General features: G+C 69.8%; 44 protein-coding genes and 1 pseudogene (2 of these 45 cut by a window edge). 21 read left to right on the top strand and 24 right to left on the bottom strand.

Annotated elements, in window-relative coordinates; all coding sequences use genetic code 11:
• Both hemQ and hemG read right to left on the bottom strand, forming a co-directional pair.
• Positions 1–37, bottom strand: the 5' portion of a protein-coding gene (gene hemQ, locus ACWC1K_RS06530) for a hydrogen peroxide-dependent heme synthase (RefSeq protein ID WP_099931938.1). The gene continues 695 nt to the left of window position 1, outside the view; only the first 37 of its 732 coding nucleotides appear in the window; the start codon lies at positions 35–37; its stop codon lies off the left edge, out of view.
• Between the two features lie 4 nt (positions 38–41).
• Positions 42–1502: a protoporphyrinogen oxidase gene (hemG, locus tag ACWC1K_RS06525; protein WP_450829132.1), complete on the bottom strand. Its 1461-nt coding sequence runs from the start codon at positions 1500–1502 to the stop codon at positions 42–44.
• Between the two features lie 159 nt (positions 1503–1661).
• Between hemG and ACWC1K_RS06520 the strand changes: the two genes are divergently transcribed.
• Together ACWC1K_RS06520 and ACWC1K_RS06515 are read left to right on the top strand one after the other, a co-directional pair.
• Positions 1662–2633, top strand: coding sequence for a DUF4349 domain-containing protein (locus ACWC1K_RS06520; RefSeq protein ID WP_450829131.1), 972 nt, complete (start codon positions 1662–1664; stop codon positions 2631–2633).
• 48 nt (positions 2634–2681) lie between these two features.
• Positions 2682–4070, top strand: coding sequence for an FAD-dependent oxidoreductase (locus ACWC1K_RS06515; RefSeq protein ID WP_450829130.1), 1389 nt, complete (start codon positions 2682–2684; stop codon positions 4068–4070).
• 76 nt (positions 4071–4146) lie between these two features.
• Here ACWC1K_RS06515 and ACWC1K_RS06510 read toward each other — a convergent pair whose 3' ends face one another.
• Entirely contained in the window at positions 4147–4485 is a 339-nt protein-coding gene (locus tag ACWC1K_RS06510; protein WP_390664489.1) for a hypothetical protein, read from the bottom strand.
• Positions 4486–4610: 125 nt separating this feature from the next.
• Between ACWC1K_RS06510 and ACWC1K_RS06505 the strand changes: the two genes are divergently transcribed.
• Positions 4611–5435 (top strand): rhomboid family intramembrane serine protease, encoded by an 825-nt coding sequence (locus tag ACWC1K_RS06505; protein WP_450829129.1) that lies wholly within the window; start codon positions 4611–4613, stop codon positions 5433–5435.
• A gap of 16 nt (positions 5436–5451) precedes the next feature.
• On the opposite strand, the gene hemE is transcribed toward ACWC1K_RS06505, so the two are convergent.
• The gene (gene hemE, locus ACWC1K_RS06500) at positions 5452–6528 is read right to left on the bottom strand and encodes a uroporphyrinogen decarboxylase (protein WP_450829128.1); all 1077 of its coding nucleotides are present in this window, start codon (positions 6526–6528) and stop codon (positions 5452–5454) included.
• A gap of 126 nt (positions 6529–6654) precedes the next feature.
• On the opposite strand from hemE, the gene ACWC1K_RS06495 reads away from it, so the two are divergent.
• The 5 genes from ACWC1K_RS06495 to ACWC1K_RS06475 all read left to right on the top strand — a co-directional run bounded on the left by ACWC1K_RS06495 (position 6655) and on the right by ACWC1K_RS06475 (position 13341).
• Positions 6655–7323, top strand: coding sequence for a DUF3000 domain-containing protein (locus ACWC1K_RS06495; protein WP_450829127.1), 669 nt, complete (start codon positions 6655–6657; stop codon positions 7321–7323).
• Between the two features lie 222 nt (positions 7324–7545).
• Positions 7546–8208: a response regulator transcription factor gene (locus ACWC1K_RS06490; protein ID WP_030939825.1), complete on the top strand. Its 663-nt coding sequence runs from the start codon at positions 7546–7548 to the stop codon at positions 8206–8208.
• A 235-nt stretch (positions 8209–8443) separates the two neighbouring features.
• Entirely contained in the window at positions 8444–9748 is a 1305-nt protein-coding gene (locus ACWC1K_RS06485; RefSeq protein ID WP_450829126.1) for an HRDC domain-containing protein, read from the top strand.
• Positions 9749–9991: 243 nt separating this feature from the next.
• Entirely contained in the window at positions 9992–11218 is a 1227-nt protein-coding gene (locus ACWC1K_RS06480) for a thiolase family protein (RefSeq protein WP_344401850.1), read from the top strand.
• Positions 11215–13341: a 3-hydroxyacyl-CoA dehydrogenase NAD-binding domain-containing protein gene (locus ACWC1K_RS06475; protein ID WP_450829125.1), complete on the top strand. Its 2127-nt coding sequence runs from the start codon at positions 11215–11217 to the stop codon at positions 13339–13341. Before ACWC1K_RS06480 ends, ACWC1K_RS06475 begins: the two co-directional genes overlap by 4 nt.
• Positions 13342–13424: 83 nt before the next feature.
• Here ACWC1K_RS06475 and ACWC1K_RS06470 read toward each other — a convergent pair whose 3' ends face one another.
• Positions 13425–14441 (bottom strand): hypothetical protein, encoded by a 1017-nt coding sequence (locus tag ACWC1K_RS06470; RefSeq protein WP_450829124.1) that lies wholly within the window; start codon positions 14439–14441, stop codon positions 13425–13427.
• Between the two features lie 128 nt (positions 14442–14569).
• On the opposite strand from ACWC1K_RS06470, the gene ACWC1K_RS06465 reads away from it, so the two are divergent.
• On the top strand, positions 14570–15460 hold the full coding sequence (locus ACWC1K_RS06465) for an NAD(P)-dependent oxidoreductase (protein WP_450829123.1): 891 nt from the start codon (positions 14570–14572) through the stop codon (positions 15458–15460).
• A 35-nt stretch (positions 15461–15495) separates the two neighbouring features.
• Positions 15496–15867 carry an NTP pyrophosphohydrolase gene (locus ACWC1K_RS06460; RefSeq protein WP_450829122.1) on the top strand — a complete coding sequence of 124 codons (372 nt, stop codon included), beginning with the start codon at positions 15496–15498 and terminating at the stop codon, positions 15865–15867.
• A 63-nt stretch (positions 15868–15930) separates the two neighbouring features.
• Here ACWC1K_RS06460 and ACWC1K_RS06455 read toward each other — a convergent pair whose 3' ends face one another.
• Both ACWC1K_RS06455 and dxs read right to left on the bottom strand, forming a co-directional pair.
• The gene (locus ACWC1K_RS06455; RefSeq protein WP_450829121.1) at positions 15931–17433 is read right to left on the bottom strand and encodes an amino acid permease; all 1503 of its coding nucleotides are present in this window, start codon (positions 17431–17433) and stop codon (positions 15931–15933) included.
• Between the two features lie 147 nt (positions 17434–17580).
• Complete coding sequence (gene dxs / locus ACWC1K_RS06450; protein ID WP_450829120.1) at positions 17581–19509, bottom strand: 1-deoxy-D-xylulose-5-phosphate synthase; 1929 nt, start codon at positions 19507–19509, stop codon at positions 17581–17583.
• A 275-nt stretch (positions 19510–19784) separates the two neighbouring features.
• On the opposite strand from dxs, the gene ACWC1K_RS06445 reads away from it, so the two are divergent.
• Both ACWC1K_RS06445 and ACWC1K_RS06440 read left to right on the top strand, forming a co-directional pair.
• Entirely contained in the window at positions 19785–20123 is a 339-nt protein-coding gene (locus ACWC1K_RS06445; RefSeq protein WP_450829119.1) for a DUF6233 domain-containing protein, read from the top strand.
• 794 nt (positions 20124–20917) lie between these two features.
• Positions 20918–21145: a hypothetical protein gene (locus ACWC1K_RS06440; RefSeq protein ID WP_450829118.1), complete on the top strand. Its 228-nt coding sequence runs from the start codon at positions 20918–20920 to the stop codon at positions 21143–21145.
• A gap of 322 nt (positions 21146–21467) precedes the next feature.
• Here ACWC1K_RS06440 and ACWC1K_RS06435 read toward each other — a convergent pair whose 3' ends face one another.
• The 9 genes and pseudogenes from ACWC1K_RS06435 to ngcE all read right to left on the bottom strand — a co-directional run bounded on the left by ACWC1K_RS06435 (position 21468) and on the right by ngcE (position 32078).
• Positions 21468–22955, bottom strand: coding sequence for a VCBS repeat-containing protein (locus ACWC1K_RS06435; protein ID WP_450829117.1), 1488 nt, complete (start codon positions 22953–22955; stop codon positions 21468–21470).
• A gap of 338 nt (positions 22956–23293) precedes the next feature.
• Positions 23294–23479: pseudogene (locus ACWC1K_RS06430) on the bottom strand (quinolinate synthase NadA); the annotation flags it as partial.
• 221 nt (positions 23480–23700) lie between these two features.
• The gene (locus tag ACWC1K_RS06425; protein ID WP_450829116.1) at positions 23701–25023 is read right to left on the bottom strand and encodes a sugar ABC transporter permease; all 1323 of its coding nucleotides are present in this window, start codon (positions 25021–25023) and stop codon (positions 23701–23703) included.
• The gene (locus tag ACWC1K_RS06420) at positions 25020–25811 is read right to left on the bottom strand and encodes an ATP-binding cassette domain-containing protein (protein WP_450829115.1); all 792 of its coding nucleotides are present in this window, start codon (positions 25809–25811) and stop codon (positions 25020–25022) included. The genes ACWC1K_RS06425 and ACWC1K_RS06420 overlap by 4 nt, the downstream gene beginning before the upstream one ends.
• A gap of 251 nt (positions 25812–26062) precedes the next feature.
• The gene (locus ACWC1K_RS06415; protein WP_450829114.1) at positions 26063–27157 is read right to left on the bottom strand and encodes a sugar ABC transporter substrate-binding protein; all 1095 of its coding nucleotides are present in this window, start codon (positions 27155–27157) and stop codon (positions 26063–26065) included.
• A 134-nt stretch (positions 27158–27291) separates the two neighbouring features.
• Positions 27292–28491, bottom strand: a complete 1200-nt coding sequence (locus ACWC1K_RS06410; RefSeq protein ID WP_450829113.1) for an ROK family transcriptional regulator — start codon at positions 28489–28491, stop codon at positions 27292–27294.
• Between the two features lie 181 nt (positions 28492–28672).
• Positions 28673–29608, bottom strand: coding sequence for a carbohydrate ABC transporter permease (locus ACWC1K_RS06405; protein ID WP_450829112.1), 936 nt, complete (start codon positions 29606–29608; stop codon positions 28673–28675).
• 18 nt (positions 29609–29626) lie between these two features.
• Positions 29627–30562, bottom strand: a complete 936-nt coding sequence (locus ACWC1K_RS06400; protein WP_450829111.1) for a carbohydrate ABC transporter permease — start codon at positions 30560–30562, stop codon at positions 29627–29629.
• A gap of 67 nt (positions 30563–30629) precedes the next feature.
• Positions 30630–32078 (bottom strand): N-acetylglucosamine/diacetylchitobiose ABC transporter substrate-binding protein, encoded by a 1449-nt coding sequence (gene ngcE, locus ACWC1K_RS06395; protein ID WP_450829110.1) that lies wholly within the window; start codon positions 32076–32078, stop codon positions 30630–30632.
• Between the two features lie 367 nt (positions 32079–32445).
• Here ngcE and ACWC1K_RS06390 point away from each other — a divergent pair, with 367 nt between their 5' ends.
• On the top strand, positions 32446–36252 hold the full coding sequence (locus tag ACWC1K_RS06390) for a GH92 family glycosyl hydrolase (RefSeq protein ID WP_450829109.1): 3807 nt from the start codon (positions 32446–32448) through the stop codon (positions 36250–36252).
• 211 nt (positions 36253–36463) lie between these two features.
• On the opposite strand, the gene ACWC1K_RS06385 is transcribed toward ACWC1K_RS06390, so the two are convergent.
• A complete protein-coding gene (locus ACWC1K_RS06385; protein WP_450829108.1) occupies positions 36464–37537 on the bottom strand; it encodes a lytic polysaccharide monooxygenase auxiliary activity family 9 protein in 1074 nt (357 codons plus the stop codon).
• Between the two features lie 286 nt (positions 37538–37823).
• Here ACWC1K_RS06385 and ACWC1K_RS06380 point away from each other — a divergent pair, with 286 nt between their 5' ends.
• Positions 37824–38438, top strand: coding sequence for a Uma2 family endonuclease (locus tag ACWC1K_RS06380; RefSeq protein ID WP_450829107.1), 615 nt, complete (start codon positions 37824–37826; stop codon positions 38436–38438).
• A 35-nt stretch (positions 38439–38473) separates the two neighbouring features.
• Here ACWC1K_RS06380 and ACWC1K_RS06375 read toward each other — a convergent pair whose 3' ends face one another.
• A complete protein-coding gene (locus ACWC1K_RS06375; protein ID WP_450829106.1) occupies positions 38474–39958 on the bottom strand; it encodes a sensor histidine kinase in 1485 nt (494 codons plus the stop codon).
• Positions 39959–40335: 377 nt separating this feature from the next.
• A complete protein-coding gene (gene acnA / locus ACWC1K_RS06370) occupies positions 40336–43053 on the bottom strand; it encodes an aconitate hydratase AcnA (protein ID WP_450829105.1) in 2718 nt (905 codons plus the stop codon).
• A gap of 448 nt (positions 43054–43501) precedes the next feature.
• Here acnA and ACWC1K_RS06365 point away from each other — a divergent pair, with 448 nt between their 5' ends.
• The gene (locus tag ACWC1K_RS06365; protein ID WP_389080248.1) at positions 43502–45031 is read left to right on the top strand and encodes a helix-turn-helix domain-containing protein; all 1530 of its coding nucleotides are present in this window, start codon (positions 43502–43504) and stop codon (positions 45029–45031) included.
• A gap of 149 nt (positions 45032–45180) precedes the next feature.
• Here ACWC1K_RS06365 and ACWC1K_RS06360 read toward each other — a convergent pair whose 3' ends face one another.
• Together ACWC1K_RS06360 and ACWC1K_RS06355 are read right to left on the bottom strand one after the other, a co-directional pair.
• Entirely contained in the window at positions 45181–48966 is a 3786-nt protein-coding gene (locus ACWC1K_RS06360; RefSeq protein ID WP_450829104.1) for a TIR domain-containing protein, read from the bottom strand.
• 167 nt (positions 48967–49133) lie between these two features.
• Positions 49134–50405 (bottom strand): hypothetical protein, encoded by a 1272-nt coding sequence (locus tag ACWC1K_RS06355; RefSeq protein ID WP_450829103.1) that lies wholly within the window; start codon positions 50403–50405, stop codon positions 49134–49136.
• A gap of 252 nt (positions 50406–50657) precedes the next feature.
• Between ACWC1K_RS06355 and ACWC1K_RS06350 the strand changes: the two genes are divergently transcribed.
• From ACWC1K_RS06350 to ACWC1K_RS06335, 4 genes are all read left to right on the top strand, one after another.
• Complete coding sequence (locus ACWC1K_RS06350) at positions 50658–51545, top strand: DUF4231 domain-containing protein (protein ID WP_450829102.1); 888 nt, start codon at positions 50658–50660, stop codon at positions 51543–51545.
• A 659-nt stretch (positions 51546–52204) separates the two neighbouring features.
• Complete coding sequence (modA, locus tag ACWC1K_RS06345; RefSeq protein ID WP_450829101.1) at positions 52205–53029, top strand: molybdate ABC transporter substrate-binding protein; 825 nt, start codon at positions 52205–52207, stop codon at positions 53027–53029.
• Positions 53026–53880, top strand: a complete 855-nt coding sequence (modB, locus tag ACWC1K_RS06340; protein WP_450829100.1) for a molybdate ABC transporter permease subunit — start codon at positions 53026–53028, stop codon at positions 53878–53880. The genes modA and modB overlap by 4 nt, the downstream gene beginning before the upstream one ends.
• Positions 53877–54962 carry an ABC transporter ATP-binding protein gene (locus ACWC1K_RS06335; protein WP_450829099.1) on the top strand — a complete coding sequence of 362 codons (1086 nt, stop codon included), beginning with the start codon at positions 53877–53879 and terminating at the stop codon, positions 54960–54962. The genes modB and ACWC1K_RS06335 overlap by 4 nt, the downstream gene beginning before the upstream one ends.
• A gap of 102 nt (positions 54963–55064) precedes the next feature.
• Here ACWC1K_RS06335 and ACWC1K_RS06330 read toward each other — a convergent pair whose 3' ends face one another.
• Positions 55065–55529, bottom strand: coding sequence for a DUF6299 family protein (locus tag ACWC1K_RS06330; RefSeq protein WP_450829098.1), 465 nt, complete (start codon positions 55527–55529; stop codon positions 55065–55067).
• Positions 55530–55753: 224 nt separating this feature from the next.
• Between ACWC1K_RS06330 and ACWC1K_RS06325 the strand changes: the two genes are divergently transcribed.
• Positions 55754–55945, top strand: coding sequence for a DUF5999 family protein (locus ACWC1K_RS06325; protein WP_450829097.1), 192 nt, complete (start codon positions 55754–55756; stop codon positions 55943–55945).
• A gap of 30 nt (positions 55946–55975) precedes the next feature.
• Here ACWC1K_RS06325 and ACWC1K_RS06320 read toward each other — a convergent pair whose 3' ends face one another.
• Both ACWC1K_RS06320 and ACWC1K_RS06315 read right to left on the bottom strand, forming a co-directional pair.
• On the bottom strand, positions 55976–56374 hold the full coding sequence (locus ACWC1K_RS06320) for a RidA family protein (protein WP_450829096.1): 399 nt from the start codon (positions 56372–56374) through the stop codon (positions 55976–55978).
• Positions 56371–57546 (bottom strand): acyl-CoA dehydrogenase family protein, encoded by a 1176-nt coding sequence (locus ACWC1K_RS06315; RefSeq protein WP_450829095.1) that lies wholly within the window; start codon positions 57544–57546, stop codon positions 56371–56373. The genes ACWC1K_RS06320 and ACWC1K_RS06315 overlap by 4 nt, the downstream gene beginning before the upstream one ends.
• A gap of 122 nt (positions 57547–57668) precedes the next feature.
• Between ACWC1K_RS06315 and ACWC1K_RS06310 the strand changes: the two genes are divergently transcribed.
• On the top strand, positions 57669–57671 hold the start of the coding sequence (locus ACWC1K_RS06310; RefSeq protein ID WP_450829094.1) for an AMP-binding protein. 1590 nt of this gene lie beyond the right edge of the window; the window shows 3 of its 1593 coding nt (coding positions 1–3); it begins with the start codon at positions 57669–57671; its stop codon lies beyond the right edge, outside the window.

Below are 57671 nucleotides of genomic sequence, written 5' to 3'. Positions count from 1 at the left end.
TGCGGTCCGGGGCGGTGGTGGGGGCGTCGTCACTCATGCGGCTATTCTCCCGCTCCGCCGTGCAGACTCTGCACCGGGTTGGCGGTGAGCTCCTCCACACCGCTCAGGTCCCCGCCGATCTGGTCGACGGCCGCGTAAGCGCTCGCGATGCAGGCCGGGATGCCGACGCCGTCGTACTGGGCGCCGCACACGGCGAGGCCAGGCAGCTTGGCGACGTGCTCGCGGATGCGGGCCACGCGCGCGTGGTGGCCGACGGGGTACTGGGGCAGACCGTCGGTCCAGCGGGTGACGTGGGTTTCGAGGGGCGTGGCGTCCAGTCCGGTGGCCTCGCGCAGGTCGTGACGGGAGACGTCCACCAGGCCGGCGTCCTCGCGCTGGAGGATCTCGGTCTCGCCGTACCGGCCGACCGATGTGCGCAGGACGACCGTGTCCGGGCTCTCCTCGGCGATCCAGCCCCACTTCTGGGAGGCGAACGTCGACGCCTTGATGGTGCGTCCGTCCACCGGCGGGACGAGGAAGCCGCTGCCCTCGGGGAGGGCGGTGTCGGCGCGGCGGTAGGCGAGGGTGACCAGGGCCATGGAGGCGTACTCGACGGCGGCGAGTTCCGTGGCGGCCTCCGGGGCCTCGGGGCGCAGGAGGCCGGCGGCCGCGGGGGCGGGTACGGCCACGACGACGGCGTCCGCGTGCAGCACCCGGTCACCGGCGACGACCCGCCAGCCGCCGGGCGTCTCGCGACGCAGCCCGGTCACCGGCGTCCCGGTCAGGATCTCGCCGCCGCGCGCGCGGACGGACTCCGCCACCGCGAGGGGCAGGCTGCCGATGCCGCCGCGGATGCCCATGAAGACGGGTCCGGTCTGCTGGGCGGCGGCCATCCTGGCCTGGAGCTCGCGGACGCCCTCGGTGAGCGAGTCGTGCGTCTTCGCGACCTGGTAGAGCTGCGGGACCGCCGAGCGCATCGAGATGCGGTACGCGTCGCCCGCGTAGACACCGCCGAGGAGGGGTTCCACCAGGCGGTCGACGACCTCGCGGCCGAGCCGGGCCGCCACGTACTCCCCGACCGCGATGTCGTCGCCGACCTCCGTGCGCGGCAGGTCGGCGTCGCGCTCGATACGGGCCAGGCCCTCGTCCGACAGGACGCCGCTCAGGGCGGCCGCGGTGCCGGGGACTCCCATGACATGGCCCTTGGGCATGGGGCGCAGGGCGCCGCGGGTCCAGATCGAGGCCGTCGCCGTGGCCGGCGGCTGCAGCCGGTCGTCGAGGCCGACCTCGCGGGCGAGGGCCACCGCTTCCGGTCTGCGCGCCAGCATCGACTCGGCGCCGAAGTCGACGCGCGCGCCCGCGATCTCGCCGGGCAGCAGCTTGCCGCCGACACGGTCCGACGCCTCCAGCACGGTCACCCGCGCACCCTGCTGCAACAACCGGTGGGCCGCGGCCAGTCCGGCGATGCCGGCTCCGACGACGACGACCCGCCCGGTGCCCGTACGACTCTCCACTTCGCGCATGTCCACAAGCCTCTCAGACCCCTCTGACAGTCCGTCGGCGACCTGGTGTCCTTCACGAGTCCTGACCGTGACCGCATCGGGACCGTCCGGGTCCAACGTCCCGGCCCGTCCGGGCGTCGAAGGAGCGTCAGCCGTCACGATCCCCGGGGGTAGACCCACATGCGCGCACGACGTCCCGTACGACCTGTCCCGGCCCTGGCCGCGATCCTGCTCGCCGCGGCACTCGCCCTCACCGGATGCAGCGGGAGCAACTCCGACTCCGGCGGCAGCAGCGCCGCCGACAAGGCCGCCCGGAGCGACGGGAAGGCGGCCGCGCCGGGCGGTGAGGAGAACGCGAGGGGCGCCGGGGCCAAGCGGGCGCCGAAGCTCACCGCGAGCGACATCATCCGCACCGCCTCGCTGACCGTGCAGGTCAAGGACGTACCGAAGGCACTCGACGAGGCTCGTACGACGACCGAGAACGCGGGCGGCTACGTCGGCGACGAGACCACCAGCCGGGACGAGAAGGGCCGCGAGCGCACCCGTGTCGTGCTGCGCGTGCCGGTCGCCACGTACGACGAGGTCCTCGCCGGCCTCCAGGGCGCGGGCAAGCTCCTCGACCGCACCGCCAAGGCCGAGGACGTCACCGACCAGGTCGTCGACGTGGACAGCCGTATCAAGTCGCAGCGGGCCAGCGTGGCCCGGGTCCGGGAGCTGATGGACCGGGCCACCAAGCTCAGCGACGTGGTGGAGCTGGAGGGCGAGCTGAGCAACCGGGAGGCCGATCTGGAGGCGCTGCTCGCCCAGCAGGCGTCCCTGAAGGACCGCACGAGCCTCGCGACGATCACCCTGTCCCTCTCGGAGACACCGGTGAAGGCCGCGGCGAAGGACGACGGTCCCGGTTTCGTGGACGCGCTGACCGGCGGCTGGAACGCGTTCTTGACGATGCTGCGCTGGCTCGCCGTGGCGTTCGGCGCGGTCCTGCCGTTCGCCGCGGTGGCGGCCCTGATCGCGCTGGCGTGGCTGCGGCTCGTCCGGCCCCGGCTGCCGCACCGCCCGGCCCCCGCACCCGCGACGAGCGCACTGGGCCCGCTGCCGACGGCCCGTCCGGCACCACAGGCCCCGACCACGCGCGAGAACGACCAGGACTGATCGGTACGGGACCCGGCCTGAAATGCCGCGCCCCCGTAGCGTGTTCGCATGGACATGAGCGCTGCGAGGGAACGACTGGTCGTGATCGGCGGAGACGCCGCGGGGATGTCCGCGGCGTCGCAGGCACGCCGCCTGAAGGGCCCCGACGAACTGGAGATCGTGGCGTTCGAGCGCGGCCACTTCACCTCGTTCTCGGCGTGCGGCATCCCGTACTGGGTGGGCGGCGACGTCGACGAACGGGACCAGCTGATCGCCCGTACGCCCGAGGAGCACCGCGCGCGGGACATCGATCTGCGCATGCGGACGGAGGTCGTCGAGATCGACGTGGCGGGCGGCCGGGTACGCGCGCGTGACGTCGATTCCGGCGACGAGTCCTGGACGTCGTACGACAAACTCGTGATCGCGACCGGCGCGCAGCCGATCCGTCCGGACATGCCGGGTGCCGACGCCCCCGGTGTGCACGGTGTGCAGACGCTGGACGACGGGCAGGCGCTCATCGACTCGCTCACGCGCACGCGTGGCCGTCGCGCGGTGGTCGTCGGGGCGGGCTACATCGGCGTGGAGATGGCGGAGGCGCTCATCAACCGCGGCTACGAGGTGACCGTCGTCAACCGCGGCAGCGAGCCGATGTCCACGCTCGACCCCGACATGGGCCGCCTGGTGCACGAGGCGATGGAGGGCATGGGCATCACCATGGTCGACGACGCCGAGGTCACCAAGGTGCACACCGGCGAGGACGGGCGGGTGCGGGCGGTGGCCACGGAGGACGCCGAGTACCCGGCGGACGTGGTGGTCCTGGGCATCGGCGTACGCCCTCAGACGGCGCTGGCCAAGGCGGCCGGGCTGCCCCTCGGCGCCCACGGCGGCCTGCTCACCGACCTGTCCATGCGGGTGCGCGGGCACGAGAACATCTGGGCCGGCGGCGACTGCGTGGAGGTCCTCGACCTGGTCTCGGGACAGGAGCGCCACATCGCCCTCGGCACCCACGCCAACAAGCACGGCCAGGTCATCGGGACCAACGTCGGCGGTGGTTACGCCACCTTCCCGGGCGTCGTCGGCACCGCGGTGTCCAAGGTCTGCGACCTGGAGATCGCCCGCACGGGCCTCCGGGAGAAGGACGCCCGCCGGGTCGGCCTCCAGTTCGAGACGGTCACCATCGAGTCCACCAGCCGCGCCGGCTACTACCCGAACGCCTCCCCGATGACGGTGAAGATGCTCGCCGAGCGGCGAACGGGCCGCCTGCTCGGCGTCCAGATCGTCGGCCGCGAGGGCGCCGGCAAGCGAGTGGACATCGCAGCGGTCGCCCTCACGGCCGGCATGACGGTGGAACAGATGACGGCATTGGACCTGGGCTACGCCCCGCCGTTCAGCCCGGTCTGGGACCCGGTACTGGTAGCGGCGCGCAAGGCATCACGAGCGGTGGCGCAAGGCTTCTAGGGGCGCGGGGCCGTGTCGATGTGCGGCTCCGCCGCGTCGGCGCGAGCCCCCCACGACCCGCAGTCGCCGACGAACCCTACGCCGAGCCGTTGATCCGCTCGATCGCCTGCCGCGCCTGCTCCGCCGGAGGCCGCGGGGGCAACGACGACACCGAGGCGGTGGAGGTCATGGCAGGGGCGGCGGACACCGCCGCAGGCTGCTCCCCCGCCGGCTTGGCATGCGCAGCACTCCGTACGGACCGCAGCCGGTGACTCACCGCCTCGTCCAGCGTCACCGGCCGCTGCATCTGCGAAGCCAGCCGTCCGGCCTCCTGGCCGAGCCTGGCGACGTCCTCCCACGGCAGCTTCACCACCAGGGAGATCTCCGCCTCCCCGTCGGGCGTGGCGTGCATCGGAGGAGTAACTCGGTCGTTCATCGCCTGTTCCTCACGTCGTCCCCGCGACCCGCCTTCCCCGTGCCGCGGGCGGTTGAGGAGACATACGCACGCGCGCGTGACCGCGTTCACCGATTCGCGCGGTCCACCGGGGGCACTAGTTCCTTGTGGTCATACCCGTCCATGACGTGAACCCGGTGCGCCGCACCCCCTGGGTGACGTACGCACTGATCGCCGCGAACGTGTACGTCTTCCTGTCCACGCCCGGCCTGGCCGGTTCCGTGGCGGGCGACAGCAGTCTGTCCCAGCTGTGCCATCTGCAGGCGTTCCTGGACCACTACGCGGCCGTACCGCGGGAGTTGATCCACCATCAGATGCCCCGGCTGGTCCCCACCGGCGGCATAGGAGTGGGCGCGCACGGGGCGGGCTGTGTGGTGGCCCCGCCCAGCTACGACAAGTCGCCGGCCGTGTCCGTCTTCACCGCGATGTTCCTGCACGGCAGCTGGCTGCACCTGCTCGGCAACATGCTCTTCCTGCTGATCTTCGGCAACAACGTCGAGGACCGCATGGGGCACATCAGGTACGCGCTGTTCTACGTCGTCTGCGGTTACGCGGCGTCGTACGGCTTCGCGCTGGCCAACGCCGACTCCTCCGACCCGCTGATCGGCGCGTCGGGAGCCATCGCCGGGGTCCTGGGCGCCTATCTGGTGCTGTATCCCAAGGCCAGGGTCTGGATCCTCGTGCCGTTCCTGCTCTTCCTGCCGCTGAGACTGCCGGCCTGGCTGGTGCTGGGCTTCTGGTTCGTGTTGCAGGCCCTGTACTCGTCCGGCGAGGGCGTCTCCAGCGCGGGGACGGTGGCGTACGCGGCGCACGTCGTCGGCTTCCTCGTCGGCATGCTGCTCGCCTGGCCGCTCAAACCGGGCACACCCCCGCCGCCGGAACCGCGCGGCCTGCTGTTCGGCAGAAGGGCGCGGCCCCGGCACACGTGGTGAGCCGTCGCGAGGAGGGCTAGCGGGCGGTCTGCGTGTGGACGTACTCCACGAGCCGGGTCAGTGCGTCCGGGTCGGTGGACGGCATGACGCCGTGGCCGAGGTTGAAGACGTGGCCCTCGAGGCCCGCGGCCGAGTCGAGGACCTCGCGGGCCTTGGCCTCGACGGCCTCCGTGGAGGCGAACAGGACGGTCGGGTCGAGGTTGCCCTGGAGGGCCTTGCCGGGGCCGACCCGGCGGGCCGCCTCGTCGAGCGGGACACGGAAGTCGACGCCCACGACGTCCGCGCCCGCCTCGCCCATCAGCTGGAGCAACTCGCCGGTGCCGACACCGAAGTGGATGCGCGGCACGCCGTACCCGGCGACGGAGTCGAGGACCTTCGCGGAGGCGGGCAGCACCGAGCGGCGGTAGTCGGCCGGGGCGAGGGCGCCGGCCCAGGAGTCGAAGAGCTGGACGGCCGAGGCGCCCGCCTCGATCTGCACCTTCAGGAAGGCGGAGGTGATCTCCGCGAGGCGGTCGAGCAGGTCGGCCCAGAGCTCCGGGTCGCCGTACATCATCGCCTTGGCGTTCTCGTACGTGCGCGAGGGGCCGCCCTCGATGAGGTAGCTCGCAAGGGTGAAAGGCGCCCCGGCGAAACCGATGAGGGGGGTCGAGCCGAGCTCGCGCGTCAGCAGGCCGATGGCCTCGGTGACGTACGAGACGTCCTCGGGAGTGAGGTCGCGCAGCTGGGCCAGGTCGGCACGGGTGCGGATCGGGTTCGCGACGACCGGGCCGACGCCGGGCTTGATGTCGAGGTCGATGCCGATGGCCTTGAGCGGGACGACGATGTCGCTGAAGTAGATCGCCGCGTCCACGCCGTGCCGGCGTACCGGCTGGAGCGTGATCTCCGTGATGAGTTCGGGGCGTGTGCAGGACTCCAGCATCGGGACGCCCTCGCGGACCTTGCGGTACTCGGGCAGTGAGCGCCCGGCCTGCCGCATGAACCACACGGGCGTGTGCGGCACGGGCTCACGCCTGCACGCCTTGAGGAAGGCCGATTCGTACGTGGCTGACGGCTGTGTCCGGGCCTGGCCCGCGGGGCTCTCGTTCGCACTCACGACCGCAAGTCTCGCACGGCGCCGCAGGCGCCACGGCCGGGGTTCATGGGGCACTATCCGGACATGCGGACCCCGCACGGGTGTCCCTCCCTGCGCGAAGGCCCGGTTCCCCTTAATCTTCCCCGCATGGCTGCGGCTCAGGGACGACTGTCGGACGGCGCTGACGGAATGGACGACACCAAGGAGGGGGATCGGAGTGGCGGCGGTACGCCTCCGCCGCCCTTCCGGGCTGCCGTCGACGCGCTGAGGACCGCGCGGCTGCGGCCGCAGATCGAGATCGAGCCGGCGCCGGCGCCCAAACGGCTCGCGCCCTTCTCGTACGCGTTGGAGGCGACCGTCGTCGACGGCGACCAGGACCTGGCCGACGGCCGCCTGGTGCTGCTGTACGACCCGGCCGGGCACGACGCCTGGCGGGGCGCCTTCCGGCTGGTGACGCTGGTGCGCGCGGAGCTGGAGCCGGAGATGGCCGCCGACCCGCTGCTGCCGGACGTGTGCTGGTCCTGGCTGACCGGCGCGCTCCAGGCGCGCGGTCTGTCGTACGGCGAATCGAGCGGCACCGTCACGCGGGCGAGCTCGCACTACTTCGGTGGTCTGGCGGAGCGCCCCGCGGCCTCGCAGATCGAGATCCGCGCCTCCTGGACGCCCCGCGAGGGCCTGGGCGGGGTCCCGGACACGGCGTCCCACCTGGCCTCCTGGTGCGATCTGCTGGCCCAGGTCGCGGGCCTGCCGCCGGCCGGTCCGGGTGATGCGTCGGTCGTGACGCTGCCGCAGCGGCGGGACCCGCAGGCACGCTGACCGGCACTTCGGCCGTCGCCTTGACCGTCACTTTGTCGATACGGCCACTTTCGGTCATGAATAGTGTCGCGAACGAACCGATTCGTTCATCGCGCGATCGATCGCGTGTCCGAATTGCACTAATTGATACTCACTAAATCGTGATCTTTCCCTAAAGGACTTCGGGTTTGATGCCGAAGACGACTGTGACCTTGAAAGTCGTCCCGCACCCCAGGAGGCCTGGTGTCCGTTCTCCTCGAGCAGCCCGCAAGCCTGGTCGCCTACCGCCCGAACAAGCCGACCGCCATGGTGGTCGTGGCCGACCCGCGCGTCCGCTCCACCGTCACCCGCCATCTGTGGGCGCTCGGTGTGCGCGATGTCATCGAGGCCTCGTCCATCGCGGAGGCTCGTCCCCGCATCGGCAACCCCCGCGACATCTGCGTCGCCGACGTCCACCTGCCCGACGGCTCCGGCCTCACCATCCTCTCGGAGACCCGCGCGGCGGGCTGGCCCAACGGCCTCGCGCTGTCCGCCGCCGACGACATCGGTGCCGTGCGCAACGCCCTCGCGGGCGGCGTCAAGGGCTATGTCGTCACCGGCACCCGTACCAACGTCGGGCTCCCCACCCGGCCGGGCGCCGCCCCCATCGGATCCGCCGCCGCGCGTATGCACCGCCGCCCCCCGGGTGCCCCGAGTCACCCGGGTGGCTACCGCGAGCTCTCCGGTCGCGAGGTCGAGGTGCTGCGACTGGTCGCGGAGGGCCAGTCGAACAAGGCGATCGGCGTTTCGATGGGCCTGTCCGCACTGACCGTCAAGAGCCACCTCGCCCGCATCGCCCGCAAGCTGGGCACGGGTGACCGCGCCGGGATGGTCGCGGTGGCCCTGCGGACCGGCATCATCCACTGACCCGTACGTCCCGCCCTTTACTCCCTGCGCCCCTCTCCCGCCTCTTTCTCGCCTTCTCCCCCTGTACATCTCTGCCATTCACGGACGTGAACAGGATCGGAGCCGATCCCCCCGGCCGTGTCCCACCTGTCGTGAACCGGATCTTTCACCGACCTGACTGGTTTACGACCCCCAGGCGCCCGTCGACGGAACGTTACGTCGGCGGGCGCTGTCCATACACAGATACCCTTGACACGTGACCGACGCCCAAGAGACCGCAGCAGACAGCTCACTGCGAACCACCGGAGGCGCCCCTCCGGAAGACGGCGGAACATCTGTTACGGGGGCGCCGAACGCAGAACCGAGCCCGGAACCGACCCCTTTGCTGGAGCCGCGCGAGGGCATCCCGCCCGTGATCGCCGACGCGGACGCGCTCGCCCGGGTGGTCGCCGCCTTCGCGGCCGGTTCAGGACCCGTCGCCGTCGACGCGGAACGCGCGTCCGGCTACCGCTACGGCCAGCGTGCCTATCTCGTGCAGCTGCGCCGTGAGGGCGCCGGGACCGCACTGATCGATCCCGTGGCCTGTCCCGATCTCTCGGGCCTCGGAGAGGCGCTCTCCGGCGTCGAGTGGGTGCTGCACGCGGCCACTCAGGACCTGCCGTGTCTGCGCGAGATAGGCATGGTGCCTACACGGCTGTTCGACACCGAGCTCGCGGGCCGTCTCGCCGGGTTCCCCCGGGTCGGCCTCGGCGCCATGGTCGAGAACGTTCTCGGCTTCGTACTCGAGAAGGGCCACTCCGCCGTCGACTGGTCGACCCGCCCGCTGCCCGAGCCGTGGCTGCGGTATGCGGCGCTGGACGTCGAGCTCCTGGTGGATCTGCGCGACGCCCTGGAGAAGGAGCTGGACCGGCAGGGCAAGCTGGAGTGGGCCCGGCAGGAGTTCGACGCGATCGCCTCGGCTCCGCCGCCGGAGCCCCGCAAGGACCCCTGGCGGCGTACGTCCGGGATGCACAAGGTACGGCGGCGCCGGCAGCTCGCCGTGGTGCGGGAGCTGTGGCAGACGCGGGACCGGATCGCCCAGCGGCGGGACGTGTCGCCGGGCAAGGTGCTCGGGGACGCCGCCATCGTGGAGGCGGCGCTCTCCCTCCCGGGCAATGTGCACGCGCTGGCCGCCCTGAACGGGTTCGGGAACCGGATGGGACGGCGGCAGCTGGAGCAGTGGCAGGCCGCCGTGGACCGGGCGAAGGCTCTGGCAGAGACGCAGCTTCCGGCGCCGGGGCAGCCGGTGACCGGGCCCCCGCCGCCGCGCGCGTGGGCCGACAAGGACCCGGCCGCCGCGGCTCGTCTGTCGGCGGCACGGGCGGCGGTGTCCGCCCTGGCCGAGCAGCTGAACATGCCCCAGGAGAACCTGATCACGCCGGACACGGTGCGGCGGGTGTGCTGGGAGCCGCCGAAGGTCGTCGACGCGGACTCGGTCGGTGCGGCGCTCTCGGCGCTGGGGGCTCGGCCCTGGCAGGTCGAGCAGGTGACCCCGGTGCTGGTGGCCGCGTTGTCCGCCTAGGGACGCCTCACCTGGTCACCCCCTGGTCGACGACATCATGGCGGTGGCCGGGGTCGCATCCCGTACCCGCTCCCGTACTCACTCCGCGCGGCTCGACCGAGCCCCGCGAGTGTGACGTTCACCGCTCCAGCCGTCAGGGGTGTGCAGGCACGTTACCCGCAAGTAGCATGGGCCTGAGCGCGCGCTCAGCGCTTGCGCTTGCGCCGTGCAGCAGTGCCATCCCGCATCTGGAGGAGAGCCATCGTGCCTCGTACCGTCAGGGACGTCGTCTTCGTCGACGGCGTCCGTACCCCGTTCGGCAAGGCGGGCCCGAAGGGCATCTACCACGAGACCCGCGCCGACGACCTGGTCGTGAAGGCGATCCGGGAGCTGCTGCGCCGCAACCCCGGTCTCGACCCCAAGAAGATCGACGAGGTCGCCATCGCCGCGACCACGCAGATCGGTGACCAGGGGCTCACCCTCGGCCGCACGGCCGGCATCCTCGCCGGGCTGCCGCAGTCGGTCCCGGGCTACTCCATCGACCGCATGTGCGCCGGCGCCCTGACCGCCGTGACGACCACCGCCGGTTCGATCGCCTTCGGTGCCTACGACGCCGTCATCGCCGGTGGTGTCGAGCACATGGGCCGCCACCCGATGGGCGAAGGCGTGGACCCGAACCCGCGCTTCGTCAGCGAGAAGCTGGTCGACGAGTCCGCCCTGTTCATGGGCATGACCGCGGAGAACCTGCACGACCGCTACCCGACGATCACCAAGCAGCGCGCCGACGAGTACGCCGTGCGCTCGCAGGAGAAGGCCGCCAAGGCGTACGCCAACGGCAAGATCCAGCAGGACCTGGTGCCGATCTCGGTGCGGCGCACCAACGCCGAGGCCGGCGAGACCGGCTGGGGTCTGGTCACCGCCGACGAGCCGATGCGCCCGGGCACGACCCTGGAGAACCTGCAGGGCCTGAAGACGCCGTTCCGTGTGCACGGCCGCGTCACCGCCGGTAACGCCGCCGGTCTGAACGACGGTGCGACCGCCTCGATCATCGCGTCCGAGGACTTCGCCCGCGAGAACAACCTGCCGGTCAAGATGCGCCTGGTCTCGTACGCCTTCGCGGGCGTCGAGCCGGAGGTCATGGGCTACGGCCCGATCCCGGCGACCGAGAAGGCCCTCGCCAAGGCGGGCCTGTCGATCGAGGACATCAACCTCTTCGAGATCAACGAGGCCTTCGCCGTCCAGGTGCTCGCCTTCCTGGAGCACTACGGCATCGCCGACGACGACGCCCGCGTGAACCAGTACGGCGGCGCGATCGCGTACGGCCACCCGCTGGCCTCCTCCGGCGTCCGTCTGATGACGCAGCTGGCCCGCCAGTTCGAGGAGCAGCCGGAGGTCCGCTACGGCCTCACCACCATGTGTGTCGGCTTCGGCATGGGCGCCACGGTGATCTGGGAGAACCCGAACCACAAGGACGCCGGAGGCAACAAGTGAGCACCACCGAACTCCTGAAGGGCGCGGCCGAGCTGTTCCCGGACGAGGTCGTGACGTCCGCGCACGTACGCCACCTCGACCTGCCGTACGGCGCCGGTCGCTTCGCGCTGATCACGCTGGACAACGGGTTCGACCACACCAAGCCGACCACCTTCGGCCCGGCCTCGCTGGCGAACCTCAACGCCGCCATCGACCAGGTCGAGAAGGAGGCCTCGGCCGGCGAGATCGTCGGTGTCGGTATCACCGGCAAGCCGTTCATCTTCGCCGTCGGCGCCGACCTCAAGGGCGTCGAGCTGCTGAAGGAGCACAAGGACGCGCTCGCCATCGGCAAGGGCGGCCACGAGGTCTTCAAGCGTCTGTCGGGCCTCGCGGTGCCGACCTTCGCGTACTACAACGGTGCCGCGATGGGCGGTGGCGTCGAGGTCGGTCTGCACTGCACGTACCGGACCGTCTCCAAGGCGCTCCCGGCGTTCTCGCTGCCCGAGGTCTTCCTCGGGCTGGTCCCGGGCTGGGGCGGCTGCACGATCCTGCCGAACCTGATCGGTGCCGACAAGGCCGTCTCGGTGATCATCGAGAACAGCCTCAACCAGAACAAGCAGCTCAAGGGCCAGCAGGTCTTCGACCTCGGTATCGCCGACGCGCTCTTCGAGGGTGCGGACTTCCTGGAGCAGTCGCTGATCTGGACGGCCAGTGTCCTCAAGGGCGACGTCGAGGTCGAGCGTCCGGTGATCGACCGCGGTGAGGCCTGGGACCAGGCCGTCGCCAAGGGCCGCTTCATCGCGGACTCCAAGGTGCACGGCGCCGCCCCGGCCGCCTACCGCGCCCTCGACATCATCGCCGCCGCCAAGAACGGCGACCTCCAGCAGGGCTACGACGCCGAGGACAAGGCGCTCGCCGACCTGATCATGGGTGGCGAACTGCGCGCCGGCATCTACGCGTTCAACCTGGTGCAGAAGCGCGGCAAGCGTCCCGCGGGCGCCCCGGACAAGAACCTGGCGCGTCCGGTCACCAAGGTCGGCGTGGTCGGCGCGGGCCTGATGGCCTCGCAGCTCGCCCTGCTCTTCCTGCGCCGCCTGGAGGTGCCGGTCGTGCTGACCGACATCGACCAGGAGCGCGTCGACAAGGGTGTGGGCTACGTCCACGCCGAGATCGACAAGCTGCTCGGCAAGGGCCGTATCAACCAGGACAAGGCGAACCGTCTGAAGGCCCTGGTCACCGGTGTGCTGGACAAGGCGGAGGGCTTCTCCGACGCCGACTTCATCATCGAGGCCGTCTTCGAGGAGATCGGCGTCAAGCAGCAGGTGTTCGCGGAGGTCGAGGCGGTCGCCCCGGCGCACGCGATCCTCGCCACCAACACCTCCTCGCTGTCGGTGACGGAGATGGCGTCGAAGCTGAAGAACCCCGAGCGGGTCGTGGGCTTCCACTTCTTCAACCCGGTCGCGATCCTCCCGCTCCTGGAGATCGTGCGCGGCGAGCAGACCGATGACGCCTCGCTGGCCACCGCCTTCGCCGTCGCCAAGAAGCTGAAGAAGACCGCGGTGCTGGTGAAGGACGCCCCGGCGTTCGTCGTGAACCGCATCCTCACCCGCTTCATGGGCGAGATCCAGAACGTCATCGACGAGGGCACCCCGGTCGAGGTCGCCGAGAAGGCCGTCGAGCCGCTCGGTCTGCCGATGTCCCCGCTGGTGCTCCTGGAGCTGGTCGGTCCCGCGATCGGTCTGCACGTCTCGGAGACCCTCAACCGGGCCTTCCCGGACCGCTTCACGGTCTCCCCGAACCTCGCGGCCGTCGTCAAGGCGGGCAAGCGCGGCTTCTACGTCTACGACTCCGGCAAGCCGGAGCTGGACCCCGAGGTCGCCGCGCTCCTCAAGCAGGGCGATGTCGTCCTGACCGAGGAGCAGGTCCGTGACCGTGTCCTCGACGCCGTCGCCCAGGAGATCGGGCTCATGCTCGACGAGGGCGTCGTCGCCGAGGCCCAGGACATCGACCTCTGCCTGATCACGGGCGCCGGCTGGCCCTTCCACCTGGGCGGCATCACGCCGTACCTGGACCGCGAGGGTGTCTCGGAGCGTGTGAACGGCAAGAAGTTCCTGGCTCCGGGCCTGGCGTCGGTTCCGGCCTAACCCGCAGGCGCATGTGAAGAGGGCCTCCGCTTTCGGGCGGGGGCCCTCTTCGCCTTCGGTGACCGGGGGTGCCTGTCCCCGCCTCACACCTCGCGCCAGGCCTCCAGCGCCAGCCCGGGCTCGTCCTTGCGGCGGGTGAGCAGGAGCTGTCCGGTGGACGGGGACAACGTTGCCGCCACCACGCGGCCGTCCTCGTCCACCGCGAGGGACACCGCGGCGTCCGCGGGAAGGGCCGGGCCCGACTCGGTCCACCAGGCGCCGGCCGACTCCTGCTCGGTCGGATACGCGGCGAAGGCGACCCGGCCGCTCGCCGAGCGCTGCGCGAGCAGGGTGCAGTCGTGGCCGTCGAGTTCGCAGCGCACCGCGGAGACGGGGCCGGGCCCGGCGGAGGGCAGCAGGGTGACGGGTTTGGCGCCGGGGCGCCAGGCGCTCAGGTCTCCCGACTCGTCGGTGTAGAAGAGGGTCGTGCCGGCCGGGGAGGTGGCCAGCGCGTACAGGGTGTCCGGGCGGACCGGCGCCTCCATCGCCTCCTCCAGGGCCGGCTGGGCGGCCGCCTCCTCCTGCCGCCAGTGCAGGATGCCGCCGGGGACGGCCGCGTACACCTCGACGCGCCCCGACTCCCCGGTCACCGCGGCCAGTTCCCCTTGTACGTCATGCCCCTTGAGGTCCCGCCAGGGTTCCCAGCCGCCCTTCTCCTTCTGCGCGACCATGCTCACCCCGCCGCCGTTGTTGCGGACGAAGACATGGGCGCGCCCCTCGGCGTCGACCGCGACGGCGGGCGGGCCGGTGCGGGATCCCTTCTTGTCCGGGTGCCCGATCGGCGCCCAGTCGAGGGCGGCGAGCCGAGGCCGGTAGTGGGTGGAGTGCACGAGGCCGGCCTCGCCCGACACGGTGGGCCGCCAGGAGACCAGATGGGCGTAGGAGTTGCTGCCCTGTCCGACGGCGGGTGAGGGGTGCAGCCTCTGCTCGCCGCCGACCCGGTGTGCGGCCGTCCAGGGGCCGCCGGGGGAACGCTCCGCCCGGCACAGGAGGGCGCCGTCGGTGGGGAGGTAGACACTGAGCCGGCCGTCACGGCCGCGTAGGAGCCAGTCGCCGTTCACCGCTTCACTCTAAGCGGGGCAACACGCGGGCCGCGGCCCGGCCCCCGCGTCCCCGTACGTGCGGCCGGACGCGGAGCGGGCAGGCTGTTCCCAGCAACCACAGCAACAGTGAGAAGGAAGCCGATCTCATGACCGACCAGCTCACCGTGGGCGTCCTCGGCACCGGCATCATGGGCGCCGCCATGGCCCGCAACCTCACCCGCGCCGGCCACCTGGTCCGCGCCTGGAACCGCACCCGCGCCAAGGCCGAGCCGCTCGCCGCCGACGGAGCCCACATCGCCGCCACGCCCGCCGAGGCGGTCCAGGGCGCCGATGTCGTCCTGACCATGGTCCACGACGGTCCGGCCGCCCTGGACGTCATGCGCGAGGCGGCCCCCGCACTGCGCCCCGGCGCCACCTGGGTGCAGTCGACCACGGCCGGCATCGAGGCGATCGCGGGACTGGCCGCGTTCGCCGACGAGCACGGCCTTGTCTTCTACGACGCCCCGGTGCTCGGCACCCGCCAGCCCGCGGAGGCCGGGAAGCTGACCGTGCTGGCCGCCGGGCCCGCCGAGGGCCGGACGGTGGTGGAGCCGGTGTTCGACGCGGTCGGCGCCCGCACGCTGTGGACCGGGGAGGACGGCGCGGCCGGCAGCGCGACCCGGCTGAAGCTGGTCGCCAACAGCTGGGTGCTCGCCGCGACCGCGGCGACCGGCGAGGTGCTGGCCCTGTCCCGGGCCCTGGGGGTCGACCCGCAGAGCTTCTTCGACCTGATCGAGGGCGGCCCGCTCGACATGGGCTACCTCAGGGCCAAGGCGGGGCTGGTCCTCAACAGCGAGTTGTCCCCTCCCCAGTTCGCGGTGGTCACAGCGGCGAAGGACGCCCGTCTGATCGTCGAGGCCGGGCAGCGGAACGGAGTCCGTCTGGACGTCGCCGCCGCGACCGCCGAACGCATGGAGCGGGCCGCCGCACAGGGCCACGGCGACGAGGACATGGCCGCCGCGTACTTCGCCAGCTTCGATGAGAAGCCGGTGGACTGAGGGGCCGCCGGCGCCGGCTGTGCGAACCTTGCCGCATGACTGAGAGCGACCCCCTGCTCGTGATCGTCGACGCCGCGAACGTCGTCGGGTCGGTGCCCGACGGCTGGTGGCGTGACCGGCGGGGGGCCGCCGAACGCCTCCGCGACCGGCTCGCGGCCGACGGTCTCCCGGGCCACTCCGGTCCCGTGGAGATCGTTCTCGTGGTGGAGGGGGCGGCACGCGGGGTGGAGGCGGTACCCGGCGTCCGGGTGGAGTCGGCGCCGGGCAGCGGGGACGACCACATGGTCGACCTGGTCGCCGGGGCGGCGGGCCGCCCGGTCCTGGTGGTGACCGCGGACCGGGAACTGCGGCGCAGGGTGCGGGAGTTGGGGGCTTCGGTGTCCGGACCTCGCACCGTCCGGCCGTAGCCCGCGCGGAGCTCGTGCGGGCGGGTGGGTCCGCTTGCCCGCGCCGTGGGGTGCCGCTGCGGGCTATTTCACAACGTCGCCCGTCGTCGTCTGCTCGCCCCGTGCCAGACGGCTGTGGGAGCGGCCGTAGAGGAAGTACACGACGAAGCCGATCACCATCCAGATGGCGAACCGGAGCCAGGTCTCGGCGGGCAGGTTCAGCATCAGCCACAGCGAGGCGCACACCGACAGGATCGGGATGACCGGGACCCACGGCGTGCGGAAGGCGCGGTGCAGGTCGGGACGGGTGTTGCGGAGGATGATCACGCCGATCGCGACGACGACGAAGGCGAAGAGCGTGCCGATGTTCACCAGTTCCGCGAGTTCGCTGAGGCTGGTGAAGCCGGCGACGATCGCGATGATCACGCCGAGCAGGATGGTCGGCCGGTGCGGGGTCTTGAACCGCGGGTGGACGTGCGAGAAGAAGCGCGGCAGCAGTCCGTCGCGGCTCATCGCGAAGAAGACCCGGGTCTGGCCGAGGAGCAGGATCATGCAGACCGTGGTCAGTCCCACGGCGGCGCCGAAGCTGATGAAGCCCGCGAACCAGGGATGCCCGGTGGCCTTGAAGGCGTCGGCGAGCGGCGCACTCACGGACAGCTTGGTGTAGTGCTCCATGCCCGTGACGACGATCGACACGGCGACGTACAGCACCGTGCAGATGACGAGCGAGCCGAGGATGCCGCGCGGCATGTCCCGCTGCGGGTTCCTGGTCTCCTCGGCGGCCGTGGCAACGACGTCGAAGCCGATGAACGCGAAGAAGACGACGGAGGCCGCGGTGAAGATGCCCATCACGCCGAAGTTGGAGGGCGCCCAGCCGAACATCAGCTGGATGAGCGGGGCCTTGAGGCTCCCGCCCGCCTCCACCGTCTGCGACTTCGGGACGAACGGCTGGTAGTTGTCGCCCTTGACGAAGAAGAGGCCCGCGACGATCACGGTCAGCACGACGGTCACCTTGATGGCGACGACCACGGAGGTGACCCGCGCGGAGAGCTTCGTGCCCACCACGAGGATCGCGGTCAGCACCAGGACGAGGGCGGCGGCGAGGATGTCGAAGCCGAAGCCGTGCGCCCCCTCCCTGCCGCTCAGCCTCTCGGGCAGATGCCAGCCGGCGTTGTCGAGGAGCGAGGCGATGTACCCGGACCAGCCGACGGCCACCACCGCCGTGCCGAGCGCGAACTCCAGGACCAGGTCCCAGCCGATGATCCAGGCGGGCAGTTCGCCCAGGGAGGCGTACGAGAAGGTGTAGGCCGAGCCGGCCACCGGGACCGTCGAGGCGAACTCGGCGTAGCAGAGAGCGGCGAGCCCGCAGGCGACGCCGGCCGCGACGAAGGCCAGGGCGACGGCCGGGCCCGCGTTGTTCTTGGCCACCGTGCCGGTGAGAACGAAGATGCCGGTGCCGATGATGACGCCGACGCCGAAGACCGTCAGATCGAGCGCGGACAGGGATTTCTTGAGCGCGTGCTCGGGTTCCTCGGTATCGAGGATGGACTGCTCGACCTTCTTCGTCCGGAAGAGGGTGCTGCTCACGGGCTTACCTCCCACGCTTCGTCGTCCTCGACATGATCGAGAGGGGGCGTACTGCGTATGCCCCGGCGCGGACGGATTCACGCAGATGGGCCGCTTTCACCACCCTTGGCGGTGGTGGAAGCGGCCCATCCGGTCGTATCAGGTGGGTCAGTCGCGCGCGGGCTCCACCGAGTCCACCTCGGCCGCCTCACGGTTGAAGCGGCCGTCCAGCTTGGAGACCAGGCCGGTGACCTGGCGGGCGATGTCGGGAGCGGTGAGCCCGATCTCCGTCATGACCTCGGCGCGGGAGGCGTGGTCGAGGAACCGCGGCGGGATGCCGAAGTCGCGCAGCGGTGCGTCGACGCCCGCGTCGCGCAGGGCCTGCGCGATCGCCGAACCGACGCCGCCGACACGGGAGTTGTCCTCGACGGTGACGACCACGCGGTGCCGCTCCGCGAGCGGCGCCATGGCCTCGTCGACGGGCTTGACCCAGCGCGGGTCGACCACGGTGGTGGAGATGCCCTGCTTGTCGAGCAGGGAGGCGATCTCCAGGCACATGGGGGCCAGGGCGCCCACGGAGACGAGCAGCACGTCCGGGGTGTCCGTGCCGGGCTCGCGCAGGACGTCCATGCCGCCCACCCGTCCCACGGCGGGTACGGCGGGCCCGACGGCGCCCTTGGAGAAGCGCACCACGGTCGGCGCGTCCTTGACCTCGACGGCCTCCCGCAGCTGCGCCCGCACCTGGTCGGCGTCGCGCGGCGCGGCGAGCCTGAGGCCCGGTACGACCTGGAGGATCGACATGTCCCACATGCCGTTGTGGGAGGCGCCGTCGGTGCCGGTGATGCCGGCCCGGTCCAGGACGAAGGTGACACCGCACTTGTGCAGGGCGACGTCCATCAGGACCTGGTCGAAGGCCCGGTTGAGGAAGGTCGCGTAGACGGCGAAGACGGGGTGCAGTCCGCCGGTGGCGAGGCCCGCGGCGGAGACGGCCGCGTGCTGCTCGGCGATGCCGACGTCGTAGATCCGCTTGGGGAAGGCGTCCGCGAACTTCTTCAGGCCGACCGGCTGCAGCATCGCCGCGGTGATGGCGACGATGTCCCCCCGCTCCTTGCCGAGCTGCACCATCTCGTCGCCGAAGACGGAGGTCCAGTCCGCGCCGGAGGCCTTGATGGGCAGGCCGGTGTCGGGGTGGATGGGGCCGATGCCGTGGAAGCGGTCGGCCTCGTCCTGGAGGGCGGGCTGGTAGCCGCGGCCCTTCTCGGTGAGGCAGTGCACGATCACCGGGCCGCCGAACCGCTTGGCGCGCGCCAGCGCCGACTCCAGGGCCTCGATGTCGTGACCGTCGATGGGACCGACGTACTTCAGGCCGAGGTCCTCGAACATGCCCTGCGGGGCGATGAAGTCCTTGAGGCCCTTCTTCGCGCCGTGCAGGGTCTCGTAGAGCGGCCTGCCGACGACGGGCGTGCGCTCCAGGAGGTCCTTGCCGCGGGCCAGGAACCGCTCGTACCCGTCGGTCGTACGAAGAGTCGCGAGGTGGTTCGCGAGGCCGCCGATGGTCGGGGCGTACGAGCGCTCGTTGTCGTTGACGACGATGACGAGGGGGCGGTCCTTGGCGTCGGCGATGTTGTTGAGGGCCTCCCAGGCCATGCCGCCGGTCAGCGCGCCGTCACCGATCACGGCGACCACGTGGTCGTCGCGCTCCAGGATCTGGTTGGCCTTGGCGAGGCCGTCGGCCCAGCCGAGCACCGTGGAGGCGTGGCTGTTCTCGATGACGTCGTGCTCGGACTCGGCCTGCGAGGGGTAGCCGGACAGGCCGCCCTTCTGTTTCAGCTTCGCGAAGTCCTGGCGGCCGGTCAGCAGTTTGTGCACATAGGACTGGTGGCCCGTGTCCCACAGCACCTTGTCCTTCGGGGATTCGAAGACGCGGTGCAGGGCGATGGTGAGCTCGACGACGCCCAGGTTGGGGCCGAGGTGGCCGCCGGTCTTGGAGACGGCGTCGACGAGGAAGGTCCGGATCTCCTCTGCCAGCTGGTCCAGCTGCTCCAGGCTGAGCCGGTCCAGATCGCGCGGTCCCCTGATGCGGGTCAGCAGCGGCACCCGTGCCTCCTTGCAGTAGAGCTGTTGCCGGGCTCGTCGAGTCTAATGTTCCGCCTGCGCGGCCGACGCCCGGGCGGTGCGTGATAGGTCACGCGAACGGCCGTACCCAAGATCGGCCCCAGCCCGTCGCAGCGGACGTCCATCACCGTCGACGCTCTGCCCATCGTCTGCTCACCTCCCATGTCGCTCCCGCCTCTTCTCTCCTCACGTTATCGAACTAGAATTCGAACACCTGCGGGGTGCAGCCCCGAGCGGTGAAAGAACCGAGGACGGCCGTGTTCGACGATCTGCCCCCTGACCTGGAGCGACTGCTCACACTCCGGGTGTGGCACGCCATGTGGCTGCAGCGGATCGACCACAAGATCGACGCCGTCCGACAGCGGGAAGCCGAGCAAGAACACGGTCGGCGGCGGCGCCCGCCCGCCCCGGACTGGATCGTCGAACTCGGCATCGGCGCCGGGAACCCACCCGCACGGCTCCACGCCGGCGACTGCTACGCCGCCGCCGAACGCCGGCGACCCGTTGACCGGGACGAAGCCCGCCGGCTGCTCACCTCAGGGCTGCCCGCCTGCACCCACTGCTGCCCCGACCAGCACCTCGGCATCCTCGAGTAGCCGCGCTCCGCCTCGGCAGGGAGCAGGTCCCGGCCCTCACTCGACCACCGAGCCGACCTCGAGGCGCAGGCGGTCCGAAGCCCGGCATGGATCCGTGAGCGGCCGCGCGTTCCGCACCTCGTCAGTCCGGGTGAGGCCGGGCACGCCGGCCTTGTGCGACCTTCCCAAGGCCCTGGCCCCCGGCATGGAGAGACACCCCGGTGATGCGCAGCGCTCGGGCCAGGAACCCCGCAAGCCTTCCGGCCTGCCGGTCGGTGCCCACCGCGGCGGAGGCCGTGGCGGCCACCACGCAGCGGACGCCGATGCCGGCTGATCCGCAACACCATCTGGCGGCGGCGGAGACGGCATGGCGCGCTCGCCGAGCCCACGGCGCGTAGTGGCCAAGTCCCCGGGTATTCGTACCCGGCTGGACGGGGGCGGCGCAGCGCCTGGGGAGGTCCGCGCCGCCTCCTGTCCGCCGGTCGGTATCACGCGACGAGCGCATTCGGCCGGACGGAGCGGCAGGTGGCCGCATCCGCTGCCGCAAATCCGCGAGGGCTTACGGCAGGGGCGGCTACGAGTACTCGCCTGATGCATATGCTCTGACCTGAGGAAAGTGGCGATTTCGTCAGAGGGGTGACCGGCTGTCCCGCGGCAGCGCCAGGAAGGGTTTTTGATTTCCGCAATACGGCGCGGGCGGCGGCGAGCATGCGCTGGTTGTCGCTGCGTATCTGCTGCGCGGCGAGGGGGGCGGCTGCCGCAGCGGCGTCCAGGACCGACGCCCGTAGGGCGACGGCACGGGCCGCCTGACACATATGCTCGGCTCTCCGCTGCATCAGCTCCTTCCAACCGGTACGTGTCTGCGGGTCGATCCGGTCGGCCTCGCAAGCCACCACCTGGTCGACCGCAGCGTCGTGCAGCAGCACCGATCCGCCGTGCGTGCGGATGACGACGGCATCGCCGTCGACCAGATGGTCGACGGCGTATCACCGGCAACACCCGCTGATGACACGGGAATCGCGAAAGTGGATCTTGCTCGTTGATGATCACGCCCTGTGGGACGTGGGGAACTGACGAATGGACCGTGGGCCCGGCTTGAGCCGTTGCTGCCAAGGGACATCAAGCCGGGCAGGCCGGCCGCAGGTGTGGACGCGGCGGCAGTTGATGGACGGCATGCGGTGACGGACCCGGACCGGTGCTCCCCCCTCGGGCAGGATCGGCACGACGACCCCGTGCCGGACTGGGGGACCGCCAGATCGGACATGACTCGCATTCCGTATTAGCTGACGCTACGCCAGACAAGGGGCAGCCCCGACGGAACATGTCCGCCGGGGCTGTTGCCCGGAAGAGGACCCGTGAGGCGAGTCAGCGGGCAAAGCCGTTCCCGAACTCGGCGTCCGTGACGGGAGCACCGAGCGCGGCGGGCCCGAAGGCGACCGAGCCGGAGGCGGTTGGGCCGGTGCTGGTGGAGCGGAAGCCCCAGACGGCGCCGTCGGAGGTGTCCTCGCCGGGGGCGCCGACGTACAGCTCGGCGCGGCCGTCGTGGTTGGCGTCGACCAGCGCGGTGCGGCTGCCGAAGATGTCGTTCCGCTCGGCGGTGCCGGGCACGCCCGTGGTGTTCTGGTTGAAGGACACCGCGCCGCTGCCGGTGAGGCCGGACGCGCCACCGCGCAGCACGGCCACGGCACCCCCCGAGGCGACCGAGCCCACGTCCTCACCCGGGGAGCCGACTGCGACGTCGGCGTAACCGTCGCCATTGGCGTCCGCCACGGAGATGCCCAGGCCGAAGTCGTCGCCGTACTCGGACACTCCGGGCACACCCGCCGTGTCCTGGTTGATCGACGTCGTACGGGACGTGTCGGGCCCGTTCGCCGAGCCGTACACCACGCCGACCTGGCCGCCGAGGAGCGCCGGGTCGGTGGAGTCCTGGCCGTGGCCGTCGAAGGGGCGGCCGATGACCAGGTCGGCGTACCCGTCCTTGTTCACGTCACCGATGCCCAGGCTGGAGCCGCCGGGCACGTTGGTGCCGTCGGCCTGCTTCAGGGTGACCGGTGCGCTCAGTCCCTGCCCGGTGCCGTGGAGGTAGGCGACACGGTAGGCGACGCCCGGCGTCTCCTCGTCGTTGGTGTGGATGAGCGCGACGAGGTCGGTGATGCCGTCGTGGTCGACGTCCCCGGCGGCGACGTCGTCGGTGCTGTAGTGGATGTCGGGGTCGGTACCGAGGTCGAAGGAGAGGCCCGTGGACCCCGCGGCGCCGGCGGTGCGGGTGAACGGGCCGGTCAGCAGGCGCTCGTCCGTGGCCACGTCGAGGTGACCGTCGCCGTTGAAGTCGCCGACGGCGGGGTGCCTGGGTTGGACCTGATTGGACAGGTCGCCGGCTGCCACGACCCTGCCGCCGGACAGTCCCGTCTTCCCGCCCCAGACCACGGTCAAGGTGCCCGCGTTCTGCACGGACCCGACGTCCTCGCCGCTCGCGCCGACGACCAGGTCCGTGTACCCGTCGCCGTCCAGGTCGCCGAGGGCCAGGCCCCAGCCGAACCAGTCGTCGGTCTCGGCGACGCCGGGTATGCCGGCCGTGTCCTGGCTGATGGTCTGCCGGTGCCCGGTGTCCAGTCCCGTCGCGGAGCCGTACACGACGCTCACGTATCCCGCACGGCCGTGCCCGCCGATCATGCCCCACGGGGCGGCGACGGCGAGGTCCGCGTACCCGTCGCCGTTGAAGTCGGCACGCACGCTCTGCGCACCTGATACCTGCGTGCCGGCCGCGTGCGCGCTCACCGGGCCGACGACGGCTCCGACGACGGCCACGGCGGCCACGAGCCCGAGACGGGAACGAAACGTGCGCTTGCTCATGTGGTGTCCAACCCCTGCGATGAAAGAGCCCTGGCCCGACGGAGGAGCCAAGATCCTCACGCCGTCCCCAGTACGACTCCCCAGGTGGCGGCAGGGTTGCCCTGCCGGAACCGGGGGATCCGGCCGTCGGTGCAGACTGCGCCCCGGCCGGCCTCGGCATCCTCGTGTGGAGGGCCCACTCCTGGGGCGCATTCGCGAGCGAGCTCAGACTTTCAACCGGTTGGAGGCCGTGGGCTGTTCGGGGTGCACCGCCAGGGTCGAAGTCGGTGAAGCACACCCTCCTGATGCGCAACGCTGCGACATCGAGGGCTCCGAATGTGGCGCAGGTCACGTACGCATTAAAGCCTGTACAACGGCAGCGCCGGCATCCGCTCCTGCGCCAGCACCAGCCTCGCGAACGCCTCGGTCTCCTGGTCGACCTCGATCCGGTTGACCAGGTTGCCCTCGGCCAGGGACTCCAGCGCCCAGACCAGGTGGAGCAGGTCGATGCGGTTCATGGTCGAGCAGAAGCAGACCGTCTTGTCGAAGACCTCGGCGAGAGTACGCAGACGGCCGTCCGTGACATGACTGTGCCCGGTACCGCCATTGGCACCGGGCACAGGTATGGGGCAGGAGGGCCGCCGCAAGGCGCCCTGCAGGGGCGCGGGGCTGTGTCGATCTGCGGCTACCGCCGCGCGGGCGAGACCAGCCCAAGACGGCCGGCACCCGCAGTACCACCGCACCCCCACGGCGCGACCGCGGAGCGCTACGCGCGCCCCGCAGCCTTCTGGCTCCGACGGCTGACGGAGTCGATGACCACCGCACCCAGCAGAACCGCACCCGTGATCATGTACTGGATGGACGTGTTCATGTTGAGCAGGTCAAGGCCGGTCTGGATCGACTGGATGACCAGCATGCCCAGCAGGGCGGACCAGACCGAACCCCGGCCGCCGAACAGGCTCGTACCGCCGATGACCGCGGCGGCGATGGCGAGCATCAGGGTGTTGCCGCCACCGGCGGTCAGCGTCGCGCTCGCGGTCTGGCCGGCGAAGAACATGCCGCCGATCGCCGCGAACATGCCGGAGATGGCGAACACGGTGATGCGGACCATGGGCACGCTGATACCGGCACGGCGGGCCGCCTCGATGCCACCGCCGACCGCGAACACCTTGCGGCCGTAGGTGGTGCGCCGCAGTACGAAGTCGACGACCACGAGGCAGGCGAGGAAGATCACCAGAGCGTTGGAGACACCGGCGGCGTTGTTCAGCACGGCCGCGGCCACGAAGGACGCCACACCGAGCAGAGCGACGCGCACCAGGATCTCGCTGGTGGGACGGAAGGGCACCCCGGCGGCCCGGCGGCGGCGCTGCTCGTTGAACTGGCCCACGAGGGACAGGACGACGCCGAGGCCGGCCAGCAGGTAGGCACCGATGACGGCCTGGTCCATGAAGAAGGAGTTCTGGCCGAAGAGGTGCACGGGGCCGGTGTCGGCCGGGATGTTGATGGTGCCGCTGGAGCCCAGCAGCCACAGCATCAGACCGTTCCAGCCCAGGAAGCCGGCGAGGGTCACCACGAAAGCTGGTACGCCGATCCTTGCGAAGAAGAATCCGTGCAGTGCGCCGATACCGATACCGGTCAGGATGGTCAGGACCAGCGCGAGCCAGTCGTTCATCCCGTGCTCGACCACGAACACGGCGAAGATCGTCGAGGCCAGACCGCTGACCGAGCCGACGGACAGGTCGATCTCGCCGAGCAGCAGCACGAACACCAGGCCGATGGCGAGCATGCCGGTGGCCGACATGTAGTAGCTGATGTTGGAGAGGTTGTCCGCGCTGAGGAAGCGGTCGTTCTTCAGCTGGAAGATGGTCCAGATGATGATCAGACCGATGACGACCGGCAGCGAGCCCAGCTCGCCGCCCTTCACCTTGCGCTTGAACTCGGTGAGGTAGCCCTTGAAGCCCTCTTCACGGACCAGCAGTCGCGGGTCGACGACGGCGACCCGAGCGGCCGTCGGGTCGTCGGCCGGGGCCACGGTCCCCTGTTCCTCCGGCGCGCTGTCCGTCTTGGAAACCTTGGACGTGTCGCTCACTGTGCCGCCTCCGTGCTGCGACGCCCCGCACGACGGGTCACGGCGTTGTCCGTGGCTCCGGTGATCGCGGCGATGATCTCTTCGTGACTGGTGTCCTTCACGGGGAAGGAACCGTTGTTCCTGCCCAGGCGAAGGACGGCGACGGTGTCCGCGACGGCCTTCACGTCGGCCATGTTGTGGCTGATGAGGATGACGGCGAGGTTCTGCTCGCGCAGCCGCTCCACGAGGTCGAGGACCTGGGCGGTCTGCTCGACGCCGAGGGCGGCGGTGGGCTCGTCGAGGATGACGACCTTGGGCTCACCGATCAGGGCGCGGGCGATGGCGACGACCTGACGCTGACCACCGGAGAGGCTCGCGATCGGGATGCGCACGCTCGGGATGCGGATGGAGAGCGTGCTCAGCAGCTCCCGGGCCTTCTTCTCCATCGACACCTCGTCGATGACGCCGCGGTGCAGCAGCTCGCGTCCGAGGTAGAGGTTGCCGACCACGTCAAGGTTGTCGCACAGGGCGAGGTCCTGGTAGACGGTCGCGACGCCGAGTCCCTGGGCGTCGTGCGGCTTGTTGATGCTGACCGGGTTGCCCTCCCACTCGATGACGCCCTCATCGATGGGGTGGACACCTGCGATCGTCTTGACCAGGGTCGACTTCCCTGCGCCGTTGTCGCCGACCAGGGCGACGACTTCTCCGGCGTGGACCTCCAGTTCGACATCGGTGAGGGCCTGGACCGCACCGAATCGCTTGGAGACTCCGCGCAACGCCAGCACGGGCGTAGCGGACACGTGAACCATCTCCTTCGCCGCCTGACCGGCGGGGATGCCGCGCTTGGGGTAGTGCGCGGAGAGGTGTGCGAAGACGCACGAGGTTTACAGGATGAACATGCGCGAATCCGCTGCCGTTGGCAACGGTTCCGTCCGGCGCCCGTCCCGGTAGCGGGGTATGAAGGCCGGGGCGGACGCCGGACAGGCTTCGCGGGACCGCCGTGGGGCGGTCACGGCTGCGGTGACTGCCCGGGGGTCCGGGCAGTCACTCGGGCACTCGGCTACTCGAGGCCGGCGGACTTGCAGGCCTTGGCGTAGGCGGAGGTGCAGATCTGCTGGACGGTGTACAGACCGTCCTTGACGACCGTGTCCTTGATGTTGGCCTTGGTGACCGAGACCGGGGTCAGCAGCTGGGAGGGCACCTTGTCGCCGGAGCCGCTGGTGAGCGTCGTGGTGGCGAGGGAGGAGATGCTCTTGCCCTGGGCCAGGTCGACCGCGAGCGTCGCGGCGCCCTCGGCCTCCGGCTTGTAGGCCTTGTAGACGGTGCTGGACTGGCTGCCGACGAGGATGCGCTGGATGGCAGCGAGCTCCGCGTCCTGACCGGTCAGCGGGATACCGGAGATGCCGGCGCCCTTGAGGGTGTTGGCGATACCACCGGCCATGCTGTCGTTGGCGGAGTAGACACCCGCGATGTTCTTGGCACCGAGCTGGGTGATGGCCGCGGACATCTTCTGGGCGGCGACGGTGTCCTTCCACAGGCCGGACTGCTCGTAGGCGATGTTCACCTTGCCGTCGAGGGCCTGGTGCGCGCCCTTCTTGAACTGCGCGGCGTTCGGGTCGGCGTCGTCGCCGTTGATCATGACGACCTTGGAGCTCTTGGTCGCCTTGGAGCCCAGCGAGGTGAGCAGCGCCTGGCCCTGCAGCTCGCCGACCTTGACGTTGTCGAAGGAGATGTACGCGGAGACCGGGCCCTGCGCGAGACGGTCGTAGGCGACGACCTTGATGCCCTTGTTGACCGCGGTCTGGATCGAGGACTTGATGGCCGCGGAGTCCTGGGCGCTGATCACGATGACCTTGACGCCCTTGGTGATCATGCTGCTGACCTGCTGCGCCTGCTTGGCCGCGTCGGCGTTGGCGTTGGCGTACTCCACGGAACAGGTGGAGCAGAGCGCCTTGACCTTGGACGTGAAGAGCGGCCGGTCGAACTGCTCGTAACGGGTCTGCGTGTTGTCGGGAAGAAGCAGACCGATCGAGGCCTTGGTGCCGCCGCCGGAGCTGGAGCTGCCGGAGTCGTTCTTCTTGTCACCGGCCTTGCCGCAGGCGGCCATGGACAGTGCCATCGAAACCGCGGCCGTGCCGATCACGACTCTACGCATCGTTGCGTTCATTTGGGGGTGCCTCCCTGACAGGGCCGCAACGCTGCGGCCGAGGTGGCTGGAAGTCAACTCGGCCACACGTGCGACGTCAAGAAGTAAATACTTAACGAGATGGCAACGGCGTCATGCGTTCTCTAAGTGAAGGCAGGTGTCGCAGTCGACAAGGTGCCGTCCAAAAGGGTCGAATCGCCCATCTCGCTGAGCGCGAGAGCGAGCGCTCCGAGCACCTCCGCACGGCCCCCAAGTGCCCCCGGGAGAACGGACAGTTGGCGCGCTGCACTGGGGATCGCATAGCGGCCGACAGACTCCCTGATGGGCCCGAGCAACAGCTCACCGGCCTCGGCGAGATCACCGCCCAGGACCACCCGGCTCGGGTTCAGCAGATTGCAGAGATTGGCGACTCCAGAACCGATGTGACGACCGACGTCGGCGATCACCCGACGACAGCCCGGGTCTCCGTCCCTGGCCAGCCGCACGACGCCTTCCATCGTCAGGTCGGTGCCGTGGCTCGACTGGAGCAACGGAAGTACGTAGCGCGCTGCCGCAAAGGTTTCCAGGCATCCCCGGTTACCGCAGCGGCAGACAGGTCCGGATTCATCGAGTGTAATATGTCCGATTTCTCCCGCAGTGCCACCGGGTCCCCGGTAGATCTTCCCGTCGATCACCAGACCCGCGCCGACACCGCTCGCGACCTTGATGTACGCCAGGTCCCTGACCCCCCGGCCACTGCCCCAGACCAGCTCGCCGAGGGCGCCGAGGTTGGCGTCGTTGTCCACGTGTACGGGCACGCCCAGCCGCCCCCGCAGCTCCTCGGCGGGCTTCGTACCGATCCAGCCGGGCAGGATCGCGGACGAGCCGAGGGTGCCGGACTCTACGTCGATCGGACCGGGCACACCGAGGCCCACGCCCGCGACTTTGGACCGGTCGACACCGGTTGCTGCAATCAGGCGATTGACCAGCTCTTCCGCCCGGTCGAAGCCCTGCGCCGAGGAGGCGTCCACGTCCAGCGGCTCGGACTCCTCGGCCAGTACCTGGTGGGCGAGGTTCCCGACCGCGACGCGCAAATGCGTATGCCCGAAGTCCACGCCGATGACGATCCCGGCGTCGCCGCTGAGGGAGACGCTGCGGGCTCTTCGGCCACCCGCCGATGTGGGCGTGACCTCGACCGTTCCGCCGTCCTTGAGCTCGCGGACGATGTTGGAGACCGTTGCCGCGGACAGCCCCGTGGTCCTCGCGATCTCCGCCTGCGTGAGTGACCCGGCCAGCCGGACGGCCCGTACGACCCGCTCCAGGTTGGCTCGGTGCAGTGACGACTGCGACCCCGGAGTCTCCACGACGACCTCCTGCGCGCGGGACCGCTTCAATGAGGCCCCGTCTATGTCCAACTAGTGAACTCTAAGCTGAGCTGTTCGGGTCGCCTCCCGTCAAGAGGTTGAACTGTTTCCGGGTCCTTGTGCACATGGCTCAGCGCCGCTCCCGGGGCCGGGAGCGGCGCGCGCCGACGGTTTCGGAGGGCTACTTCAGGGTGGCCGAAGTCAGTCCCGCCTGCACTTGGCGCTGGAACGACAGGTAGACCACCAGCATGGGGATCATCGCGATGGTCACGCCCGCGAAGAGGACGGGCAGGTCGGAGGCGTAGCCCTGCTGCTGTTGCAGCTGGATGAGCCCCTGGGTGAGGACGTACCGCTCGGGGTCGCTGCCGCTCTGCGGCTGCATCAGCACGGTCGGCAGGATGAACTGGTTCCACTGGCCGAGCGTGTTGAAGATGCCGACGCTGATCAGCCCCGGCTTCGCCATCGGCAGCATCACCTGGAAGAAGGTCCGAGTGTGCGAGGCCCCGTCGAGGACCGCCGCCTCGAAGACCGCTGTCGGCAAGGTCCGGAAGAAGGCGTGCATGAAGAACACCGTGAACGGCATCGAGTAGGCGATGTAGACCAGGATCAGGCCCTGGTAGGTGTTGAGCATGTCCAGCCGCTTGACCATGAAGAACAGCGGGACGAGGGCGAGGAACACGGGGAACATCGCGCCGGCGACGAAGAAGTAGTACAGCAGCCGGTTGCCCCAGAACTGGTAGCGGGCGAGAACGTACGCGGCCATGGAGCCGAGCAGCATCGTCAGAGGCACGGAGAAGACCAGGACGATGAGGGTGTTGAGGAAGTAGTCGCCGATGCCCTTGTCCCAGGCCCGGCGGAAGACGTCGAAGGTCCAGTTGTCGGGCCAGCCGAGGGCCGACCCGCCGATCTGGGCGTCGGTCTTGAAGGAGCTGAGCACCAGCCACAGCAGTGGCAGCACGATCAGCAGCGCCCACAGGGCGAGGAAGCCGTGCGAGAAGACGTTCAGCACGACGCCTTCGCTGCGCTGCTCACCTGCTCGTGCCGGGGCCTTGCCCGCCGGGCGCTGGGGCGGAACGGTACCGCCCGAGGGGACGGTCTCCTTGAGGGGTGCGCTCATCGTTGTCGTCTCTTCCGCTCAGAACTCGACGCGCTCGCGGCGGGTGGCGCGCAGCATCACCAGGGACAGGACCAGCGTGAGCAGCAGCATGACCACGCCCATGGCGCAGGCATAGCCGCTCTTGCCGAAGTACTGGAAGTTGCGCATCATCACGGTCGACATGACGTCGCTGTGGTGATCGGGCCCTCCGCCGTACGCGCCCATACTCGCGGTCATGGAGGAGACCAGGACGAACATGTCCATTGCGACGATGCCGAGGTACACCCAGGCGGTCTGCACGGTGTCCCACAGCAGCGGCAGGGTGATACGGAAGAAGGACTGGTTGCGCCCGGCGCCGTCGATGAGCGCGGCCTCGTAGATGTCCTTCGGGATGGACTGCATGGCGGCCGAGAACAGCACCAGGTAGAAGCCGACGCCGTGCCAGACCACGGCGACGATCAGCGCCCACAGCACCAGGTCGGGATCGTTCAGCCATTCCGTGGGATTGCTCGCGTCCACCAGGCCGATCTTGATCAGCAAACCGTTGAGCAGACCACCCCCGTCACTGCGGTACACCGCGTTGAACAGCACCGCGACAATCGCCAGCGACAGCACCTGCGGGAAGAAGTAGATGATTTTGTAGAACTTGGATCCGGCGACACCCTGCACCCCGCCGGCCTTGCTGCGCCCGCCCGCATTCACCATGAAGGCGAAGAACAGGGCGAGCAGAATGGTGATCACCGGGATGAACACCAGGAACAGGATGTTGTGCCAGATGGCCTGCGTGAAGACGTCGTCCTGGAACAGCGCCCTGTAGTTGTCCAGTCCGACGAACTTGAAGGTCTGTGACTGGCCCTTCCAGTCGGTCAGCGAATAGCCGAACGTCTGCATGTACGGCCAGATCACGAAGATCAGATAGAGCGCCACGGGAACGAGGAGAAATCCCGCGACGAACCTGTACTGCCCTCTGCGCATTGGCGTTTCCTGCTCCTGGTGTCCTCCCCCGGACCGGATTTCTCCGGTCCGGGAAACGGCGTTGCGGTCAGTCCCGGTGGTTCTTCTTGGAGGCCGGGTCCTTGGCCTGCTTGTCGACCGCGGCCTGGCACCGCTTGAGCCACTCCTTCGGCTGGATGCGCTTGGACATCAGCTCGTTGGACGCAGCCTGGATGGCCGTGTCCATCTCGCTGTACCACTCCGGGTAGAGGTAGCGGAAGGTGTTGTCACCGGCCGCCTTGGACGCCTCGACCGTGGACTGGGTGCCGGGGCGGAGCTTGACACTCGCGTCGACGCCGTCCTTGAGGATGGTGAGGGAGTTGGCCTCCTTGGCGAAGAGCGTCGACCACTCCTTGGAGAGCATGTGCCGCATGAACTCCTTGGCGCCCGGCAGGTTCTTGGCCTTCGCCGGGATGATGAAGGGCTCTCCGGAACCGGCCCGGATGGCTTCGAAGGGCAGCTTGCTGTCGGGCAGCAGGGGCATCGGCATGAACTTCATGTCGAAGTCCGACGGCGTCTGCTTGAGCTGCTCGTTCTCCAGCCAGGAGCCGCAGGTGATGAACGCGGCCTTGTACTGGTTCCAGCGCGTCTGCGACTCGGTGTGGGTCAGGCCGTTCGTGCCGGGCATCAGCAGGCCCTTCTCGACGACCTCGTAGATCGCCTCGACACCGGCCAGCGCCGCGTCCGAGCCGACGAACGCCTTGGGGTCGAGGTTGTCGATCGCCTTCATCGCCTCCAGACCGCCCGTCTTGGCAATCAGGTCCATGATGGCGACGTTGATGTAGTACGGGTACTTGCCCTGGTGGGCGAGACCGCCGATACCTTCCTTCTTCGCCGCCTGGCAGACCTTGATGAAGTCGGCCCAGGTCTTGGGCTCCTCCCAGCCCTTCTCCTTGAAGAGCTTGCCGGAGTACCACAGACCCCACACCGTGTAGATGTAGTTGAGGGCGACGATCTTGCCCTCCTGCATGCCCGCGTCGAGGGTACCGGGAATGATCATGTCCCGGACCTTCTTGCTCGGATCGTCGACCGACGGCGCGTCGAGGACGGGGGCGAGGTCCAGCAGCTGGCCGTTCTTGTACAGGACGTCGACCTTGATCTGCTGAGCGCCGGAGTCGTCCACGATGTCCGGCGGGTTGCCCGCGTTGAAGCGGGGCTGAAGCTTTCCGGTGATCTCCTGCGTGCCGGTGTGGGTGGAGGTGATGCCGAGCTTCGTCTTGAAGTTCGCCTCCCACGCCTTGGCGTAGTCGTCGCCGTATCCGCCCTTGAAGACGACGACGTCCAGCTTGCCGCCCTTCTCCACTCCGAAGGGGTTCGACTTGGACGTCTTGCCCTGGTTGGAGTTGTTGTCGTTGTTGTCTCCTCCGCCGCCGCTCGCACACGCCGACAGGAAGCTCATCGTGGGTACGGAGATCAATCCGAGCGCGGCGGACCGCCTGATCAGATCGCGGCGGCCGACGCCTGCGGTGCCGTTGTTCTCGGCCGAAGTGGATCCCATGCTCAAGTCCTCGCCTTCTCCAGGACTCAGGCGGTGAACCGGATCCTTCCCGGCACCGCGGTCAGGTCAAGCAGGGTCGTGCAGGAAGTGCGGATGGTGAAGAACGGATCGGGTGAATCGCCGACAGGTATAGTCCACTTCCCGCCAACGGAGCAAGATCGAATGCAAGGTTGGCCAATGGTCTTATCCGAGTTGAGACCTCCAGGAAATATGAGGCGCCTGTGGCCACCTTGCCGGAAAAATCCGCGACATACGCCCCGAATGCCACAGCCAACACCCTTGACATCACTGAGCACTTGACCCACTACTGGTCTCTGCGCGTCACAGTTGACAACGTTGTCCCGAAGCGCAGGGAGGGTGCTGGCGTATGCGGCACAGAGCTCGGCACAGATGGGGTCCGGCGGTCGTGATCACGGCCGCCTTTGTCATGGCGGTGGGCTCGCAGGGCGCGGCGGTCGCCCTGCCCGACGCGCCGCCGAAGGCCGACCGGGAGTTCGCCTCCTCCTTCGAGGCGGGTGATCCGGCGCCCGACTGGCTCAACACCGTCGACACCGCGGCGGACGGCAGCAAGCGGGCCTCCGGTGTCGACGGCGGCTACAGCACCGGCATCCCGGGCAATGTCACCGACCATGTCACGGACGTGCGCGCCAGTGCCGAGAACACGGGCGGCGGCGAGGTGAAGGAGAACCTCGTCGACGGCGAGTCCGGCACCAAGTGGCTGACCTTCGATCCCACCGGCTGGGTGGAGTTCGACCTGGACAAGCCGATCAAGCTGGTGACGTACGCGCTCACCTCGGCCAACGACTTCGCCGAGCGCGACCCGAGGGACTGGACCCTCCAGGGCTCCACCGACGGCAAGGACTGGAAGACCCTCGACAGCCGCTCGGGCGAGTCCTTCGGCGAACGGTTCCAGACGAAGTCCTACGACCTCGCCGAGCCGGCCGAGTACCAGCACTTCCGGCTCGACATCACCAGGAACAACGGCGCGGACGACATCCTGCAACTGGCCGACGTGCAGTTCTCCACGGGCGGCAGCGGCGGCCCGGTCCCGCAGGACATGCTCTCGCTGGTGGACCGCGGCCCGAGCGGATCGCCCACCGCGAAGGCGGGCGCAGGGTTCACCGGAAAGAGGGCCCTGCGTTACGCCGGACGGCACACCGCCGACGGACGGGCGTACTCGTACAACAAGGTCTTCGACGTGAACGTGGCCGTCGGCCCAGGCACCCGGCTGTCGTACCGGATCTTCCCGTCGATGGCGGACGGGGACCGCGACTACGACGCCACGAACGTGTCGGTCGATCTCGCCTTCACGGACGGCACCTACCTGAGCGATCTCGGCGCGACGGACCAGCACGGGTTCGCGCTGTCACCGCAGGGCCAGGGCGCCTCGAAGGCCCTCTACGTCAACCAGTGGAACAACGTGGCCTCGCGGATCGGGTCGGTCGCGGCCGGCAGGACGGTCGACCGGATCCTGGTGGCGTACGACTCCCCCAGGGGCCCGGCGAAGTTCCGCGGCTGGCTGGACGACATCGCGATCGAGCAGGTCGCGCCCGAGCAGCCGAAGGCCCATCTGTCCGACTACGCGCTCACCACCCGCGGCACCAACTCCAGCGGCGGCTTCTCGCGCGGCAACAACTTCCCCGCGACCGCCGTGCCGCACGGCTTCAACTTCTGGACGCCGGTGACCAACGCGTCCTCGCTGAGCTGGCTGTACGACTATGCACGTGCAAACAACGACGACAACCTGCCGACGATCCAGGCCTTCAGCGCCAGTCACGAGCCGAGCCCGTGGATGGGCGACCGGCAGACGTTCCAGGTGATGCCGTCCGCCGCGCCGGGCACCCCGGACACCGGGCGTCAGGCCCGTGGGCTGGCGTTCCGGCACGAGAACGAGACCGCGCGGCCGTACTACTACGGGGTGCGGTTCGAGAACGGCCTCAAGGCCGAGATGGCCCCCACCGACCATGCGGCGGCGCTCCGCTTCACCTACCCCGGCGAGGACGCGAGCGTGGTCTTCGACAACGTGACGGAGCAGGCAGGGCTCACGCTCGACAAGGACAACGGGATCGTCACCGGCTACTCGGACGTGAAGTCCGGGCTGTCGACGGGCGCCACCCGGCTGTTCGTGTACGGCGTGTTCGACAGGAAGGTGACGGACGGGTCGTCGAGCGGGGTCAAGGGCTATCTGCGCTTCGACGCCGGCGACGACCACGCGGTCACCCTCCGCCTGGCCACCTCGCTCATCAGCGTCGACCAGGCCAAGGACAACCTCCGCCAGGAGATCCCGGACGGCACGTCCTTCGACACGGTGAAGAACCGCGCCCAGCGGATCTGGGACCGCCTTCTCGGGAAGGTGGAGGTCGAGGGCGCGACGCCGGACCAGCTGACCACGCTGTACTCGTCCCTGTACCGGCTCTACCTGTACCCCAACTCCGGCTTCGAGAAGGTCGGTTCGACGTACCAGTACGCCTCCCCGTTCTCGCCGATGCCCAGCCAGGACACCCCGACGCACACCGGCGCGAAGATCGTGGACGGCAAGGTGTACGTCAACAACGGCTTCTGGGACACCTATCGGACGACCTGGCCCGCGTACTCCTTCCTGACGCCCTCTCAGGCGGGCGAGATGGTCGACGGGTTCGTGCAGCAGTACAAGGACGGCGGCTGGACCTCGCGCTGGTCCTCCCCCGGTTACGCGGACCTGATGACGGGCACCTCCTCGGACGTGGCGTTCGCGGACGCGTACGTCAAGGGCGTCCGCTTCGACGCGAAGGCGGCGTACGACGCGGCCCTGAAGAACGCGACGGTCGTGCCCCCGCAGTCGGGCGTGGGCCGCAAGGGAATGGACACCTCGCCCTTCCTCGGCTACACGAGCACCGACACACACGAGGGCCTGTCGTGGGCGATGGAGGGCTATGTCAACGACTACGGCATCGCACGGATGGGCCGGGCGCTCTACAAGAAGACGGGCGAGCAGCACTACAAGGAGGAGTCGGAGTACTTCCTCAACCGCGCCCAGGACTACGTCAACCTGTTCGACTCCAAGGCCGGTTTCTTCCAGGGGAAGGACGCCAAGGGCGACTGGCGCGTGGACTCCGCCAAGTACGACCCCCGTGTCTGGGGCTACGACTACACGGAGACCAACGGCTGGGGCTACGCCTTCACCGCCCCGCAGGACAGCCGGGGCCTCGCCAACCTCTATGGCGGCCGCGGCGGCCTCGCCGACAAGCTGGACGAGTACTTCGCCACCCCCGAGACGGCCTCCCCGGACCTCGTCGGCTCGTACGGCGGAGTCATCCACGAGATGACGGAGGCACGGGACGTCCGGCTGGGCATGTACGGGCACTCCAACCAGGTCGCGCACCACGTGATCTACATGTACGACGCGGCCGGACAGCCCTACAAGGCGCAGAAGAACGTCCGCGAGGTGCTCTCGCGGCTCTACACCGGCAGCGAGATCGGGCAGGGCTACCACGGCGACGAGGACAACGGCGAGCAGTCGGCCTGGTACCTCTTCTCCGCGCTCGGCTTCTACCCGCTGGTGATGGGCGGCGGCGAGTACGCCGTCGGATCACCGCTGTTCAAGAAGGCGACGGTGCATCTGGAGAACGGTGCGGACCTGGTCGTCGAGGCACCGAGGAACAGCGCGCGGAACGTGTACGTACAGGGTCTGCGGGTCAACGGCCGTCCCTGGGCGTCGACTTCGCTTCCGCACTCGCTGCTTTCGCAGGGCGGGGTCCTGGAGTTCGACATGAGCGCGAAGCCCTCGCCCTGGGGCACCGGCAGGAACGCGGCGCCCGTGTCGATCACCCAGGACGACAAGGTGCCGACGCCGCGAGCGGATGTGCTGAAGGGTGCCGGGCCGCTGTTCGACAACACCTCGGCCACGGACGCGACGGTGACCTCCGTGGACCTGCCGGTGTCCGGGCCGGTCAAGGGCCTCCAGTACACGGTGACTTCGTCGTCGGACCACACAAGGGCGCCGACCGGCTGGACGCTCCAGGGCTCGGACGACGACGGCACCACGTGGCAGACCCTCGACAGGCGGTCCGGCGAGTCCTTCACCTGGGACCGGCAGACACGCGCGTTCACCGTGGGATCCCCGGGAACGTACGGGAGGTACCGACTGGTTCTGGACGGCGAGGCGGTGGTGTCGGAGGTCGAACTGCTCGCCTGAGCAGCCGCATGGGGACCCTCTCGCGTCAACTGGTTTGACAGCACTGCCGGTTGAGGCGATAGGGTCCATGTACAGACCATGCGACAACGTTGTCGTCGTATGCGGTGTCTCCCCGAGCCAGCACCACCCGAGGCAGGTACTCCCCCGGCCTGCCCCGGCTCGCGGACCCGGTGGAAGAACCACCGCCACCGGGTCCGCCCCGAGCCGCGGTTCAGCCGACCCGGCAGGGCAGGCTCGTCGCCGTATCACCGCCGTCGCCCGCGACGACGTATCCGAAGGTCGCGCTCCTGCCCGGAGCCAGCGAACCGTTCCAGTCGGCGTTGTGGACCATCACGTCCTGGCCGTCGTAGGTCGCGTTGCCGTTCCACAGGCTGTCGACCTTCTGGCCGCTCGGCAGCGTCCAGTCGACCATCCAGCCCAGCATCGGGACGTCACCGGTGTTGGTGACGGTCACCTCGGACTGGTAGCCGCCGCTCCAGCTGTTGGTGGTCCTGCGGACGGCCTCGCACTTGCCGGGTACGGGTTCGGTCGGGTTGCCGGGGTCGTGGATGCCCGTGACCTCGCCGTGGCCGCCGTCGAAGACGACGTCGGAGCAGGAGTAGAAGGTCTCCGCGCTGTCCGAGCGCTGCCAGACCATGTAGACGATGTGGCGGCCCGACTTGCCGGCGGGGAGCTGCCCCGTCCACGAGTAGTTGGCCTCGACCGTGCCCGGGGTGCCGTTGAGGGGCGGGTGGTCGACGGTGAGGAAGGGCTTGTCCTCGATGTCGTCCCAGGTGAGGGGCTTGGTCGGGTCGAAGCCGTCCTTGGTGATGTAGACGTGGAACCAGCCCGGGTGCGCCGCCCAGGCGTTGTACGAGAAGTCGACGGTCGCACCCGAGGTGAGATGGGTGAGCGGCCAGTCGTTGCGCGGTGCGTTGAAGCCCGTGAAGTTGGGGTTGCCGCCGCTGCACAGCTGCCCGTCCGGTACGAAGCCGCGGGTGCGGCCGGCGCCGTCGGAGCGCAGCACGGAGAACCAGTTGTAGAACGGCGTGGTGCCGCTGACCTGTTGGGCCGCCTTGCAGGCCGGGTTGACCGGTTTGATCTCACCGGTGCTGGTGAGGCCGTCCTGCCAGCACAGGAAGGTACGGCTGCCGGGTTTCATGGGCGTGCCATGGGCTTGCGCCTTGCCGCCTGCCGTGACGACGAGGGCGAAGGCGGGGACGGCTGCGAGGAGCGAGACGAGGACGAGGAAGAGAGCTCTGGCCGTTAATCGGCGCGCCGGTCGGCGCATTTTTGTCAGGATCATGACAGATACATCCTTCAGGTACGGCCGGGTGGATGCGTGCGTGCGGGTATGGGCGGGGTGGGGGCGCCCCAGGGCGGCGGGTTCCGGTCCGTCGCACATGGGAGCGCTCCCACCCCGCGTGTGGGGAAGGTAGCGCCGCTTGGGCCGGTTGTAAACGGGAAGCGCGGGAGGGGTATGCCGTGGGGGGCGCGACGCGCGTCAACCGTGCGCCGTGGCAGCACCGCTTCGGGTGGCGGTACCTTCGTACGTACGATCATGCCGCGTATCGGCGTCCACACTGGCGTCCATGGGAGCAGTGATGACCACACCCCAGCAGGGACGGGCCACCGAGGACACCTGGATGTTCCCGCCGGCCGACGGCTGGACCTTCGACCAGGTCAAGAACTTGGAGCTGCCCTTCGACTGGGAACTCGTGGACGGACGGATCGTGGTTCGAGGACAGACCAAGTTTTGGCACAACCGTGTACGGGACAAGTTCGCGGTCTCGCTGGAGGCGGCACGTATCCAGCCGTACGAGGTCGTGGCTGAGCAGTGCGTGATGGTGGACGACCAGAACACGCCCAAGCCCGACGTGATCGTCTTCGATCCGCGGAAGCTGGACTTCTTCGAGCTCGAGTGTGTCCCCGTGGGGAAGGTGTCGCTCGTCGTGGAAGTCGTCTCCCCCGGCTCCCGCCAGGACGACCGCGTACGCAAACCCGCGCTCTTCGCCCAGCACAAGGTCCCGTACTACTGGCGCGTGGAGCTGGACCGCGACCAGAAGCTGGCGGTGCACGAGTACTGGCTCAACGCGGACACTCTCTCGTACTTTCCCGCGCCGTCGCACCCGGTGCACCACGACAAGCTGGTCACCGAACTGCCGTTTCCCATCGAGATCGACCTCGACGCACTCCTCGGGTTCTGATCCCGCCGTCCATCTCTTCTTCTTCGATCGAGCTGTTACCGGGAGGCGACAGCTGTGGTCCGTTCCACGGACACGACGCCCGCCGGCGGCAGCTCGATCGTGAACTCGGTGCGCCCCGGGGCGCTCTCCACGTGGCTGCGGCCCCCGTGTGCCGAGACGATGGACTCCACGACCGCAAGCCCCAGCCCCGACCCGCCGTCCGCCCCCGGCGCCCGGGCGCGGGACGTGTCCGCGCGGGTGAACCGCTCGAAAACCCTCGGCAGCAACTCGGCCGGAATGCCGGGCCCGTCGTCCCGCACCCGTATGACGCACCGCTCCGCCGTCGCCTCCACCTCCGCCACCACCGCAGTGCCCGCAGGGGTGTGCATACGGGCGTTGGCCAGCAGGTGGGCCACCACCTGGTGGAGGCGGGCCTCGTCGCCGAGGACCAGGGCCGGGGTGGCGAGGGAGAGGGCGAGTTGCCAGTCGTGGCCGCTGCCTCCCGCCCGTGCGTCCCAGAGGGCCTCGGCGACCACGGCCGCCAAGTCGACCTCGGCGGCCGGGAGCGGGCGGCCCTCGTCCAGGCGGGCCAGGAGCAGCAGGTCTTCCACCAGGCCTGTCATACGGGCCGATTCCGCCGAGACGCGGCGCCAGGCCAGCACCGGCTCGATGCGGTCCGTGCCGCGGTTCATCAGCTCCGCGTAGCCCGCGATGGATGCGAGGGGGGTGCGCAGTTCGTGGCTCGCGTCGGAGAGGAAGCGGCGCATGCGTTCCTCGTCGTGCCGGCGTTCGGCGAGGGAGGACTCGACGTGGTCGATCATGCGGTTGAGGGCGGCGCCGACCTGGCCGACCTCGTCGGCGGGGTCGGTGTCCCGGGCGGGGACGCGGGTGAGGCCGGTGACCTCGCCGCGGCCGAGCGGTGCGCGGGAGACCTCGACCGCGGTGGCGGCGACCCGGCCGAGAGGGCGCAGCTGGCGTCGTATGACCACGGCGCAGACGATGCCCGCCACGGCCAGTCCGGTGGCCGCGACGACCGTCTCGGTCTCGACCAGTCCGTCGATCATGTGCTGGACGTCGTGCATGGGGAGTCCGGCGAGGACGCGGATCCCGTCCGAGTCGAGCCCGGCGACCCGGTAGGTGCCGAGGCCGGGGACGGTGACGGTGTGCCTGGAGCCGTTGGGCGCGATGCCCTTCAGGGCGGTGCGCTGGCCGGTCGTCAGGTTCTGCGGCAGGGCGTCCTGCCTGACGAGCGCCGCGGAGACGACCCCGCCGTGGTCGTCGAGACGGGCGGCGATCATCCCGACGGGGTGGCCGTTCTCGGTGAGGAAGGAGAGGTTCGCCTTGTCGTCCGGTTGCAGAGCCGCCCCGCCCAGGCTGCGCTCCGCGGCTTTGCTGACGCGGCCGTCCAACTCGCCCATGAGAGAGGCCCGTTGGACCACGGTGGTGGTGAAGGTCATCGCCGCGCAGACGACCACCAGGGTGGCGCCGACGAAGAGCAGCAGTCGGGCGCGCAGGGAGCGGGCGACCGGGCGGGCGGTCATCTGCCGCTCTCCGTCGGCCCGATGGTGTGCCTGGCGGAGGGGGATACCACGCGAGCCGACGGCTCCTGTCGCTCAGCACCGGGGCACGGAGGCGACTGGAGGCCGGGCAGCATGCCGTAGCGCACGACGGTCTGCGGGGCGCACCCCCGGGCGATCCACGGCGCGCTGCGTCCGTCGCCGTCGACGACGAGGACACGGTCCCGGCCGGTTCGGGACGCGGAGATGCCTGACATGTCTCGATACTGTCCCGGTCCGCTGAGGGAACCCTGTGTTCCACCTGAGGGTGGGTGATGACCTGGGATTTCCCGGCGTGGACACGGCGAGGGCCGCACCCCCGGCATACCGGGGATGCGGCCCTTAACTGCCTTGCCGGCCGCTTACTTGCGGATCAGGCTGCGCAGTACGTACTGCATGATGCCGCCGTTGCGGTAGTAGTCGGCCTCACCGGGGGTGTCGATGCGGACGACCGCGTCGAACTCGACACCGGTGTCGGTGGTGACCTTGACGGTGCGCGGCGTGGTGCCGTTGTTGAGCTCCTCGACGCCGGTGAAGGAGAAGGTCTCCTCGCCGGTCAGGCCGAGGGACTCGGCGTTGGCGCCCTCCGGGAACTGGAGCGGCAGGACGCCCATGCCGATGAGGTTCGAGCGGTGGATGCGCTCGTACGACTCGGCGATGACGGCCTTGACGCCGAGGAGCGCGGTGCCCTTGGCGGCCCAGTCGCGGGACGAGCCGGAGCCGTACTCCTTGCCGGCCAGGATGACCAGCGGGATGCCCTGCTCGATGTAGTTGCGCGAGGCGTCGTAGATGAACGACACCGGCGCGTCGGGCTGGGTGAAGTCGCGGGTGTAGCCGCCCTCGGTGCCCGGCGCGATCTGGTTGCGCAGGCGGATGTTGGCGAACGTGCCGCGGATCATGACCTCGTGGTTGCCGCGGCGGGAGCCGTAGCTGTTGAAGTCGCGGCGCTCGACGCCGTGCTCCGTGAGGTACTTGCCGGCCGGGGTGTCGGCCTTGATCGCACCGGCCGGGGAGATGTGGTCGGTGGTGACCGAGTCGCCCAGCTTGGCCAGGACGCGGGCGCCGGAGATGTCGGAGACCGGAGCCGGCTCGTGCTCCATGCCCTCGAAGTACGGGGGCTTGCGGACGTAGGTCGACTCGGGGTCCCACTCGAAGGTGTTGCCGGTCGGGATCGGCAGCGCCTGCCACTGGGCGTCGCCCGCGAAGACGTCCTGGTAGGACTTGTTGAACATGTCCTCGCCGATGGCGTTGGCCACGACGTCGTTGACCTCGGCCTCGGAGGGCCAGATGTCCTTCAGGAAGACCGGGTTGCCGTCCTGGTCGGTGCCCAGGGCGTCACGGGTGATGTCCACCTTCATGGAGCCCGCGAGGGCGTACGCGACGACCAGCGGCGGGGAGGCCAGGTAGTTCATCTTGACGTCGGGGTTGATACGGCCCTCGAAGTTCCGGTTGCCGGAGAGGACCGAGGTGACCGCGAGGTCGTGGTCGTTGACGGCCTTGGAGACCTCCTCCGGCAGCGGGCCGGAGTTGCCGATGCAGGTGGTGCAGCCGTAGCCGACCAGGTTGAAGCCGACCTTGTCGAGGTACGGGGTCAGGCCCGCCTTGTCGAAGTAGTCGGTGACGACCTTGGAGCCAGGGGCGAGGGTGGTCTTGACCCAGGGCTTGCGGGTCAGGCCCTTCTCGACCGCCTTCTTGGCCACCAGGGCGGCGGCGACCATGACGTACGGGTTCGAGGTGTTGGTGCAGGAGGTGATGGCCGCGACCGTCACCGCGCCGTGGTCGATCTCGTACGTCGAGCCGTCGGGGGCGGTGACGGTGACCGGGTTGGACGGGGCGCCGTTCGGGGCGACGGCCGGGGCGTCGGAGGCCGGGAAGGACTCCTTGCCCGACTCGTCGACGTCGTCGACGTAGTTGCGGACGTCCTGCTTGAACTGCTCGGCGGCGTTCGCGAGGACGATACGGTCCTGCGGGCGCTTCGGGCCGGCGATGGAGGGCACGACCGTCGACAGGTCGAGCTCCAGCTTCTCGGAGAAGTCCGGCTCGGCCTTCGGGTCCAGCCAGAGGCCCTGCTCCTTGGCGTACGCCTCGACGAGCGCGACCTGCTGGTCGCTGCGGCCGGTCAGGCGCAGGTAGTTCAGGGTCTCGTCGTCGATCGGGAAGATCGCGGCGGTGGAGCCGAACTCCGGCGACATGTTGCCGATGGTGGCGCGGTTGGCGAGCGAGGTGGCGGCCACGCCCTCACCGTAGAACTCGACGAACTTGCCGACGACGCCGTGCTTGCGGAGCATCTCGGTGATGGTGAGCACGAGGTCGGTGGCAGTGGTACCCGGGGTGAGCTCACCGGTCAGCTTGAAGCCGACGACGCGCGGGATGAGCATCGAGACCGGCTGGCCGAGCATCGCGGCCTCGGCCTCGATGCCGCCGACGCCCCAGCCCAGCACACCGAGGCCGTTGACCATGGTGGTGTGCGAGTCGGTGCCGACGAGGGTGTCGGGGTACGCCTGGCCGTTACGGACCATGACCGTACGCGCGAGGTGCTCGATGTTGACCTGGTGGACGATGCCGGTGCCGGGCGGGACGACCTTGAACTCGTCGAAGGCGGTCTGGCCCCAGCGCAGGAACTGGTAGCGCTCCTTGTTGCGGCCGTACTCCAGCTCGACGTTCTGCTTGAAGGCGTCGTTGGTGCCGAACTTGTCGGCGATGACGGAGTGGTCGATGACCAGCTCGGCCGGGGCCAGCGGGTTGATCTTCGCCGGGTCGCCGCCGAGCTCCTTGACGGCCTCACGCATGGTGGCGAGGTCGACGACACAGGGCACGCCGGTGAAGTCCTGCATGATCACACGGGCGGGCGTGAACTGGATCTCCTGGCTGGGCTGCGCCTGGGAGTCCCAGCCGCCGAGGGCGCGGATGTGGTCGGCGGTGATGTTCGCGCCGTCCTCCGTGCGGAGCAGGTTCTCCAGCAGGACCTTGAGGCTGTACGGCAGTCGGGCCGAGCCCTCCACCTTGTCCAGCCGGAAGATCTCGTACGACTCGTCGCCCACCTGCAGCGTGCTGCGGGCGTCGAAGCTGTTCGCCGACACGACAGTCTCCTTCATTGATGTGCGCGTACTCACCACGATCCTGCCGCCACGGCATCTGGGCCGATCCGCTAAGGTAAGGCTAAGTTAGGTCTGCCTTACCCGAGGTGGCGGCTGTGGTGCTCCTCGGCAGATATCTCGATGTCGAGATAACTCTAGTACATGGGGCCGGGATGGTCATGCCCGACCTCGTCACACCCGCGCCCCGACGACTCCGCCCGCCGCGCTCGCGCGACCGGCCCCGCCAGCCGATTATCCGGCGAAAATGGACATTTGGCGCGGGCGCCCATCAGTGCGCCGCGCCTGGGTACCCGCCCCGCCACGGGGAAGTCCGTCCGACCCGAAGGGAGGCGCTCACCCACCGGCCCCCCATGAGGCGACGTTGACGGTCCGTCACCCGAATGGACCCCCTTCACGTGCCTCATCTCATATCTGAGATAGCCTCAACCTCATGGCAGACGACTACCTCGTACGCATCGGCAAGCTCATCCGTGACGCCCGGCAACATCGCGGCTGGACACAGGCCCAGCTCGCGGAGGCGCTCGGCACCAGCCAGAGTGCCGTCAACCGCATCGAGCGCGGCAATCAGAACATCAGCCTTGAGATGATCGCTCGAATCGGTGAAGCCCTGGAGAGCGAAATCGTCTCCCTGGGCTATGCGGGGCCGATGCATCTGCGGGTGGTCGGCGGCCGCCGGCTGTCCGGCGCCATCGACGTCAAGACGAGCAAGAACGCCTGTGTCGCACTGCTCTGCGCCTCCCTGCTCAACAAGGGCCGCACGGTGCTGCGCCGGGTGGCGCGGATCGAGGAGGTGTACCGGCTCCTGGAGGTGCTGGGCTCCATCGGTGTGCGCACGCGCTGGATCAACGACGGCGTGGACCTGGAGATCGTGCCGCCCGCCGAGCTGGACATGGCGGCGATCGACGCCGACGCCGCCGTACGGACGCGGTCCATCATCATGTTCTTCGGCCCGCTGCTGCACCGCATGGACCACTTCAAGCTCCCGTACGCGGGCGGTTGCGACCTCGGCACGCGGACCATCGAGCCGCACATGATCGCGCTGCGCCGCTTCGGCCTCGACATCACCGCCACCGAGGGGCAGTACCACGCGCTGGTGGACCGGACGGTGCGGCCCGACCGGCCGATCGTGCTGACCGAGCGCGGGGACACCGTCACCGAGAACGCGCTGCTGGCCGCCGCCCGCCACGACGGCGTCAGCGTCATCCGCAACGCGTCCTCCAACTACATGGTCCAGGACCTGTGCTTCTTCCTGGAGGCGCTGGGCGTCAAGGTCGAGGGCATCGGGACGACGACCCTCACCGTGCACGGCGTTCCGCAGATCGACGTCGACGTCGACTACTCCCCCTCCGAGGACCCGGTCGAGGCGATGAGCCTGCTGGCCGCCGCGGTGGTGACGGAGTCGGAGCTGACGGTGCGTCGCGTGCCGATCGAGTTCCTGGAGATCGAGCTGGCCGTCCTGGAGGAGATGGGGCTGGACCACGACCGTACGCCCGAGTACTTCGCGGACAACGGCCGTACCCGGCTGGTGGACCTCACCGTGCGGCCCTCCAAGCTGGAGGCCCCGATCGACAAGATCCACCCGATGCCGTTCCCGGGTCTGAACATCGACAACGTCCCGTTCTTCGCGGCCATCGCCGCCGTCGCGCAGGGCAAGACGCTGATCCACGACTGGGTCTACGACAACCGCGCGATCTACCTGACGGACCTCAACCGCCTCGGCGGCCGCCTCCAGCTCCTCGACCCGCACCGGGTGCTGGTCGAGGGCCCGACCCGCTGGCGCGCCGCCGAGATGATGTGCCCGCCCGCGCTGCGGCCCGCGGTGGTCGTCCTGCTGGCGATGATGGCGGCCGACGGCACGTCCGTGCTGCGGAACGTCTACGTCATCAACCGGGGTTACGAGGATCTCGCGGAGCGGCTCAATTCGGTGGGGGCGCAGATCGAGATCTTCCGGGACATTTGACGCATGAATGCCGTGCTCCCGGGACGGTCCCCCACGCGAGCACACCGTCGGTGCTGCCCTCGCCCAGCGGGGCGATCACACCCGCCTCGGCCAGAGCGGGCTTCCACACGTAGGAGTGGACGTAGTTGCGGCGGGTCACTCACCGGCGTTCAACACGCAGGGGTGTAGCGCTGGTTGGAAACGAACCTGCTCCACTCCTGCCTGAGCAGCGGGCGACCGACCACGGAGCAGAGACTGCTGTGCCACGCCTGAGGGTCGACCAGCGCGGAGACGATCGTCCCCGGAGCCAGCCCCACCGTCCGTCTCCCGTCCGCGGTCATCTCCGCGACGGCTCCGGTGCCCAGTCGGGCCAGGACCGGTCCGGTCCTGGCGTGGTGGAGGAGGTCCCACAGCACTACCGCACCACCGTCGGAGTCGAGGGTGATGACGGCTACTCCGTTGGCGTCGGAGAGCCGCACCGCACGGATGGTGGCTCCGACACTGACGTCCACCGCCAGTTTCTGATGCGTTTCGGCATCGAAGATCACCAAGGACTGCCCGGATTCGGAGGCGGCGACGAGTGTCCGCCCGTCCTGGCTGAAGGCGACCGTGTGGGCAGCTCCCTGGTAGGACAGGACGGAGCGGCCAGTCGTGGTGTTCCACTCGTGCAGCACCCCTTGGTCGTCCACTGCCGCCAGCCAGTGACCGTCGGGGCTCAGCGCAGCCGCGTCCACGGAGCCGAGGCTGTAGCTTCGGACGATGTGGCCGGCAGTGGTGTCCCACGCATAGATGATGTGGTCCTGCGAGACCGCCAGGTACAGCAGCCGGCCGTCCGGTGAGAGGGACAGGCCGGTGGTTTTCTGTGGCGTACCGTTCGGACCGACACTCTTGATCAGAGCGACCCGGTTCCGCCCCGGCAGAGCGAAGACCTCGACGATCGTGGTCAGGACCCTCTTCCCGCTCATGGCCGGCGGCAGAGTGACCGTCTCGCTCACCGCGAGCCGGGTGCCGTCCCTGCTGTAGGTGATCCCGTTGCCGGCCCCCCTGAGCCGGATGGTCCCCTGAAGCGTTCCGGTGCGGGTGTCGAAGAGCTGCACCGTGCGTCCGCTCACCCCGGCGAGCGTGCCTCCGTCGGGGCTGACGGTGGACGAAGGACGAGCTTTGTCGTCACCACCCCTGAGGGGGATCTTGGAGACCAGGCGTCCGGCGGCCACGCGATCCCAGGCGACGACCCCTGTCTCGGTGACGGAGACCGCGGCGCGACCGTCCGGGCTGAAGGCGACGTAGGGATGACCGGGGTCGGGGTAGGAGAGGTCCCACACACCGGTGCCTCGTTCTCCACCGGTGCTCAACCACATCCCGTGGGTCGCAGTGATCCCGGTCAGTGCGGCGACCTGCTCATCGCTGTCCGGACCGCTGACGCTCTCGAGCTGGGCGGGTTCGACGTCCCCCAGCTTTCTACGGGACTGGAGGTCCCACACGTCGAACCGGCGGCCGTCGGTGTCCGACAGCAAGGCGCGGCGGCCGTCTTCGGACACGCTCCGGATCCTCATGCCCTGCTCCGGCACCCACGGTGTGCCCTTGCCTCCCGCAGGCAGGATCTCCGGAGGACCGTTACCGGTGTCGACGACCGGCTCGTCGGAAGCGGTCCAGCCGAGGAGCTGTCCAAGGCCGGTTTTCACACTGACGTGGACATCCGATGCCGAGGACGCCGTGAGGACGTCGTGGAGCGAACCCCGCTCATCGGACAGACACCACATCCACTTGCCCGAGGGACTCAACCAGCTGAAGCGGCAGCCGGAATCATCCCGGGCCAGGAGCCGCCGGGTCGGGACGCTCCACGTCCAAGCCCGCTGGTAGTCGGTCGATGCCACAAGGATCCGGCCGTCGGGACTCAGCCCGCCACTCCAGTCGAATGGCGGGCCGTCTTCCTTCAGGTCGAAGGAGGCCACCGTGCGCCTGGCGATCGTGTCGGTCACCGTGATCTGCGTCCCGGCCAGCAGCGCGACCACGCGACCGTCCGGAGTGAGGCCGCGCTGCCCCTTCTTGGGCAGCCGGCCATGAAACGTACCGCGTAACCGCCACCCTTTGACGTCCCATATCTGAGTCGTCCCGTCCTCGCGTCCCACGGCCAGCGTCGAGCCGTCCGCGCTGAACACGGGCCAGCCCGCTCCCTTCGTGTCCTTGCCCGGCAGAACCTTCGCGACCTGGTTGAACCGCATGAGCCGTTCGGCCATCGCGCTGCGCGCCTCCGCCGTGTCGGACTCGCCGTACGCCGCCGCGGCAAGCAGCGACGAGATGTCCAGGCGGCCTCCCGACTGGCTCTGGGAGGCGGTGGCGAGCAAGCGGGAAAGGGACTCACGGCGGTCGGCCTGCGCCCCGGACTGGGCGACCACCACCAGGGAGGACAGGCTCACGATCGCGAGCAGGACCGCGACGGCGCCGGTCCGGAAACGGATCCGTCGCCGCCTTCTGGCGCTACGGCTGCTGTCGATGAACTCCTGCTCTTCATCGGTGAGTTGGGCCATGAAACCGGGAGAGGTCGGTACGTTGTCACGCAACCACTCGGCCGCACCCAGCTCGTCTTCCCGGAGCAGGAAACCGTCACTTCTGCCGCTCTCCCGCCATTCGTGGGCCTGCAACCCGAGCCGGGTGTGACCGTTAACCCACCGGTGCTCCTGGGCGGTGAAGGCCGCGATGTGGTGCACGCCCTCGTCGAAGCGGTCCGGATCGGACATGTCGAGGCGCTGAAAGGCGGTCAGTTCCTCCCAACCCGCTTCCCGCAGCGCCGCTCCGGCACCCGACGCCAACTCCGCGTCGATGATCACGGGGAGGATCCGTTTACGTCCCTCGATCGCCTGGCGGCACTCATCCCAACAGTACGGAGACGCCAGGGACTTGGGGCTGATCAGCACGATCAGCGCGTCGGATTCGCGGATGCCGTCGGATATCGACTTGCGCCATCTCTCGGAGGGCTTGATCGCCTGCCAGTCCACCCATACTTCTCTCACCCGGCCGTGAAGAGCATCGGTCATGGCCCGGGCGAAGTCGGTGTCGCTGCGCGAGTAGCTGAGAAAGACCTTGCCTCCGGTGCCGTCGTTTGCACGGGCGAAAGGGTTGCGTACGGCCCCGGCACGGTCGGCGGCCTGCCGCGCGGCCGCGGCGACGAGCCCGGAGACGAGGCCGGCTCCGGCAAGCAGCAGCGGCCAGTAAGGCTGTTCGAAGGACGGTCCGAACAGGCTGCTGCCGATCTGCTCGTCCAGCCAGGCGTAGACCCAGGTCACCGAGCGCCACCTCGGGCCGGGAGTGGCCTCGCCGTAAGTGATCGGCAGCACGAGAAGGCGAATGGCCCACGCGGCAACGCCCATGCCGACGGCACCCGCAAGGGCGCTCAGCGCCATGCCCCGCTCCGGGGCCGGGACCCTCCGGTGCTCGGTCTCCCCGCCCACCCGAACGCCGGCGGCAGCGTGCCAGCTCAGCGCCAGCAGCACGTCGAGGACGGTGTAGATCCATGGGGACACGGGTCCCAGGTGCTGGACCCTATGGCTGCCGAGCGCGGCCACAACGGCCAACTGAACCGGCGGCAGCCAGGCCTCCGGAGCGGCAAGCCGTCTCCAGGACCAGTCCACCGTAAGACGCTTCACCCCGCGGTTGCGCAGCACAAGGCCACAGTTGGCAAGGACCGGGCTGAACACGAGGCCGGGTACGACGAGCGCCATCAGGGAGACGACAGGTCCGAGGAACGGGTAAAAGACGGACCACGTCACCGCACAGGCGGCTGCCCACGCCACTCTTCTGCTCCGACAGAACTCCCGAACCCGCGCCCGCACCGGCCGTTTCCCAACGCCGCTCTGCGCCCCCCGCGCCACTTCGGTCTCCGATCTCCATCGGGCAACAGTGAGTCCTCGCGTCACCCAACATGCCACATGGGCAGCGCACTTGGCGTGTGTGCACATTGAGCTGATCGTGCTGACGCGCCGGCACGAGGACCATTCAGGCTCGGCCGCCGAGCCGGCCGTCAGGCACGGGACGTAGGTGCTGCTGCATCGGCTGGAGCCGCCGGTGATCCGGGGGAGGCGGCCGGGGCACCGCCGCGGTGCCAGGGGTACTGAGAGAGTGCGGCCTAGGTGCGTGGCCTCGACGGCGCAGTCCGGTAGGCCAGCGAGGCTCTCCACATGCGTGCGTCACGGTGATGAAGCAGAAGGGCTCCGATGACCATCACGGCCCCGACGGGGACGAGCAGAGAGGTGTGGACGATGGGCTCCGACGCGTGGAGGACGAGCTTCGCGAAACCGCCCACCAGCGTGAACACCAGGGGCAGTCCGGCGGAGAAGAACGTCAGCAGGATGACGGCGATCTTCGCGCCGCGCCATGAGCCCCACAGCATCCCGGCAATCGGAAGGCCCAGGAAGCAGAGGAGCGCCAGGATCTGGCTGCCCGAAGGGGGCGAGATCGTGACGAGCGCCGCAGCCCAGGCGAACGTGAGCAGCGGCACCGCTGTCCTGACCGGCCAAGGGCGGGGCAGACGGGTCGAGGGCAGACCCGGCGGGTTGAGGCCGGCCCGCTGGTACACGGGCCGGATCGCCAGGGGGAAGGCCGACTTCACCCATGCGTTGGGGCTGATGAGCCGTCCTGCGTCGAATTCGGGATCGTCGTCACTGCCCAGTGGGGTGATGTGCGGTGTCCAGTCGGCGTCGAACCAGACCGTCTCCCGCACAAAGGCCGGCCCGTCCCATTGGTCCTTCCGGCTCGCGTCGCCTTCCGAGGCGGGAGGCAGACCCTTGGGAAAGATGTCCTGCAAGGCGCTTCTGAAGGATTCGTACTGCGCGGCGTCGCGCACGCCGACAAGCACCAGCCGCTCCGGAGGGCAGCGCGCCACGACCTGCTCCACCTCCCATCTGAGGCTGCGTCCCGGGCCGCAGACCAGAAGGACGAGAACCGCTCGGTCCAGTGCCGCGAGGACCTGGCTCTGCCACTCCAGATCGGAGGAGTAGTGGCGTCCCGCACCGACCTGCGGCAGCCGGTCGCTCGGCCGGCCCAGGGCCACCATGGCGCCGAAGGGTTCGACGGCCTGGCGCAGTTGCTCCTCCTCGGTATCGGTGACCGCTCCCCACGGCCCGGCCCTCATCGAGCCTTTCTGGATCGACGCAAGGCCCTCGTCGTCGGCAAAGGACCGCAGGAGCAGGACGACGGGCCGGCCCTGCGGAAGGCTGTCGAAGGACTGGACCACCTCGGCCCGGTGCCGGCCTCCCTCGCGAATGGCCCGCCGCCCCCCGGACAACATCAGGATCATCAGGCCCAGTTCCACGGCTGTGGCCACCCAGCTCTGGCCGGCATTCCACTCGTGCAGGGCACGGTAGGACTTCGCCCCGCAGACCATCGCGACACTCATCATGAGAGTGCCGAGGATCTGTAGTGACAACCCCTTCAACGGCGACTGGCGGAACTCTGCTCGGGGCCGGGGAGGCCGTCTGCGGTCGGACGGCGTACTCGGACCGCTCGATGCGGTCGGTTCCCTCGGTGCACTCGGTTCACCCGGCGTACTCAACTGCCGTTCGGGCGGCGGCCCTTGGTCTTCCGGCATCTTCCCCCGCTCCCTGCACCCGCGTCCCACACGTCGTCACGTCAGGCTGGCACAATCATCCGCATGGGGGAATCAACGGACCTGGCCGCTCGCCGTGTCTGGGACTGGCAGAGCGTGTGGTCGCAGGCCGCCAACGACGCGAAGCAGCAGCTGGGGAGGGCGCGAGCCGTCGGCCTGGTGCTGGGCATCGCGGCCGCGTCACTTTCCACCCTCGGGGCGCAGGTCATGGGCTGGCAGTCGACGCTGGGCCGGTCGTTGACCCTGATCGCCGCCGTCTGCGCCGGGCTTGTGCCCCTGGCTGCCAGCCGCTCCGGAGCATCCGCGCTGCGGGACTGGACCCGGTTGCGCTCGGTGAGTGAGGCACTCAAGAGTGAGGTCTTCATCTGCCTGGCAGGAGTCGGCGACTATCGCGGGCCGGACGCAGCGCGCCAACTGCTGGACCGGGCCGAGCGCGTGGTGGCCGACGCGGGTGACCTGGCATACCGCAGCAGAGGACTGGCCCCCAAGCAGCGTTCGCTGCCGGACGTCGTGGATGTGGACTCCTACGTGGCGGTACGCCTCGTCGAGCAGATCAATGGCTACTACCGGCCGCGCGCCGCCCTCATGAGTCGTCGTTGTGCCATCGTGCGGCGCTGCGAAGTGGCACTCGCCGGCCTCGCAGCCGTCCTGGGCGCAGCGGGCTCCGTCTTCGGCACGGACAGCGCCGCCGTCTGGGTGGCGACCGTCACCACCGTCACGGCGACCGTCACCGCACATGCTGCCGCGGCCCGCTACGTCTACCAGGAACTGGAGTTCTCGCGCACCGCGGCCGAGCTGGAAGGCATGCTCGCCCGCCGGGAAGCTCTGACCGAGCCTGGCGAAACGCGGGACGACGACGGCTTCGTCGATCGCTGCGAATTGGTGATCTCCGCCCAGAACGAGGCGTGGATGGCCAGGTGGGCCGCCGACTGACGTTGTGGTCCACGCGTATCGCGTCGATACCGCTGATGCAGCGGGCGCCGCAGCGGTCTGGGGCAGGACGAGCCGGGCGCACTCGAAGGCGGCCTCGGCGCGGTGCTGGGGCCGGGCGCCGGTCGTCGACCCCGCCCGCCGCAAGGACCGCCTCCGCTTCCTCTCGTCGTGCACGGCACCGACGGCCACCACGCCCTGCTCTCCTGGGCCGAGATCGTCGACCGCGCCGCCGGCAGATCGGGCACCGCCGCCCGGGCCGGCCGGTCCAGGTCGCCGGTGAGGACGGGCTCCGCCGCGGGTCCGGCGGCCGTACGGGCAGCTGCGAGAGTCCGGCTCACGGGCTACCACCTCCCGCACGACCGTAGCCGGACCACCCTCCCGTACAAACGCACATGCCATGCCAGCAGATCGCAACTCCGGCTCATGCGAAGTGACAGCAGACTTTCGCCTTGCATCTGCGGCAGTATCATCGGCGCATGCACACCTACCGGACCGGGTGGTGGCCATGGTCAGCCGAGAGTCGGCTGAGGAGCTGAAGCCGGAGCCCGGTGTTCCGGCGGTGCCGTGATCAAGTCGGCCCACGTGGTCGTCGAGAGACCGCGGACAAGCTCGCAAGAACGTAGCCGAGTCCGTCAGGACCTCAAGGGAGTGGACCCGTGATGACCCGTTCCGTGCGTCGGACCCGCCGGATGCTGCAGGTGACCGGTGTGAGCGCCGCCGCGCTGCTGGCCCTGAGCGCCTGTTCGTCCTCCGACGACTCCTCGACGAAGTCGGCCCCCTCCGCGTCGGCCTCGTCCTCGCCGAAACTGTCGGGCACGGTGACCGTCTTCGCCGCCGCCTCGCTGAAGGAGAGCTTCACGACGCTGGGCAAGGAGTTCGAGAAGGCCCACCCCGGTACCAAGGTGACCTTCAGCTTCGGCGGCAGCGACACCCTCGCCGCGCAGATCACCGGCGGCGCCCCGGCCGATGTCTTCGCCGCGGCGAGCCCCAGGACGATGAAGATCGTGACGGACAAGAAGGACGCGGTCGGCACGCCCGCCACCTTCGTCCGCAACCAGCTGGAGATCGCCACCCTGCCGGGCAACCCCGACAAGGTCGCCTCCCTCAAGGACCTCACCAAGTCCTCGCTGAAGGTCGTGCTGTGCGACAAGACGGTGCCCTGCGGCGCCGCCGCCCAGAAGGCGCTGGACGCCGGCAAGCTGAAGCTCACCCCGGTCTCCTACGAGCAGGACGTCAAGTCCGCCCTGAACAAGGTGGCGTTGAAGGAGGCCGACGCCGCGGTGGTCTACAAGACCGATGTGAAGGCGGCGGGCGGCAAGGTGCAGGGCGTGGAGTTCCCCGAGTCCGCCGACGCCATCAACGACTACCCGATCACCCTGCTCAAGGACGCGCCCAACGCCGCGGCGGCCAAGGCGTTCATCGCTCTGGTGCAGTCCGCCGAGGGGCGGCAGGTCCTGACCGCGGCCGGGTTCCTCAAGCCATGAGCTCTCCCTCCCGGGACAAGGCCGGCGCCGCGGACACCCTGACCGGTGGCCCGCGGCGTCGCCGCGCCCTCAGGGGCGGTGCTCCGCTGCCTCTCCTGGTACCCGCGCTGATCGGCCTGGCGTTCCTGGTCCTGCCCCTGGTCGCCCTGCTGATCCGGGCCCCCTGGCGGAGCATGCCCGGACTGCTGACCAGCACCGAGGTGTGGCAGGCGCTCCAGTTGTCCCTGGTCTGCGCGACGGCGGCGACCGCGGTGAGCCTGGTGGTCGGGGTGCCGCTGGCCTGGCTGCTGGCCCGTGTCGAGTTCCCGGGACGCGGTGTCGTACGGGCCCTGGTCACCCTGCCGCTCGTGCTGCCGCCGGTGGTCGGCGGCGTGGCGCTGCTGATGGCGCTGGGCCGCAACGGGGTCGTCGGGAAGTGGCTGGACTCCTGGTTCGGCGTCACCCTGCCGTTCACCACGGCCGGGGTGGTGGTCGCCGAGGCGTTCGTCGCGATGCCGTTCCTCGTCATCAGCGTCGAGGGCACCCTGCGCGCCGCCGACCCGCGCTACGAGGAGGCGGCCACCACCTTGGGCGCCTCCCGCTTCACCGCGTTCCGCCGGGTCACCCTGCCCCTCATCGCCCCCGGCGTCGCCGCGGGCGCCGTGCTGGCCTGGGCCCGCGCGCTCGGCGAGTTCGGTGCGACGATCACCTTCGCCGGCAACTTCCCCGGCCGTACCCAGACCATGCCCCTCGCCGTCTACCTCGCCCTCCAGAACGACCCGGAGGCGGCGATCGCCCTCAGCCTCGTCCTGCTCGCCGTATCGATCGCCGTGCTGGCCGGGCTGCGTGACCGCTGGATGACCGCCTCATGACCGACATCGAGAAGGCGGCCGTGGGCGCTCCCGCCCTCACCGGCGAGGGACTCGACGCCCGGCTGCTGGTCGAGCGCGGCTCCTTCCGCCTCGACGTGACGCTGAGCGCGGCGCCCGGTGACGTGGTCGCCCTCCTCGGCCCGAACGGCGCCGGCAAGACCACCGCCCTGCGCGCCCTGGCCGGGCTCGTCCCGCTCACCGGCGGCCATCTGCGCCTGGACGGTGAGGAGCTGGACCGTACGCCGCCCGAGTCACGGCCGGTCGGCGTCGTCTTCCAGGACTACCTGCTCTTCCCCCATCTCACCGCGCTCGACAACGTGGCTTTCGGTCCCCGCTGCCACGGCGCCACCAAGGCCGAATCCCGTGCCGCGGCCGCCGTGTGGCTGGAGCGCATGGGCCTCGGCGACCACGCGGGCGCCAAGCCCCGCCGCCTCTCCGGCGGCCAGGCCCAGCGCGTCGCGCTGGCCCGCGCCCTCGCCACCAACCCCCGTCTCCTGCTGCTCGACGAACCGCTCGCCGCCCTCGACGCGCGCACCCGCCTGGACGTCCGGGCCCAACTCCGCCACCACCTGGCCGGCTTCGAGGCCGTCGCCGTACTGGTCACACACGATCCCCTGGACGCCATGGTCCTGGCCGACCGCCTGGTCGTCATCGAGGATGGCCGCATCGTCCAGGAGGGCACCCCCGCGCACATCGCCCGCCACCCCCGCACCGACTACATCGCCCACCTGGTCGGCCTGAATCTCTACCGCGGGCAGGCCGAAGGCCACACGGTCCGCCTCGACGACGGCCCCGCCATCACGACCGAGGAGGACCTCACCGGCCCCGTCTTCGTGGCCTTCCCGCCCGGCGCGGTCACCCTCTACCGGGACCGCCCCACCGGCGCCAGCGCCCGCAACCTCTGGCGCTGCGAGGTGGCCGGCCTGGAGACCCACGGCGACCAGATCCGCGCCGCCCTCACCGGCGGACTCCCCCTCGCCGCCGACCTCACCACGGTCGCCGCCGCGGAACTCGACCTGCACCCCGGTGCCACGGTCTGGGCGACGGTGAAGGCGGCCCAGACGCACGCCTATCCCGCCTGACGTCACCCCCGCGGCCGGCGGCTCCCGTCGTTGCGCCGGTCATCCGCGGAGTGCCGGGCGCGTGCGCGCCGCCGGGCGGGTCCGGCGGCGCGCACGGGCGGGTCAGTCCTTGATCAGGGTGACCTCGTGCCGCTCGTCGGCGTGGATACGGGGCAGCGGCAGGATCCCCTCGAAGTGGAGTTCCGCGACCGTGGCCTCGACGCCGACCTTGCCCGGGCCGATGGCCGGCGACGGTCTGCTGGTGTTCTCCCAGCGGTGTGTCACCCCGTCGCACACGGCGATCGTGCCGCCGATGCCCTGGATCAGGGTCGAGGTGCCGTGGGCCGCGGAGGTCTTCGTGGTGCTCACGGAGGAGCTGACGAAGGCCGCGCCCGTGCTGCCCGTGCAGCGGTAGGTGCCGGAGAGGGTGACGGTGCCGTCCGCGGAGACATGGCCCGTCGGGTCGACGGTCACCGTCTCCTCCAGCTCCGCGGGCTTGTACGGGGTCGCGGTCGCCGAGACGGCAGGAGCGGTGAGCAGGAGCAGGGCGGCACCGGCGGCGAGAGCCAGGGCGGGTCGCTTGAACATCGGGAACCTCCAGTGGGTGGGGCTTCCACTGGTACCCGCCGGGCACGCTCCCGGCCGTGACCGTCACCCACTCGGTGGCGAGTCCGCCCCGAGGGTCCTGGAACCGTCCTGGTGTTGTCCGCGTGTTGTCACGCTTCACGTCCGGCCGTTCCGATGAGTCCGGCACGAGAGCATGGTCTACCCATGGGGCCGGCGGACGGCCCCGACCGACGTGGAGGTGCGCCATGTGTTCCCACCAGACTTCGTGCCCTTCCTTCGACGAGCTCGCCGTGCACGTGGTCGCCGCCCACCCCGAGCAGGGCTGGAGCCTCCTGTGCGACGGCGCGATCGTGTTCGACGACAGCGGTGAGCTGACGCCCGACGGCCGGGCCGTCGCACCGCACCGGGCACCGGCGGGATTGGCCGTCGCCGCCTGAGCAGACATGGGCGAGCGGGACTCGTGCGGGCTAAGGCAGCACCGCGAACCCGTCGAGCTCCACCATCGCCTCCTCGTCCCACAGGCGTACGACCTCCACGACCGCCATCGCCGGATAGTCACGGCCGGCCAACTCCCGCCACAGGCGCCCCAGTTCGGGAGCGTGGGTGCGGTAGGCGGCGACATCGGTGGCGTAGACCGTGACGCGGGCGAGGTCCGCGGGGGTGCCGCCCGCCGCGCGCAGGGCGGTGAGGAGGTTGGTGAGGGCCCGCTCGAACTGGGCGGGGAGGGTGTCGCCGGTGACCTTGCCGTCCGCGTCGAGCGCGGTCTGCCCGGCCAGGAAGACGACGCGGGTGCCGGTGGCGACGACGGCGTGGGAGAAGCCGGCGGGCGCGGAGAGATCGGGCGGGTTGACGCGCTCGGTGCTCACTCGGATGCCTCCCCGTCGGCGGACGGTCCGTTGTCCGGTCCGTTGTCCGGTCCCTTGTACAACTCCTTGGCGATGATGCCGCGTTGGACCTCGCTCGCGCCCTCGTAGATGCGGGGGGCGCGCACCTCGCGGTAGAGGTGTTCCAGGAGGTGGCCGCGGCGCAGGGCGCGGGCGCCGTGCAGCTGGACGGCCTGGTCGACGACGTACTGCGCGGTCTCGGTGGCGAGCAGCTTCGCCATCGCCGCGCGCTTCGGGACGTCGGGGGCGTTCTCGTCGTACGCCGTCGCCGCCGCGTACACCATGAGGCGGGCCGCTTCGGTGCGCAGCGCCATCTCGGCGACCTGGTGGGCGACGGTCTGCAGGTCCTTCAACTTGGCGCCGAACGCGTCCCGTCCGGCGGTGTGGGCGAGGGTCGCGTCCAGCGCCGCCTGCGCCATGCCGACCGCGAACGCGCCGACGCTGGGGCGGAACAGATTGAGGGTTCCCATGGCGACCCGGAACCCGCGGTCGGCCTCGCCGAGCACATCGTCCGCCGTGACGGGTACGGCGTCGAAGTCGAGGGCGCCGATGGGGTGCGGCGAGAGCATGTCCAGGGCCCTGCCGGTCAGGCCGGGACGGTCGGCGGGTACGAGGAACGCGGTCACTCCGCGGGCGCCGGCGCCGGGGGTGGTGCGCGCGAAGACGGTGTAGAAGTCGGCCTCGGGGGCGTTGGAGATCCAGCACTTCTCACCGGTGAGCCGCCAGCGGCCGGGGCCGTCGGGAAGGGCGGCCAGCGACAGCGCCGCCGCGTCCGATCCCGCCCCCGGCTCGCTCAGCGCGAACGCGGCGACCGCGCTCCCGTCGCTCACCCGGGGCAGCCAGCGCTCCCGCTGGGCCGCAGTGCCGTACGCATGGACCGGATGGGCGCCCAGCCCCTGCAGCGCAAGGGCCGTCTCCGCCTCCGTGCAGGCGTACGCGAGCGACTCGCGCATCAGGCAGAGGTCGAGGGCCCCCGAGGTGAACAGCCGCTCCAGGAGGCCGAGTTGGCCGAGTTCGGCGACCAGGGGGCGGTTGACGTGCCCCGGCTCGGTCTTCTCCGCCTTCTCCACGAGCGGGCGCAGCCGGTCGGCGGCCAAGGCGCGCAGCTCGGCACACCAGGCGGTTTGTACGGGATCGAGCGAGAATACGGGCATTGGCGGTCCCCTCTCTCGACATGACCCCTCGACGATATCGCGCACCGTTGACTGTCGTCACCAACACGATACGCTCGAACGAGCCCACCAGGACGCCCACAACGGCAAGGGGGCGCACCGCCATG

The organism is Streptomyces sp. NPDC001492 (assembly GCF_053597275.1).
This window is presented reverse-complemented; position numbering and strand designations above follow the sequence as displayed.

Bases quoted from the DNA above. Each gene is read 5' to 3' on its own strand.
- ACWC1K_RS06520 (WP_450829131.1), top strand. From the start codon at position 1,662: ATGCGCGCACGACGTCCCGTACGACCTGTCCCGGCCCTGGCCGCGATC.
- ACWC1K_RS06360 (WP_450829104.1), bottom strand. From the start codon at position 48,966: ATGTGCACACACGCCAAGTGCGCTGCCCATGTGGCATGTTGGGTGACG.
- ACWC1K_RS06440 (WP_450829118.1), top strand. From the start codon at position 20,918: ATGCTCGGCTCTCCGCTGCATCAGCTCCTTCCAACCGGTACGTGTCTG.
- ACWC1K_RS06390 (WP_450829109.1), top strand. From the start codon at position 32,446: ATGCGGCACAGAGCTCGGCACAGATGGGGTCCGGCGGTCGTGATCACG.
- ACWC1K_RS06420 (WP_450829115.1), bottom strand. From the start codon at position 25,811: ATGGTTCACGTGTCCGCTACGCCCGTGCTGGCGTTGCGCGGAGTCTCC.
- ACWC1K_RS06355 (WP_450829103.1), bottom strand. From the start codon at position 50,405: ATGATGAGTGTCGCGATGGTCTGCGGGGCGAAGTCCTACCGTGCCCTG.
- ACWC1K_RS06365 (WP_389080248.1), top strand. From the start codon at position 43,502: ATGGCAGACGACTACCTCGTACGCATCGGCAAGCTCATCCGTGACGCC.
- modB (WP_450829100.1), top strand. From the start codon at position 53,026: ATGAGCTCTCCCTCCCGGGACAAGGCCGGCGCCGCGGACACCCTGACC.
- ACWC1K_RS06515 (WP_450829130.1), top strand. From the start codon at position 2,682: ATGGACATGAGCGCTGCGAGGGAACGACTGGTCGTGATCGGCGGAGAC.
- ACWC1K_RS06460 (WP_450829122.1), top strand. From the start codon at position 15,496: ATGACTGAGAGCGACCCCCTGCTCGTGATCGTCGACGCCGCGAACGTC.
- ACWC1K_RS06375 (WP_450829106.1), bottom strand. From the start codon at position 39,958: ATGACCGCCCGCCCGGTCGCCCGCTCCCTGCGCGCCCGACTGCTGCTC.
- ACWC1K_RS06335 (WP_450829099.1), top strand. From the start codon at position 53,877: ATGACCGACATCGAGAAGGCGGCCGTGGGCGCTCCCGCCCTCACCGGC.
- ACWC1K_RS06465 (WP_450829123.1), top strand. From the start codon at position 14,570: ATGACCGACCAGCTCACCGTGGGCGTCCTCGGCACCGGCATCATGGGC.
- hemG (WP_450829132.1), bottom strand. From the start codon at position 1,502: ATGCGCGAAGTGGAGAGTCGTACGGGCACCGGGCGGGTCGTCGTCGTC.
- modA (WP_450829101.1), top strand. From the start codon at position 52,205: ATGACCCGTTCCGTGCGTCGGACCCGCCGGATGCTGCAGGTGACCGGT.
- ACWC1K_RS06415 (WP_450829114.1), bottom strand. From the start codon at position 27,157: ATGCGTAGAGTCGTGATCGGCACGGCCGCGGTTTCGATGGCACTGTCC.
- ACWC1K_RS06400 (WP_450829111.1), bottom strand. From the start codon at position 30,562: ATGCGCAGAGGGCAGTACAGGTTCGTCGCGGGATTTCTCCTCGTTCCC.
- ACWC1K_RS06405 (WP_450829112.1), bottom strand. From the start codon at position 29,608: ATGAGCGCACCCCTCAAGGAGACCGTCCCCTCGGGCGGTACCGTTCCG.
- ACWC1K_RS06350 (WP_450829102.1), top strand. From the start codon at position 50,658: ATGGGGGAATCAACGGACCTGGCCGCTCGCCGTGTCTGGGACTGGCAG.
- ACWC1K_RS06315 (WP_450829095.1), bottom strand. From the start codon at position 57,546: ATGCCCGTATTCTCGCTCGATCCCGTACAAACCGCCTGGTGTGCCGAG.
- ACWC1K_RS06510 (WP_390664489.1), bottom strand. From the start codon at position 4,485: ATGAACGACCGAGTTACTCCTCCGATGCACGCCACGCCCGACGGGGAG.
- ngcE (WP_450829110.1), bottom strand. From the start codon at position 32,078: ATGGGATCCACTTCGGCCGAGAACAACGGCACCGCAGGCGTCGGCCGC.
- ACWC1K_RS06325 (WP_450829097.1), top strand. From the start codon at position 55,754: ATGTGTTCCCACCAGACTTCGTGCCCTTCCTTCGACGAGCTCGCCGTG.
- ACWC1K_RS06435 (WP_450829117.1), bottom strand. From the start codon at position 22,955: ATGAGCAAGCGCACGTTTCGTTCCCGTCTCGGGCTCGTGGCCGCCGTG.
- ACWC1K_RS06380 (WP_450829107.1), top strand. From the start codon at position 37,824: ATGGGAGCAGTGATGACCACACCCCAGCAGGGACGGGCCACCGAGGAC.
- ACWC1K_RS06330 (WP_450829098.1), bottom strand. From the start codon at position 55,529: ATGTTCAAGCGACCCGCCCTGGCTCTCGCCGCCGGTGCCGCCCTGCTC.
- ACWC1K_RS06495 (WP_450829127.1), top strand. From the start codon at position 6,655: ATGGCTGCGGCTCAGGGACGACTGTCGGACGGCGCTGACGGAATGGAC.
- ACWC1K_RS06385 (WP_450829108.1), bottom strand. From the start codon at position 37,537: ATGATCCTGACAAAAATGCGCCGACCGGCGCGCCGATTAACGGCCAGA.